The organism is Uliginosibacterium sediminicola, from assembly GCF_039631295.1.
GTDB classification, from domain to species: Bacteria; Pseudomonadota; Gammaproteobacteria; order Burkholderiales; family Rhodocyclaceae; genus Viridibacterium; species Viridibacterium sediminicola.
The window spans coordinates 113631-170465 of the sequence record NZ_JBDIVE010000005.1; the positions used below are offsets into that span (position 1 = coordinate 113631).

The 56835-nt window shown below is 62.7% G+C and carries 53 protein-coding genes and 1 riboswitch; of the genes, 27 read left to right on the forward strand and 26 right to left on the reverse strand.

Features of this window, described 5'->3' with window-relative positions:
• Positions 1–418: 418 nt before the first annotated feature.
• From ABDB84_RS11040 to ABDB84_RS11055, 4 genes are all read left to right on the forward strand, one after another.
• A complete protein-coding gene (locus tag ABDB84_RS11040) occupies positions 419–3379 on the forward strand; it encodes an Rne/Rng family ribonuclease (protein ID WP_345919783.1) in 2961 nt (986 codons plus the stop codon).
• Between the two features lie 138 nt (positions 3380–3517).
• Positions 3518–5143, forward strand: coding sequence for an NAD(P)/FAD-dependent oxidoreductase (locus tag ABDB84_RS11045; RefSeq protein WP_345919784.1), 1626 nt, complete (start codon positions 3518–3520; stop codon positions 5141–5143).
• A gap of 160 nt (positions 5144–5303) precedes the next feature.
• Complete coding sequence (locus tag ABDB84_RS11050) at positions 5304–7187, forward strand: ABC transporter substrate-binding protein (RefSeq protein ID WP_345919785.1); 1884 nt, start codon at positions 5304–5306, stop codon at positions 7185–7187.
• Between the two features lie 245 nt (positions 7188–7432).
• Positions 7433–9076: a cache domain-containing protein gene (locus tag ABDB84_RS11055; RefSeq protein ID WP_345919786.1), complete on the forward strand. Its 1644-nt coding sequence runs from the start codon at positions 7433–7435 to the stop codon at positions 9074–9076.
• On the opposite strand, the gene truB is transcribed toward ABDB84_RS11055, so the two are convergent.
• The 12 genes from truB to ABDB84_RS11115 all read right to left on the reverse strand — a co-directional run bounded on the left by truB (position 9073) and on the right by ABDB84_RS11115 (position 21743).
• Positions 9073–9966 (reverse strand): tRNA pseudouridine(55) synthase TruB, encoded by an 894-nt coding sequence (truB, locus tag ABDB84_RS11060; RefSeq protein ID WP_345919787.1) that lies wholly within the window; start codon positions 9964–9966, stop codon positions 9073–9075. The two genes, ABDB84_RS11055 and truB, sit on opposite strands and share 4 nt — an antisense overlap.
• Positions 9963–10355 (reverse strand): 30S ribosome-binding factor RbfA, encoded by a 393-nt coding sequence (gene rbfA / locus ABDB84_RS11065; RefSeq protein ID WP_345919788.1) that lies wholly within the window; start codon positions 10353–10355, stop codon positions 9963–9965. Before rbfA ends, truB begins: the two co-directional genes overlap by 4 nt.
• A gap of 78 nt (positions 10356–10433) precedes the next feature.
• A complete protein-coding gene (gene infB, locus ABDB84_RS11070) occupies positions 10434–13268 on the reverse strand; it encodes a translation initiation factor IF-2 (protein WP_345919789.1) in 2835 nt (944 codons plus the stop codon).
• Between the two features lie 7 nt (positions 13269–13275).
• Positions 13276–14760: a transcription termination factor NusA gene (nusA, locus tag ABDB84_RS11075; RefSeq protein WP_345919790.1), complete on the reverse strand. Its 1485-nt coding sequence runs from the start codon at positions 14758–14760 to the stop codon at positions 13276–13278.
• Positions 14761–14775: 15 nt separating this feature from the next.
• Positions 14776–15207 (reverse strand): ribosome maturation factor RimP, encoded by a 432-nt coding sequence (gene rimP / locus ABDB84_RS11080; protein WP_345919957.1) that lies wholly within the window; start codon positions 15205–15207, stop codon positions 14776–14778.
• A 234-nt stretch (positions 15208–15441) separates the two neighbouring features.
• Positions 15442–16803, reverse strand: a complete 1362-nt coding sequence (gene rluB, locus ABDB84_RS11085; RefSeq protein ID WP_345919791.1) for a 23S rRNA pseudouridine(2605) synthase RluB — start codon at positions 16801–16803, stop codon at positions 15442–15444.
• Entirely contained in the window at positions 16754–17347 is a 594-nt protein-coding gene (gene scpB, locus ABDB84_RS11090; protein ID WP_345919792.1) for an SMC-Scp complex subunit ScpB, read from the reverse strand. Before scpB ends, rluB begins: the two co-directional genes overlap by 50 nt.
• A gap of 43 nt (positions 17348–17390) precedes the next feature.
• On the reverse strand, positions 17391–18161 hold the full coding sequence (locus ABDB84_RS11095) for a segregation and condensation protein A (RefSeq protein WP_345919958.1): 771 nt from the start codon (positions 18159–18161) through the stop codon (positions 17391–17393).
• Positions 18162–18338: 177 nt separating this feature from the next.
• Entirely contained in the window at positions 18339–19541 is a 1203-nt protein-coding gene (locus tag ABDB84_RS11100; protein WP_345919793.1) for a tryptophan--tRNA ligase, read from the reverse strand.
• Positions 19542–19563: 22 nt separating this feature from the next.
• The gene (locus ABDB84_RS11105) at positions 19564–20232 is read right to left on the reverse strand and encodes a site-2 protease family protein (protein ID WP_345919794.1); all 669 of its coding nucleotides are present in this window, start codon (positions 20230–20232) and stop codon (positions 19564–19566) included.
• 37 nt (positions 20233–20269) lie between these two features.
• Positions 20270–20896 carry an L-threonylcarbamoyladenylate synthase gene (locus ABDB84_RS11110; RefSeq protein ID WP_345919795.1) on the reverse strand — a complete coding sequence of 209 codons (627 nt, stop codon included), beginning with the start codon at positions 20894–20896 and terminating at the stop codon, positions 20270–20272.
• Positions 20897–20900: 4 nt separating this feature from the next.
• On the reverse strand, positions 20901–21743 hold the full coding sequence (locus tag ABDB84_RS11115) for a 3',5'-nucleoside bisphosphate phosphatase (protein WP_428715088.1): 843 nt from the start codon (positions 21741–21743) through the stop codon (positions 20901–20903).
• An 83-nt stretch (positions 21744–21826) separates the two neighbouring features.
• Positions 21827–21922, forward strand: a riboswitch (glycine riboswitch).
• A gap of 276 nt (positions 21923–22198) precedes the next feature.
• On the opposite strand from ABDB84_RS11115, the gene gcvT reads away from it, so the two are divergent.
• The 7 genes from gcvT to vapC all read left to right on the forward strand — a co-directional run bounded on the left by gcvT (position 22199) and on the right by vapC (position 28115).
• Positions 22199–23284 (forward strand): glycine cleavage system aminomethyltransferase GcvT, encoded by a 1086-nt coding sequence (gene gcvT, locus ABDB84_RS11120; protein ID WP_345919796.1) that lies wholly within the window; start codon positions 22199–22201, stop codon positions 23282–23284.
• Positions 23285–23430: 146 nt separating this feature from the next.
• On the forward strand, positions 23431–23814 hold the full coding sequence (gene gcvH / locus ABDB84_RS11125) for a glycine cleavage system protein GcvH (protein ID WP_345919797.1): 384 nt from the start codon (positions 23431–23433) through the stop codon (positions 23812–23814).
• Between the two features lie 19 nt (positions 23815–23833).
• Positions 23834–24010, forward strand: a complete 177-nt coding sequence (locus ABDB84_RS11130) for a hypothetical protein (RefSeq protein ID WP_345919798.1) — start codon at positions 23834–23836, stop codon at positions 24008–24010.
• 131 nt (positions 24011–24141) lie between these two features.
• On the forward strand, positions 24142–24297 hold the full coding sequence (locus tag ABDB84_RS11135) for a chorismate mutase (RefSeq protein ID WP_345919799.1): 156 nt from the start codon (positions 24142–24144) through the stop codon (positions 24295–24297).
• A gap of 143 nt (positions 24298–24440) precedes the next feature.
• Positions 24441–27317, forward strand: a complete 2877-nt coding sequence (gene gcvP, locus ABDB84_RS11140) for an aminomethyl-transferring glycine dehydrogenase (RefSeq protein WP_345919800.1) — start codon at positions 24441–24443, stop codon at positions 27315–27317.
• A gap of 166 nt (positions 27318–27483) precedes the next feature.
• The gene (locus tag ABDB84_RS11145; RefSeq protein WP_345919801.1) at positions 27484–27714 is read left to right on the forward strand and encodes an antitoxin; all 231 of its coding nucleotides are present in this window, start codon (positions 27484–27486) and stop codon (positions 27712–27714) included.
• On the forward strand, positions 27714–28115 hold the full coding sequence (vapC, locus tag ABDB84_RS11150; RefSeq protein WP_345919802.1) for a type II toxin-antitoxin system tRNA(fMet)-specific endonuclease VapC: 402 nt from the start codon (positions 27714–27716) through the stop codon (positions 28113–28115). The genes ABDB84_RS11145 and vapC overlap by 1 nt, the downstream gene beginning before the upstream one ends.
• A 193-nt stretch (positions 28116–28308) precedes the next feature.
• Here vapC and ABDB84_RS11155 read toward each other — a convergent pair whose 3' ends face one another.
• Positions 28309–28650, reverse strand: a complete 342-nt coding sequence (locus tag ABDB84_RS11155) for a hypothetical protein (protein ID WP_345919803.1) — start codon at positions 28648–28650, stop codon at positions 28309–28311.
• Here ABDB84_RS11155 and ABDB84_RS11160 point away from each other — a divergent pair.
• From ABDB84_RS11160 to ABDB84_RS11170, 3 genes are all read left to right on the forward strand, one after another.
• Positions 28580–29758 (forward strand): pectate lyase family protein, encoded by a 1179-nt coding sequence (locus tag ABDB84_RS11160; protein ID WP_345919804.1) that lies wholly within the window; start codon positions 28580–28582, stop codon positions 29756–29758. The two genes, ABDB84_RS11155 and ABDB84_RS11160, sit on opposite strands and share 71 nt — an antisense overlap.
• A 93-nt stretch (positions 29759–29851) precedes the next feature.
• Complete coding sequence (locus ABDB84_RS11165) at positions 29852–30313, forward strand: MEKHLA domain-containing protein (protein WP_345919805.1); 462 nt, start codon at positions 29852–29854, stop codon at positions 30311–30313.
• Positions 30314–30417: 104 nt separating this feature from the next.
• On the forward strand, positions 30418–31104 hold the full coding sequence (locus ABDB84_RS11170; RefSeq protein ID WP_345919806.1) for a hypothetical protein: 687 nt from the start codon (positions 30418–30420) through the stop codon (positions 31102–31104).
• Positions 31105–31299: 195 nt separating this feature from the next.
• On the opposite strand, the gene ABDB84_RS11175 is transcribed toward ABDB84_RS11170, so the two are convergent.
• A complete protein-coding gene (locus tag ABDB84_RS11175; protein ID WP_345919807.1) occupies positions 31300–33297 on the reverse strand; it encodes an oxidoreductase in 1998 nt (665 codons plus the stop codon).
• Between the two features lie 460 nt (positions 33298–33757).
• Here ABDB84_RS11175 and ABDB84_RS11180 point away from each other — a divergent pair, with 460 nt between their 5' ends.
• Together ABDB84_RS11180 and ABDB84_RS11185 are read left to right on the forward strand one after the other, a co-directional pair.
• On the forward strand, positions 33758–34885 hold the full coding sequence (locus ABDB84_RS11180) for an ABC transporter substrate-binding protein (protein WP_345919808.1): 1128 nt from the start codon (positions 33758–33760) through the stop codon (positions 34883–34885).
• 187 nt (positions 34886–35072) lie between these two features.
• Positions 35073–35975: a hypothetical protein gene (locus tag ABDB84_RS11185; protein ID WP_345919809.1), complete on the forward strand. Its 903-nt coding sequence runs from the start codon at positions 35073–35075 to the stop codon at positions 35973–35975.
• Here ABDB84_RS11185 and ABDB84_RS11190 read toward each other — a convergent pair whose 3' ends face one another.
• Positions 35976–36506, reverse strand: coding sequence for a J domain-containing protein (locus ABDB84_RS11190; RefSeq protein ID WP_345919810.1), 531 nt, complete (start codon positions 36504–36506; stop codon positions 35976–35978).
• 234 nt (positions 36507–36740) lie between these two features.
• Between ABDB84_RS11190 and ABDB84_RS11195 the strand changes: the two genes are divergently transcribed.
• The 4 genes from ABDB84_RS11195 to ABDB84_RS11210 all read left to right on the forward strand — a co-directional run bounded on the left by ABDB84_RS11195 (position 36741) and on the right by ABDB84_RS11210 (position 40003).
• Positions 36741–37055, forward strand: coding sequence for a DUF5710 domain-containing protein (locus tag ABDB84_RS11195; RefSeq protein ID WP_345919811.1), 315 nt, complete (start codon positions 36741–36743; stop codon positions 37053–37055).
• 95 nt (positions 37056–37150) lie between these two features.
• Complete coding sequence (locus ABDB84_RS11200) at positions 37151–37912, forward strand: MipA/OmpV family protein (RefSeq protein ID WP_345919812.1); 762 nt, start codon at positions 37151–37153, stop codon at positions 37910–37912.
• A gap of 17 nt (positions 37913–37929) precedes the next feature.
• Positions 37930–38601: a response regulator transcription factor gene (locus tag ABDB84_RS11205; protein WP_345919813.1), complete on the forward strand. Its 672-nt coding sequence runs from the start codon at positions 37930–37932 to the stop codon at positions 38599–38601.
• Entirely contained in the window at positions 38585–40003 is a 1419-nt protein-coding gene (locus tag ABDB84_RS11210; protein WP_345919814.1) for a sensor histidine kinase, read from the forward strand. The genes ABDB84_RS11205 and ABDB84_RS11210 overlap by 17 nt, the downstream gene beginning before the upstream one ends.
• Here the strand turns inward: ABDB84_RS11210 and ABDB84_RS11215 are convergent.
• Positions 39973–40866 carry a LysR family transcriptional regulator gene (locus ABDB84_RS11215; protein WP_345919815.1) on the reverse strand — a complete coding sequence of 298 codons (894 nt, stop codon included), beginning with the start codon at positions 40864–40866 and terminating at the stop codon, positions 39973–39975. The genes ABDB84_RS11210 and ABDB84_RS11215 overlap by 31 nt on opposite strands.
• 98 nt (positions 40867–40964) lie before the next feature.
• Here ABDB84_RS11215 and ABDB84_RS11220 point away from each other — a divergent pair, with 98 nt between their 5' ends.
• The 3 genes from ABDB84_RS11220 to ABDB84_RS11230 are packed head-to-tail and all read left to right on the forward strand — an operon-like array spanning position 40965 to position 42604.
• Entirely contained in the window at positions 40965–41390 is a 426-nt protein-coding gene (locus ABDB84_RS11220; protein ID WP_345919816.1) for a DoxX family protein, read from the forward strand.
• Between the two features lie 27 nt (positions 41391–41417).
• Complete coding sequence (locus ABDB84_RS11225; RefSeq protein ID WP_345919817.1) at positions 41418–42323, forward strand: DODA-type extradiol aromatic ring-opening family dioxygenase; 906 nt, start codon at positions 41418–41420, stop codon at positions 42321–42323.
• Positions 42320–42604: a 4Fe-4S dicluster domain-containing protein gene (locus ABDB84_RS11230; RefSeq protein ID WP_345919818.1), complete on the forward strand. Its 285-nt coding sequence runs from the start codon at positions 42320–42322 to the stop codon at positions 42602–42604. The genes ABDB84_RS11225 and ABDB84_RS11230 overlap by 4 nt, the downstream gene beginning before the upstream one ends.
• A gap of 86 nt (positions 42605–42690) precedes the next feature.
• Here ABDB84_RS11230 and ABDB84_RS11235 read toward each other — a convergent pair whose 3' ends face one another.
• Entirely contained in the window at positions 42691–45093 is a 2403-nt protein-coding gene (locus tag ABDB84_RS11235; protein WP_345919819.1) for a methyl-accepting chemotaxis protein, read from the reverse strand.
• Positions 45094–45315: 222 nt separating this feature from the next.
• Positions 45316–46188, reverse strand: coding sequence for an EamA family transporter (locus ABDB84_RS11240; RefSeq protein ID WP_345919820.1), 873 nt, complete (start codon positions 46186–46188; stop codon positions 45316–45318).
• A gap of 108 nt (positions 46189–46296) precedes the next feature.
• Here ABDB84_RS11240 and ABDB84_RS11245 point away from each other — a divergent pair, with 108 nt between their 5' ends.
• Entirely contained in the window at positions 46297–46689 is a 393-nt protein-coding gene (locus ABDB84_RS11245; protein ID WP_345919821.1) for a DUF2946 domain-containing protein, read from the forward strand.
• 104 nt (positions 46690–46793) lie between these two features.
• Complete coding sequence (locus ABDB84_RS11250; RefSeq protein ID WP_345919822.1) at positions 46794–47408, forward strand: Crp/Fnr family transcriptional regulator; 615 nt, start codon at positions 46794–46796, stop codon at positions 47406–47408.
• 52 nt (positions 47409–47460) lie between these two features.
• Here ABDB84_RS11250 and cydX read toward each other — a convergent pair whose 3' ends face one another.
• The 6 genes from cydX to ABDB84_RS11280 all read right to left on the reverse strand — a co-directional run bounded on the left by cydX (position 47461) and on the right by ABDB84_RS11280 (position 52635).
• Positions 47461–47565, reverse strand: coding sequence for a cytochrome bd-I oxidase subunit CydX (gene cydX / locus ABDB84_RS11255; protein ID WP_345919823.1), 105 nt, complete (start codon positions 47563–47565; stop codon positions 47461–47463).
• A gap of 14 nt (positions 47566–47579) precedes the next feature.
• Entirely contained in the window at positions 47580–48716 is a 1137-nt protein-coding gene (cydB, locus tag ABDB84_RS11260) for a cytochrome d ubiquinol oxidase subunit II (RefSeq protein WP_345919824.1), read from the reverse strand.
• 2 nt (positions 48717–48718) lie between these two features.
• A complete protein-coding gene (locus tag ABDB84_RS11265; RefSeq protein ID WP_345919825.1) occupies positions 48719–50287 on the reverse strand; it encodes a cytochrome ubiquinol oxidase subunit I in 1569 nt (522 codons plus the stop codon).
• Complete coding sequence (gene cydP / locus ABDB84_RS11270; RefSeq protein ID WP_345919826.1) at positions 50284–50544, reverse strand: cytochrome oxidase putative small subunit CydP; 261 nt, start codon at positions 50542–50544, stop codon at positions 50284–50286. The genes ABDB84_RS11265 and cydP overlap by 4 nt, the downstream gene beginning before the upstream one ends.
• A gap of 105 nt (positions 50545–50649) precedes the next feature.
• Positions 50650–51030, reverse strand: coding sequence for a DUF2946 family protein (locus tag ABDB84_RS11275; protein WP_345919827.1), 381 nt, complete (start codon positions 51028–51030; stop codon positions 50650–50652).
• Positions 51031–51123: 93 nt separating this feature from the next.
• A complete protein-coding gene (locus tag ABDB84_RS11280) occupies positions 51124–52635 on the reverse strand; it encodes an AMP nucleosidase (protein ID WP_345919828.1) in 1512 nt (503 codons plus the stop codon).
• A 227-nt stretch (positions 52636–52862) separates the two neighbouring features.
• On the opposite strand from ABDB84_RS11280, the gene ABDB84_RS11285 reads away from it, so the two are divergent.
• Together ABDB84_RS11285 and ABDB84_RS11290 are read left to right on the forward strand one after the other, a co-directional pair.
• Positions 52863–54095: an alpha/beta hydrolase gene (locus tag ABDB84_RS11285; protein ID WP_345919829.1), complete on the forward strand. Its 1233-nt coding sequence runs from the start codon at positions 52863–52865 to the stop codon at positions 54093–54095.
• A gap of 11 nt (positions 54096–54106) precedes the next feature.
• Entirely contained in the window at positions 54107–54796 is a 690-nt protein-coding gene (locus tag ABDB84_RS11290) for a pyrimidine 5'-nucleotidase (RefSeq protein WP_345919830.1), read from the forward strand.
• Between the two features lie 4 nt (positions 54797–54800).
• Here the strand turns inward: ABDB84_RS11290 and hemB are convergent, their stop codons facing one another.
• Positions 54801–55814, reverse strand: a complete 1014-nt coding sequence (gene hemB / locus ABDB84_RS11295; protein WP_345919831.1) for a porphobilinogen synthase — start codon at positions 55812–55814, stop codon at positions 54801–54803.
• A gap of 347 nt (positions 55815–56161) precedes the next feature.
• The gene (gene yihA / locus ABDB84_RS11300; RefSeq protein ID WP_345919832.1) at positions 56162–56797 is read right to left on the reverse strand and encodes a ribosome biogenesis GTP-binding protein YihA/YsxC; all 636 of its coding nucleotides are present in this window, start codon (positions 56795–56797) and stop codon (positions 56162–56164) included.
• Between the last annotated feature and the right edge of the window lie 38 nt (positions 56798–56835).

Sequence of the window (56835 nt, forward strand, 5' to 3'; positions counted from 1 at the left end):
GATCAGGGTTCCTGAGGAATCTTCGCCTGACGCGGCCCCTTCTGTTCCCGATTGTGCCCCAGTTGTCGCATAAGCGGCCGGCTGGCTCGCCGTTCAGTGCCCGGCTGGCCTGACAAACCAGCTGATCAGGATGATGGCGGAAAAACGATGGCCAGCGCGGAAAGTCCGCGATGGTATCCCAAACCACGTGCAAGCACGTGATTGAACGAAACATAGAAGAGCGCACGTCGCAGAATTTGCAGGACGCCCTGAACCGCAAGCAGATTGCAGCGTCAGGGTGTGCAATACAGAACGAGACCGATTGACCGATTTGCACCAGACCATGACGAACACGCTGTTCACCACAATCTGAGAAAAGTCAGGCAGCTGCCCGCGAGCAGCGCCGGTGTCGTTCCCCGCTCGTGCGCGGGAGAACTCAATGAAGCGCATGCTTTTCAATGCGACGCAGGCCGAAGAACTGCGCGTCGCGATTGTTGATGGTCAGAAACTGATCGACCTCGACATCGAATCGGCCACCAAGGAACAACGCAAGAGCAACATCTACAAAGGCGTCATCACCCGCATCGAGCCCAGCCTCGAAGCGGCCTTTGTCGATTACGGCGAAGAACGCCACGGCTTCCTGCCGTTCAAGGAAGTCTCCCGCTCCTACTTCCGCGAAGGCGTCGAAGCCTCGCGCGCCACCATCAAGGAAGCCCTGCGCGAAGGCCAGGAGCTGATCGTCCAGGTCGAAAAAGAAGAACGTGGCAACAAGGGCGCGGCCCTCACCACCTTCGTCTCGCTGGCCGGCCGTTACCTCGTGCTGATGCCCAACAACCCGCGTGGCGGTGGCGTTTCGCGCCGCGTCGAGGGCGATGATCGCGCCGAGCTGCGCGAAGCCATGGACACCCTCGAAGTGCCCAGCGGCATGAGCCTGATCGCCCGCACCGCCGCCATCGGCCACGCTGCCGAAGAGCTGCAGTGGGACTTGAACTACCTGATGCAACTGTGGAACGCCATCGATGGCGCGGCCAAGTCGCAGAACGGCGCTTTCCTGATCTATCAGGAAGGCAGCCTGGTGATCCGCGCCGTGCGCGATTACTTCCAGCCGGACATCGGCGAGATCCTCATCGACACCGACGAGATCTACGAACAAGCCCGCGCCTTCATGGGCACCGTGATGCCGGACAACCTGCACCGCGTGAAGCGCTATCGCGACGATGTGCCGCTGTTCTCGCGCTTCCAGATCGAACACCAGATCGAATCGGCTTATTCACGCCAGGTGAATCTGCCCTCGGGCGGCGCCATCGTGATCGACCACACCGAAGCGCTGGTCTCGGTCGACGTCAACTCGGGTCGTGCCACCAAGGGCAGCGATATCGAAGAAACCGCGCTGCGCACCAACTGTGAAGCGGCCGACGAAATCGCCCGCCAGCTGCGCCTGCGCGACTTGGGCGGCCTGATCGTGATCGACTTCATCGACATGGAAAACGCGCGCAATCAGCGCGAAGTCGAGAACCGTCTGCGTGACGCCTTGCGCTTTGACCGTGCGCGGGTGCAAACCGGCAAGATCAGCCGCTTCGGCCTGCTCGAACTGTCGCGTCAGCGCCTGCGTCCGGCGCTCGCCGAAACCAGCTACATCACCTGCCCGCGCTGTACCGGCACCGGCCACATCCGTTCCACCGAATCGGCTGCGCTGCACATCCTGCGCATCCTCGAAGAGGAATCGATGAAGGAAAACACCGGCGCCCTGCACCTGCAAGTGCCGGTCGACGTGGCCACCTTCCTGCTCAATGAGAAGCGCGTCGACATCGCCAAGATCGAGCTGCGTCACCGCGTCAATCTGCTGATCATCCCCAATCGCCACCTCGAAACGCCGCAGCACGAGATCGTGCGCCTGCGTCACGACCAGCTCAATCTTGAAGATCAGAGCGTGCCGAGCTACCGCATGGCTGCCGCACCGAGCGAGCCGAGCTACACGCCGCCCTCGGCCAATCTGGAAGCCAAGGCTGGCCGCCAGGAAGCCGCCATCAAGAGCATCACGCCGGACCAGCCCGCACCTGTTGTCGAGCCGCGCAGCGCAGCGCCGCGCAAGCAGGAAGAAGCCAGCGTCAGCAAGCCTGGCCTGCTCGCCCGCATCGCCGCCTGGTTCAAGGGCCCCAGCCTTGCCGCACCCGAACCGGTTGCCGCGCCGCGCGCAGCGAAGGGCCGTGGTGACGCACGTCGTCGCGATGGCGAACGCAAGCCGCGCGATGCACAAAGCAACAAGCCGCGTGAGGAACGCAAGCCGCGCAATGAGGAACGTGCGCCGCGTGAAGAGCGCAAGGAACGCGCACCGCGTCCGGTCGAAGCTGGCGCAGCCGCCCGCCCCGGCAATGGCGAGCGCAACCGCAATCGCGAGAACGTCGAAGCCGTGGTCAGCGCCGCACCGGCAGCCGCTGAGGCACAAGCCAGCCGTCCGCCGCGCGAGCGCCGCGAACGCGCACCGCGCGAGGCTCGCGAGCCGCGCGAAGTGCGTGAAGCACGCGAAGCCGCCGCACCGGCAGCCGCCGCGCCGCTTGAGCAGAACGAACAGCTGGCCAGCGCAGCACCGCTCGCCGCCGTGAGCGACGAGCAGAACAATGCGCAAGCCAATGGCGAACGTGAAGGCGGTCGCCGCCGCAACCGCCGTGGTCGTGGTGGCCGCGGTCGTGGCGAAGCCGGCAGCGCAGCGGGCGAAGAGAATGGCAGCTTCCGCGCCGTGGCCGATGAAGCCATGGCCGAAGCCGCAGCCGAACTCAAATCGGTCAGCGATGTGCTGCAACAGCAAGAACTGGGCTTTGGCAGCGCACCCGAAGTGACGGCAGAAGCCGCCGCCCAAGCGCCGGCAGAAACGCCGCTGAGCGTGGAAGCCCCGCAAGCACCGCTCAGCCCTGTTGCTGAACTGCAAGCAGTGGCTGAAGTGGCGACGCCGGTCGCCAGTGAGACGCCGGCGGAAGCCGCGCCTGCCGTGGCAGAAGCGAGCGTCGCCGCAGCCGCTGTCGAAACCCTTGTCGAAGCGCCGGTGACGGAAGCGCCGGTCGCCGAGGCTCCTGTAGCCCCTGTGGCCGCAGCACCGGTCTTCGTTGCAGAGGTCGCAGAAGTCGCGCCTGCTGCCGAAGTGCCGGCCGCGCCGGAAGTTGTCGCCGCAGCGGAACCCGTTGCAGCGCCGGTCGTGCAGAGCTCGCCGGTGACGGCGCCGAAGCTGCCGATCGATCTGAGCGCGATCATCGCCGCCAGCGATCTGCAAATGGTCGAAACGGTGAACCAGGCGCAAACACCGCCGCGCGTGGCCGAGCCGGTGCGACTGGGCCGTACGCCGCGCCGTGCTACGCCGCCCTCGCTGCAGGACGAACCGCTGCAACAGGTCGAAACGCGTAACTAAATCGCGATGTAGTCAGATCACCAAGGGCCGCTGATGCGGCCCTTGGCCATTGCGCGCCCGCCCCATGCGGGCAGGCGCCGTATAATCCAGCGGCACGCGCACCACGCGTGCGCCGCCCGCCCTTTGCCAGCCAGCGCCATGTTGCGAATTACTGAACTCAAACTCCCGCTCGATCACCCAGCCGAAGCGCTGCGTGAGGCCATCCTCCAGCGTCTGGGCATTGCCGACCGCGAGCTGCTCGACTTCAGCGTCTACAAGCGCAGTCACGATGCGCGCAAGAAGTCCGCCATCGCGCTGATCTATACGGTCGACGCCAGCCTGCACGACGAAGCTGCGGTGCTGCGCCGCTTGCAGGGCCGTGCCGGCCCCGGCCAGATCGGTCCGACGCCGGACATGAGCTATCACTTCGTGGCCCGCGCACCTGCCGGCTTGCAGGCGCGCCCGGTGATCATCGGTATGGGGCCCTGCGGTTTCATGGCAGCGCTGACCCTGGCGCAAATGGGTTTCCGGCCTATCGTGCTGGAACGCGGCAAGGAAGTGCGCGAACGCACGCAGGACACCTGGGGCCTGTGGCGCAAGAGCACCCTCAATCCGGAATCGAATGTGCAGTTCGGCGAGGGCGGCGCCGGCACCTTCTCCGACGGCAAGCTCTACAGCCAGATCAAGGATCCGCGCTTTCTCAGCCGCAAGGTGCTGTGCGAGTTCGTCAAGGCGGGTGCGCCGGAGGAAATCCTCTACGTCGCCAAGCCGCATATCGGCACCTTCCGCCTGGTGGGCATGGTCGAGAAGATCCGCGCCGAAATCGAATCGCTGGGCGGCGAGATCCACTTCAAGACCAAGGTTGAAGATCTGCTGATCGAAGATGGCCAGGTGCGCGGCCTCACCGTCAGCAAGACTGATGGTCAGCAAGAATTCATCGCCGCCTCGCATGTCGTGCTGGCGGTCGGCCATAGCGCGCGCGACACCTTCCAGATGCTCTACGAGCGTGGTGTGTACATCGAAGCCAAACCCTTCTCGATCGGCTTCCGCATCGAGCATCCGCAGTCGCTGATCGACGTCTGCCGCTTTGGCAAATTTGCCGGCCACCCCCTGCTCGGCGCAGCCGATTACAAACACGTCTATCACGCCAGCAATGGACGCTCGGTATACAGCTTCTGCATGTGTCCGGGCGGCACAGTGGTCGCTGCGACCTCGGAAGAAGGCCGTGTCGTCACCAATGGCATGAGCCAGTATTCGCGCAACGAGCGCAATGCCAATGCGGGTTTTGTCGTCGGCATCACACCTGCGGACTATCCAGGCCATCCGCTGGCCGGCATCGCCTACCAGCGCCATTGGGAGAGCCGTGCCTTCGAACTGGGCGGCCGCAACTACAATGCGCCCGGCCAGCTGGTCGGTGATTTTCTCGCCGGCCGTCCTTCGACGCAGCTGGGCGAAGTGATTCCTTCTTACAAACCCGGCGTCACCCTCGGTGATCTGAGCACGGCTTTGCCTGACTTTGCAATTGCTGCCATGCGCGAAGCCCTGCCCGCCCTCGACAAGCAGATCCGCGGCTATGCGATGCACGACGCGGTGCTGACCGGGGTGGAAACGCGCACCTCATCGCCGATCCGCATCAAGCGCGGCGCCGACTTCCAGAGCCTCAATACGCGCGGGCTCTACCCGGCAGGCGAAGGGGCGAGCTACGCCGGTGGCATTCTGTCCGCCGCCATCGACGGCATCGAAGTGGCGGAAGCGGTCGCCCAAAGTCTGCTCAAAACCGTCTAGTTTCCGCCCGCGCATTGCGGTGCAACAAGACAAATTCAGCTCAAATGTCATACTTCTTCGGCTCGTGTAGATCGCGACACATTCACCGTTGGAGGAGCGACATATGTTTGAAAAAACAACGAAATACAACTACCGAACAAGGCTGACAAAAGCTATTTACATGGCATTTTCCGGTAGTTTGCTGATGGCCGCGTCGGTGGCCAGCGCCAGCTATCATGATGCACCCGCACTCACGCAACTGGCCAAGGAAGGCAAGTTGCCCAGCGTCGACAAGCGCTTGCCGGAAAAACCGGAAGTGATCAAAACCGACAGCATCGGGCGCTATGGTGGCTCGCTGCGCTCTGCCCTGCGCGGCAATGGTGACGGTAACGCCATCCTGCGCCTGCTCAGCCCGCAAGGCCTGGTGCGCTGGAACAAGGATTTCTCCGGCGTAGTGCCCAATATTGCCGAAAGCTGGACGCTCAGCGCTGACGCCAAGGAATACACCTTCACGCTGCGCAAGGGCATGCGCTGGTCTGATGGCGAAGCTTTCAACGCCGACGACGTGCTCTTCGCTGTCAATGATATCCTCGGCAACAAGCAGTTCTTCTCCACCCCGCCCGGACGCTACACGACGGACGGCAAGCTGGTCGAAGTCGAAAAGCTCGACGACTACAAGGTCAAATTCAAATTCACCCAGCCCTATCGCACCTTCATCGAAGAACTGGCGACACCGCTGGGCCAGCATCCGGTGTTGTATCCGAAGCACTATTGCCAGAAGTTCCACCCCAAGTACAACCCGAAGATCGATGAAGAGGTCAAGGCTGCGCGCCAGACCGACTGGGCCGCGCTGATGCGCGTCAAGTGCAGCGACATCGAACTGGCCAGCCGCTGGGGCAACCCGGAACGGCCGACTCTGGATCCCTGGGTGATCAGCGAACCCTATAGCGGCAACTCGACGCGGGTGATCCTCACGCGCAATCCCTATTTCTGGCAGGTGGATACGGCAGGCAATCAGCTGCCCTACATTGATCGCCTGCAGCTGGCCGTGATCTCGGAAATCGAGACCATCGTGCTGGCCGCGGTCAATGGCCAGCTGGATCTGCAGATCCGCCATATCTCGAACATCCAGAATCGCCCGATCCTGGCCGAGAACGCCACCAAGGGCGGTTACAAGCTGATGCTGCTGCCAGACATCAATGCCACGGCGATTGCGGTGTTCATCAACCAGAGCACCAAGAACGCCAAGCTGCGCGAGCTGTTCCGCAACAAGGACTTCCGCATCGCGCTGTCGCAAGCCATGGACCGCAAGGAGATCAACGACATCGTCTTCCTCGGCAAGGGTGAGCCCTGGCAGATCGGTCCGGCGCCGGGCAACAAGTTCTACAACGAGAAGCTGGCCAAGCAATACACGCAATACGATCTGAAGGCCGCCAATGCCCTGCTCGACAAGATCGGCCTGACTACGCGCGATGCCGATGGCTTCCGTCAGTACAAGAGCGGCGGACGCATCTCGATGGGCGTCATTGTCAGCCTGGCTACCACCTACCAGATCGACATGCTCGAACTGCTGCGCAAGCAGTACGCCAAGCTGGGCATCGAGCTGGTGATCCAGGCCTCGGAACGCACGCTCTACTACGACCGCGCCAACAACAACGACTTCGATCTGAGCGTTGACAGTCTGGCCGGTGGCTTCGACCCGACGCAGAATCCGCGCGGCTTCATCGCCGTGCATCCGCAAGAGTCACGGCAGAGCCTGCTGTGGGTGCGCTGGTATGAAAGCGGTGGCAAGTCGGGCGAAGAACCGCCGGCCAGCATGAAGAAGCGTCTGCAACTCTACGATGAGTGGAAGAACGCCAAGACCGACAAGGAAGCGGATGCGCTGTTCAAGCAGATCCTCTCCATCGCGGCCGACGAAGTCGAAGTGCTGGGCACCGTCAAGCCGCCAGAGCAGACCGGCATCCGCAACGCCAAGCTGATGAACGTGTATGACAAAATGATCTGGGGCTGGACCTTCCCCTCGCCGGGCCCGACCTTGCTGCAACAGTACTATTTCACGAAGTAAGCGGCCTACCCCGCTAGCAATCCGCACTGCGGGAAGCTTGCCGGGGCATGCAGCGCGATACAGCAAGAGCCGCTCTTTGCGGCTCTTGTCTTGCCCAGGGGAATCCCAATGTGATCGCCTGCAGATCAGCCTGCGCAGGTGACCGCGCCCACAATGTTTCGCTCAAGTCATCGGCCAGGCTGACGCAATTCCTTATATTGGCCGGTATGCAATACCCGCCATCAAACGGATAAGGGCAGCGATCCATGCTCAGACAATTCAGCTTGCGGGCCAAGCTACGTCTCATCAATCTCGTCGCGCTCACTGCGCTGCTGGTGATCGGCATCTCGGCGATCGAAGCGCGCCGCAGCAGCATGATGGAAGACGTCCGCCGTCAGCTACGCGATCAGATGTCCATCGTGTTCAGCATGCTCGATCATTACCGCCTTCAAGCGGAGTCCGGCGCGCTCAGCACGGCTGAAGCGCAGCAGCGCGCACTGGCGCAACTGCGCAGCATTCGCTACCAGGACAAGGAGTTCTTCAGCGTCGGCAGCATGGAGCCGGTAATGCTGATGCATCCGGCCGTCCCAGCACTGGAGGGCAAGAATTTCGGCGAGCTGCGCGACAAGAACGGCAAGGCTTTCATCCGCGAGATGCTCGACAAAACCCGCAGCCACGGCAGTGCCTATGTCGAATACTGGTGGCCCAAGGCGGGCGAAACCGCGCCTTCGCCCAAACTCTCCTTCGCGCGTCATTACGCGCCCTGGGACTGGCTGGTGAATACCGGTATGTACATCGACAACATCAATCGCCAGTTCTATCGCGATTCGATCTGGTTTGTCGGCGTACTGCTGCTGGTCAGCCTGCTGGTCACCGTGCTCTCCAATCTGCTCGGCCAGAGCGTGCTGTCAGCGCTGCAGGACATCCTCACGCGCATGCGCGCAGTAGAGGAGACGGGCGATCTCAGCCAGCGTTTCCCGACCGAGCGGCGCGATGAATTCGGCGAGCTGGCCCGCGGCGTCTCATCCCTGCTCGGCTCCTTGCGCGAAGCGCAGACCGAGCTGCGCCAGCACCGCGACAGCCTCGAAGAAATGGTCCAGGCGCAAACCCAGGATCTGCGCCAGGCCAAGGAAGAGGCCGAGCGCGCCAACGCAGCCAAGAGCCTGTTCCTGTCAAACATGTCACATGAATTGCGGACGCCGATGCACGGCGTGCTCAGCTTTGCCAAGATCGGTGAGGAAAAAGCGCAGCTACTCAGCACCAGCGCGACACCCGCACGGCCCGACATGGAGCGCCTTAGCACCTATTTCCAGCGCATCCACAGCAGCGGCGCGCGGCTGATGAACCTGCTCAATGATTTGCTGGATATCGCCAAGCTCGAATCGGGACGGATGGAGCTAAATCTGCAGCCACTCAGCTTGAACAGCTGCATCCAGCAAGCGCTGCAGGAATTCGAAGTGCAGCTGCAGACGCGCCAGCTCAGCATCGCCCTGCAACTGCCTGAGGCCGATTGCAGCTTGCTGGCCGACCACTTCCGGCTCGGCCAGGTGGTGCGTAACCTGATCTCGAATGCCATCAAGTTCTCGCCCGACAAGAGCGAGATCAGCATCCGCTATCACTGTTCGCCACCCGATGCAGCCGGCACGGCAAACGTGGAACTGGTCTTCGCTGATCAGGGCGTGGGAATTCCGGCGGCAGAGCTGGAATCGGTGTTCGACAAGTTCGTGCAAAGCAGCCAGACCCGCACCGGCGCTGGCGGCACTGGCTTGGGACTGGCCATCTCACGCGAGATCGTACAAGCCCATCATGGCGAGATCTTCGCCCGCCAACGCCCGCCGCAGGGCAGCGAATTCGTGATTCGCCTGCCGGTCAGCATGCCGTCCGCAACGCAGACGACGCAACGCAATTAAGCCGTCGCGATCAGGCGCACCGCGCGCAGGATGCCATCGGCTTCAACCCGGCCCAGGCCCATGAATTGCGCGCCATAGACACGCACCTCGCCGCGCACATCGGCACCGGCAACAGGATTGCCGTGCGAGAAGCGCTGTTCGAGTTCGCCCGTCAGATGCACGGCCGGCAAATGCGCCAGCAGACTGTCCGGCGCCAGCAGGCAGGCGCTGCGCCCGGCCTCATCCAGCGCGCCCAGCGCTTCCAGCGTATGCGTGGCGTCGAGCGCAATCGGCCCGGTGGCCAGACGGCGCAAGGCGGTCAGATGCGCGCCACAGCCGAGCAGCTTGCCGATGTCCTCAGCCAGGGTGCGGATGTAGGTGCCCTTGCTGCAACGCACGCGGATCTGCAACTGTGGCAGTGCGATGGATTCGACTTCCAGTTCGAAGATCGTGATGCGGCGCGATTTGCGCTCGATCTCGATGCCCTGGCGTGCGTAATCGTAGAGCGCCCTGCCCTCGAACTTGAGCGCCGAATACATCGGTGGCACTTGCTCGATCTCGCCGACAAAGCGGGCGCAGACGGCAGCAACGTCTTCTTCGCTACAGCTGACGGGGCGCTCTTCGAGCAGCTCGCCATCGGCATCACCGGTATTGGTCGTGCGACCGAGCAGCACACTTGCGCGGTAGGTTTTGTCGGCGTCGAGCAACATGTGCGAGAACTTCGTCGCCTCGCCAAAGAGCACCGGCAGCAGGCCGGTCGCCATCGGGTCCAGCGTGCCGGTATGCCCGGCCTTGGCCGCCGAAAACAGGCGCCGCGCCTTCTGCAAGGCGGTGTTGGAGGTCATGCCCTGCGGCTTGTCGAGCAGCAGGACGCCATCGACAATCTGCCATTTGCTGCGTACCTGGTTCAAGTCTCGCGCGTCCCCGGTTCGTCATCTTCCGCAGGCGGCGTCTCGGCAATCACCTTGCTGATCAGCGCCGACATGCGCGTGCCTTCCTCGATGGAATTGTCATAGACGAAATGCAGTTCCGGCGTGGTGTGGATGCGCACACGGCGCCCCAGTTCGCGACGCAGGAAGCCGCTGGCGCGGCGCAGCCCGACCAGCACCTCGTCGATGTTGTCCTGCCCCTTGAGCGAGGAAAAGAACACCTTGGCATGGGCGTAATCGGCCGTGATCTCGACGTCGGTCAGGGTGATGAAACCGACGCGCGGATCCTTCACTTCAAGACGGATGAGTTCAGCGAGTTCGCGCTTGATCTGCTCGACCACCCGCGAACTTCTGGAATAATCTTTTGGCATTCTGATGCCTCCTTGATGGCCACGCTGCAAGACACAAGGGGCCCCGCAGGGCCCCTTGTCGCATTGCGGCAGGCTTTGTTACAGCGTACGCGCGACTTCCTGGATTTCGTACACTTCCAGTTGGTCACCCTCGGCGATGTCATTGAAGTTCTTGATCGACAGACCGCACTCGAAGTTGGAACGCACTTCCTTGACGTCGTCCTTGAAGCGCTTGAGCGAATCGAGCTCGCCATCGTGGATGACCACATTGCTGCGCAGGACGCGAACTCGCGAATTGCGCTTGATGAAGCCTTCCATGACATAACAACCGGCGATCGTACCGATCTTCGAGATGACGAAGACCTGACGGATCTCGACCATACCGGTGATCTGTTCGCGCTTCTCCGGCGAGAGCATGCCCGACAGCGCTGCCTTCACCTCATCCACGGCGTCGTAGATGATGTTGTAGTAACGGATATCCACACCGTAGCTCTCGGCCAGCTTGCGGGCGTTGGCATCGGCACGGATGTTGAAGCCGATGATGACCGCCTTCGAAGCCTGCGCCAGGTTGACGTCGGACTCCGAAATGCCGCCCACGGCGCCGTGGATGACCTGCACGCGCACTTCTTCGTTCGACAGCTTGGACAGCGACTGCACCAGCGCTTCCTGCGAGCCTTGCACGTCGGCCTTGACGATGAGGGGCAGCGTCTTGACTTCGCCGTCCTTCATCTGGTCCATCAGCGATTCGAGCTTGGCGGCCTGCTGCTTGGCGAGCTTCACGTCGCGGAACTTGCCCTGACGGAACAGGGCGATTTCGCGCGCACGGCGCTCATCAGCCAGGGCCATGACTTCGTCACCGGCCGAGGGCACGTCGGAGAGGCCGAGGATTTCGACCGGAATCGACGGGCCGGCTTCATTGATCGGCTTGCCGTTCTCGTCCAGCATGGCGCGGATACGACCGAAAGTCGCACCGGCGAGGATCACGTCGCCGCGCTTGAGCGTACCGCTCTGCACCAGCATCGTGGCCACCGCACCGCGGCCCTTGTCCAGACGCGCTTCGATGATCAGGCCCTTGGCCGGCGCTTCCTTCGGCGCCGTCAGCTGCAGCACTTCGGCTTGCAGCAGGATGCCTTCGAGCAGCTCGTCGATACCGGCACCGGTCTTGGCCGACACCGGCATGAACATGGCGTCGCCGCCGTATTCTTCCGGCACCACGCCTTCGGCAACCAGTTCCTGCTTGACGCGCTCCGGATTCGAATCGGGCTTGTCGATCTTGTTGATCGCCACCACCAGCGGCACGCCTGCGGCCTTGGCGTGGTGGATGGCTTCCTTGGTCTGCGGCATCACACCGTCGTCCGCGGCCACCACCAGAATCACGATGTCGGTCGCCTTGGCCCCCCGCGCACGCATCGCCGTAAAGGCTTCGTGACCCGGGGTATCGAGGAAGGTGATCATGCCGCGGCTGGTTTCGACGTGATAAGCGCCGATGTGCTGCGTAATGCCGCCGGCTTCGCCCGCTGCCACCTTGGCGCGACGGATGTAGTCCAGCAGCGAGGTCTTGCCGTGGTCGACGTGACCCATCACGGTCACCACCGGAGCACGCGGCTCCAGCACGGCGTCCTTGTGGGCGTCGCCCTCTTCGAGGAAGGCTTCCGGATCGTCCAGCTTGGCAGCAATCGCGGTGTGGCCCAGTTCCTCGACGACGATCATCGCCGTCTCCTGGTCCAGCACCTGGTTGATGGTGACCATCTGGCCGAGCATCATCATCTTCTTGATGACTTCGGTCGCCTTCACCGACATCTTGTGAGCCAGATCGGCCACCGAGATGGTTTCGGGCACATGCACTTCACGCACCACCGGTTCGACCGGCGCAGCAAAGCTCGGCTGTTGTTCCTGGTGGCGATGACGACCGCCGCCCTTGGCACCACGCCAGCCGGTACCAGTTCCCGTGTCGCCACGGGTCTTGATGGTGCGGCGCTTGTTGGCTTCGTCGGCCTTGGCATTGCGATCCGGCTGCGGCGCAGCGGCCTTCTTCGGCTTTTCTTCGGCCTTGGCAGGCTTGTGCAGGGTGCCCGTCTTGGGCTCGGCCGGCTTGGCTGCCGCAGCAGCCTTGGCGCGTTCCGCTTCCAGACGCTGACGTTCCTCTTCCGCACGACGCGCTTCTTCAGCCGCCTTGCGTGCCGCTTCGCGACGACGCTTTTCTTCCAGCTCGGCAGCCTGACGGGCCATCAGCTCGGCATGGCGACGATCCGCCAGCTCACGTGCCGACAGCACCGGCGCAGCAGGCGCGGGAGCAGGCGTCGGTGCCGGCGCAGGCGTTGCCACGGCTTCCACTTGCGGCGCAGCCACGGCTTCGACCACCGGAGCGGCTTCAACAACAGTCGGCGCAACAGGTGCCTCGACCACTGGCGCTTCGACCACCGGCTCAGCAAGGACCGGCGCCACTTCAGCCACCGGCTCGGGCTGCACGACAACCGGTTCCGGCTCCGGTGCAGCGACAGCTTCCACAATCACTTCGGGTGCGGGCGCTTCGACCGCTTCCACCACCTCGACCACCGGTGCGGCCACCACGGCTTCCAGCGGCTCTTGCTCGGCAGCAGCTTCCGCTGCGCTCGTGTCGAGCCCCAGTTCGCTTTCGTCACGCTTGATGAACACGCGTTTCTTGCGCACTTCAACCTGGATCGTGCGGGCCTTGCCCGTTGCGTCCGAAGCCTTGATTTCGCTGGTCTGCTTGCGCGTCAGCGTGATCTTGGCCTTGGGCGCAGTTTCGCCATGCGAGCGGCGCAGGTAATCGAGCAGACGCGTCTTGTCCTGCTCACTGACCCGGTCACCGGGAGCAGATTTGCTTACGCCAGCTTTCTGAAACTGCTCAAGCAGTGCAGAAGCCGGCATTTTCAGTTCGGTGGCGAAATCCGCCACACTCATGTCAGCCATCGTTTGCTCACTCCCCCGCTTGCTCAAACCAATGCGCGCGCGCCTTGGTAATCAGATCCTTGGCGCGCGCTTCATCGAGCTCGGCCATTTCAACCAGCTCGTCGACCGCGAGGTCGGCGAGATCGTCACGTGTTTTGACCCCCTTGGCTGCCAGCTTGGCGGCCAGGGTCTTGTCCATACCTTCGAGCGCCAGCAGTTCGTCGGCAACGCCTTCGAGCTGTTCTTCATTGACGATCGCTTCGGTCAGCAGCACATTCCGTGCGCGCTGACGCAATTCATTGACAGTGTCTTCATCGAAAGCTTCGATTTCCAGCATCTCGGCGAGCGGCACATAGGCCACTTCTTCGAGCGAGGAGAAACCTTCTTCGATGAGGATGTCAGCCACTTCGGAGTCGACATCCAGCTTTTCGCAGAACAGCGCACGCAGGCGGCCTTGCTCCTGCTCGCTGCGCTCGGCGGCGGCCGACTCGGTCATCAGATTGATGTTCCAGCCGGTCAGCTCGGAGGCGAGCTTGACGTTCTGACCACCACGGCCGATGGCCATGGCGAGATTGCCTTCATCGACCACCACATCCATGGTGTGCGTTTCTTCATCGACGACGATGGAGCTCACTTCGGCCGGCGCCAGCGCACCGATCACGAACTGCGCGGCGTCCGCCGACCACAGCACGATATCGACGTTCTCGCCACCGAGTTCGTTACGCACGGCGGTGACGCGCGAACCGCGCAGGCCAACGCAGGTGCCGATCGGGTCGATCCGCGGATCATTGGCCTTGACGGCGATCTTGGCGCGCAGGCCGGGGTCGCGGGCGGCGGCCTTGATTTCGAGCAGGCCGTCTTCGATCTCCGGCACTTCCAGTTCGAAGAGCTTGGCGATGAAATCCGGTGCGCTGCGCGAGAGGATCAGTTGCGGGCCACGTGCATTGCGGTCGACGCGCAAGAGATAAGCACGCACGCGGTCGCCAACACGCAGGTTTTCCTTCGGAATCTGCTGGTCACGCGGCAGCGAGGCTTCCAGACGGCCGGCTTCGATGATGGCATTGCCACGCTCGATGCGCTTGACCGAACCGGTCACCAGATGCTCGCCACGCTCCAGGAAGTCGTTGAGGATCTGTTCGCGCTCGGCATCACGGATCTTCTGCAGAATCACCTGCTTGGCAGCTTGCGCACCGATGCGACCGAAATCGATGGGTTCGAGCGGTTCTTCAATGTAGTCGCCAATCTGGATGTCCGGATCTTCTTCACGCGCATCGATGATGCCCATCTGGGCTTCATCGTTTTCCACCTCGGCATCGAGCATCACCACCCAGCGGCGGAACGACTCGTAAGCACCGGTTTCGCGATCAATGGACACACGGACATCGGCATCGTCATGGATGCGCTTCTTGGTTGCGGAGGCCAGCGCCATTTCCAGTGCGATGAAAACAACTTCCTTCGCAACGTTCTTTTCACGCGACAACGCATCGACAAGCAGCAGTACTTCGCGGCTCATTGCTTAATCCTCTCTTTAATCAAACTTGGGGACCAGGCGGGCCTTCTCGACATCTGCGAGATCAAACGCCAGCTCACCCTTCTCGGTTTTGACCAGAACCTTGCCATCCTGCAAGCCCAGCAGCTGGCCTGCGAAATTGCGCTGATTGGCAATCGGCAAACGGATCCGGATCTGCACATCGTGACCTGCGAAACGCTCGAAATCGGCCGCGCGCTTCAAGGGGCGATCGAGCCCCGGCGAGGAGATTTCAAGCCGGTCGTAATCGACCCCTTCAACTTCGAACACACGCTGCAAGTGGTGGCTCACCGTCGCGCAATCATCGACCGTGATGCCGCGCTCAATATCGATGAGCACGCGCAAAAGCCTCGCCTTGGGCGACATTTCAAGGTCGACCAGTTCGAAACCGAGGCCATTCACAGCCTCTTCAACGACGCGTACAAGATCCATCAAAACCCAGACCAAAAAGGCGGCACAGTCAGCCACAAGCAAACCGGCGCCACAAATAAAAAATGGGCGAAACGCCCATCCCCAGGCTGCAGCCCCGCAAGGCCCAGCCCAAAACTTCGGAACGATTTGCCACGGGCACGTAGCAGCCAACACGCCACGCACAACACCCGCACAAATCAGCAGCGGCATTCTAGCATGTCATGCCGCCGCAGTAAATGCGGCGGTACGAGTAGATCAGGCTTCGACGGCAGCTTTCGGCTTGCGATTGCGCCCGCCGCGGCCGCGGCGATTACCACTGCGGCGCGGCGCGCCCTCAGGCCCAGCCTCAGCGGCCACCTGCGGCGCAGCTTCGCGCACGCGCGGCGGCTTGGCGACGACGCCCTCGGCTCCTTGTGCGGCCGGACGCGGCGCGCCTGCCTTGGGTGCGCCAGCGCTACGCCGGTTACGACTGCGGCGCGCCAGACCTTCGGTCTTGACCAAAGCTTCCTTGCCCGCCAGCGCCTTGATCAGATCCGGCGCCAAGTCTTCGAACATGCCGCGCTTGAGGCGCGGCGGCAGCTGCACCGGGCCGTAGCGCACACGCATCAGGCGGCTGACGGTGAGCCCCATCGCTTCGAACATGCGCCGCACTTCGCGATTACGACCTTCGGAGATGGTCACGCGATACCACTTGTTGGAGCCTTCGCCACCGTCTTCGCGCAGCATGCCGAACTTGGCCGGGCCGTCTTCGAGTTCGATGCCGGTCGTGAGCTGCTTCTTCTGCTCATCCGTGAGCTCGCCCATGATGCGCACCGCGTACTCGCGATCCAGGTTGTAGCGCGGATGCATCAGCTTGTTGGCCAGATCACCGTTGTCGGTAAACAGCAACAAGCCGCTGGTATTGAAGTCGAGGCGGCCAATGGCGATCCAGCGCCCACGGCGCAGATTGGGCAGGCGCTCGAACACCGTCGGGCGGCCTTCCGGATCGTCCTTGGAGACGATCTCGCCATCCGGCTTGTGGTAGATCAGCACGCGCGGCGCGCGCTCGGCGGCAAAGCGCACATTGATCAGCTTGCCATTGACCTTGACGCGGTCGCCCTGCGAAATCTTCTGACCGAGGAAGCTCGGCAGACCATTGACGCTGACGCGGCCGGAGGTAATCCACTCCTCGACCTCGCGACGCGACGCGTAGCCGGCAGCGGCGAGCACCTTCTGCACACGCTCGCCGTCGTTGAGCACTTCACCCGTGCCCTTGGTCGGGCGCTCGCCACGACCACCGATGCGCGGCGCACGTACGGCGCGCTTCTCGCCCAGCATGGGCTTGGCATTGGCATGGAGGTTGTCGCCCTTGCGACCGAGGAAGGCGATCTGGCTGTCGTCGTCTTCGTCGTCGACATCCACGTCGTCGCCGAAATCATTGAATACCGGAATCGGCTGGTTAGCGGCGGTCAGCACATTGCCATTGACGCCTTCGCCTTCGGCGACATTGCCGTCGCGCGGCGTCTTGCTGCGCGGCGCGCTACGGCGGCGGCGTGGCGGCGCGCCGTCGGCAGCCCCGGCATTTGTTTTAGCGGGGCTCTGACGCGCCGGACGGCGCGTGTTCTGCGGGTTCGACAAGATCGAGTACTCCTTCGATGTCGGAAAGGGATGACAGGGGCGGCAGCTCAGTGAGGCTGCGCAGGCCGAGGTCATCCAGAAACTGGCGGGTAGTTGCGTAGAGGGCCGGGCGTCCCGGCGTGTCGCGGTGACCAATGCTGTCGATCCAACCGCGTGTTTCCAGCAATTTGATGATGTTGGCGGAAACAGCCACACCACGGATTTCTTCTATATCGCCGCGGGTGACGGGCTGACGATACACGATGATGGCCAAGGTTTCCAGTACCGCACGCGAATATCTGGGCGGCCGCGTCTGTTTGAGCCGCTCCAGATAGGGCTGCAGCACGTCGCGGGTATGAAAACGCCAACCCGATGCCAGGCGCTTGAGCTCCACCGGACGCCCCTGCCAGTCGCGCTGGATGTCGTCGAGCAGACGGCCAACCAGCTCCGCCCCCAGGTCCGGCTCGAACAGGCGACGCAGCTCGCTGGTCGATAGTGGCTCGCTGGCCGAGAGCAGCGCGGCTTCGAGCGCCTGGCGGGCGAGCGCGAGATCGGGCTCGCCCATTGCCGACACAGGTGCCTCGGTTGCGGGCTCGGCGGAAGGCTCGTCAGGCTGTGCTGGGTTCGGGCTCTGATTCATGTTGGGGTAATCGCACGTAAAGCATTTCCATCGGCGCGTTCTGCGTGATCTGCACCAGGCGCTCCTTGACCAGCTCCAGCACCGCCAGGAAGCCGACGATCAAGCTCGCCACGCCATGACTCAGATCGAAGAGCTGGGTGAATTCGACATAGTCCGTGCCCTGCAGGCGGCGCAGGATCTCCGTCATGTACTCGCGCACCGACAGGGTTTCACGGCCAATGTGGTGATGTTGCGTCAGGCGTGCCCGTTGCAGCAAGCCCAACCAGGCCGACTGCAGATCCGCCAGATTCACTTCCGGCAGGCGCTCCACCGTGGCCACCGCGATATGCACCGCCGTCCATTCGTAATCGCGCTCGACGCGCGGCACACGATCGAGCAGCAAGGCAGCGCGCTTCATGCGTTCGTATTCGACCAGGCGGCGCACCAGCTCGGCACGCGGATCTTCAGTGCTGTCCTCGGCTTCCTCACGCGGCGGCTTGGGCAGCAGCATGCGTGACTTGATGTCGAGCAGCATCGCCGCCATCAACAAGTATTCGGAAGCGAGCTCCAGATTGGTCGAGCGCATCGCCTCGATGTAGGCGAGGTATTGCGCGGTGAGTGGCGCCATCTGGATATCGAGGATATCGAGATTGGCGCGCCGCACGAGGTAGAGCAGCAGATCCAGCGGGCCTTCGAAAGTTTCGAGGAAGACTTCCAGCGCGTCGGGCGGGATGTAGAGATCGACCGGCATGCTGTGCATGGGTTCGCCATGCACGCGCGCCAGAACGAGTTCGCCCTGTTCCACAATCACCCCATTCACCGCACAGGCGCAAAGAACAGCAAAGGCAAGGACCGCAAAGGCGAGGCCGCCGTGTCTTTGCGGCCCTTTGCGTTTCCTTTGCGCCTTTGCGGTGAGGTCATTTTAAAAAACCTGGGCTCAGCTATAGCTCAAACCCATCGCATCGCGCACATCGCGCATGGTCTCTTGCGCCAGCTTGCGGGCGCGCTCGCAGCCGTCGGCGAGTACGCTGCGCACCAGGGCGGGATCGTCAAGGTATTGCTGGGCGCGCTCGTGGAAGGGCTCCTGCTCCTTGATGACGGCGTCGATGATCGGCTGCTTGCACTCAAGGCAGCCGATGCCGGCCGTGCGGCAGCCCTTGTCGACCCATTCGCGCGTGGCGTCGTCGGAATAGACGACGTGGAACTGCCACACCGGGCAACGCGCGGGATCGCCCGCGTCGGTGCGACGCACACGGGCCGGATCAGTGGGCATGGTGCGGATCTTCTTGGTGAGGACCTCGGGGTCTTCACGCATGAAGATCGTGTTGTTGTAGGACTTGGACATCTTCTGCCCGTCCAGCCCGACCACGCGCGAGGCTTCGGTGAGCTTGGCTTCCGGCTCGGCGAGGATCACCTTGCCGCTGCCTTCGAGGTAGCCGAAGAGGCGCTCGCGGTCGCCCATCGACAGGCTTTGCGATTCGTCGAGCAGCGCCTTGCCCTGCTCCAGCGCTTCCTTGTCGCCTTCCTGCTGGAAGCGCGTGCGCAGCTGCTCGTAGAGCTTGCCGCGCTTGCCGCCGAGCTTCTTGACCGCCTCTTTGGCCTTGTCTTCAAAGCCCGGCTCACGGCCATAGAGGTGGTTGAAGCGGCGCGCGATCTCGCGTGTCAGCTCGATGTGCGGCACCTGATCTTCACCGACCGGCACATGGCTGGCGCGGTAGAGCAGGATGTCAGCGCTTTGCAGCAGCGGGTAGCCGAGAAAGCCGTAGGTCGCAAGATCCTTCTCGCTGAGCTTTTCCTGCTGATCCTTGTAGGTCGGCACACGTTCGAGCCAGCCCAGCGGACACATCATCGACAGCAGCAGGTGCAGCTCGGCATGCTCGGGCACGCGCGACTGGATGAAGATGGTCGACTGGTTCGGATCAACGCCAGCCGCGAGCCAGTCGATGACCATCTCCCAGACGCTCTGCTCGATGATCTCCACACCGTCATAGGCGGTAGTCAGCGCATGCCAGTCGGCAACGAAGAACAGACAGGGCATCTCGTTCTGCAGCCGCACCCAGTTCTTGAGCGCGCCGTGGTAATGGCCGATGTGCAAGCGCCCGGTGGGGCGCATGCCAGAGAGGACTCGTTCTGCGTACATGGTGCGTGATTCCCGTTCAGTATCAGATGAAAGTATTAATGATGCGGCCAAGCACATTGACAAAAAATTGGAGCCCGTACCTGAGCGGGTCATCCAGCACCTTCAGCCACAGCAAGGCAAACAGCAAGACAAAACCATACGGCTCGATGCGCGAGAAAGGCACGGCCAGCGAATAGGGCAACAGGCTCACCGCGATGCGGCCACCATCGAGTGGCGGAATCGGCACCAGGTTGAGCAGCATCAGCGCCAGATTGGTCATCACGCCAGCGCTACAGGCTATTCTGAGCCAATCGAGGGCGGCGGCGCCCAGTTCAAGTCGGATCGCAATTGCGAAGATCAGCGTCCAAACGAAGGCCTGCACCAGATTGGCCGCCGGCCCGGCAGCGGCGACCCAGAACATGTCGGCCTTGGGATGACGCAAGCGGCCGAAATTGACCGGCACCGGCTTGGCCCAGCCAAAGATCGGCAAGCTGCTGCCCAGCATGGCATTCGAAGCGAGCAGCAGGCCAGGCAGCAAGATGGTGCCCATCGGATCGACATGCTTGATCGGGTTGAGCGTGATGCGCCCCATCTGGTGCGCCGTCGGGTCCCCCAGCAGGCGCGCCGTGTAGCCGTGCGCGACCTCGTGCAAGGTAATGGCGAGCACGACCGGAACGGCCGAGAAGAGGAAGTAGATCAGGAGATCAGTCATGTAGTTTGCATTTTACGCGAAAGCGGTGATCGGGCGCTCAGTCCAGCCCCAGGGGCGCCAGCGGGCCGCAACCGGCACGCAGCAATTCAGGCGCGCCACCCGTCAAATCGACGACGGTAGTGGGCTCCAGGCCGCAGGCGCCGGCATCGATGATCAGATCAAGCTGGCGCGCCAGGCGCTCGCGGATGTCATCGGAGTGCACCAGGGGCAAGTCCTCCTCGGGCAACAGCAAGGTCGACGAGAGCACCGGCTCGCCCAGCTCTTCGAGCAAGGCGCGGATGACGGCATGATCCGGCACGCGCAGGCCGATGGTCTTGCGCTTGGGATGCAGCACGCGGCGCGGCAGCTCCTTGGTGCCTTCGAGAATGAAGGTGTAGGCGCCCGGCGTGGTCGCTTTGAGCAGGCGGAACTGCGCATTGTCGACGCGCGCAAAAGTAGCGATCTCGGAGAGATCACGACACATCAGGGTGAAGTGATGACGCTCGTCCACCCCGCGAATACGGCGGATGCGTTCGAGCAGCTTGGCGTCCCCAACATGGCCGACCAGGGAATAGGCTGCATCGGTCGGCACGGCAATCAGGCCGCCCTCGCGCAAAATCGCGGCGGCTTGGCGGATCAAGCGGGCTTGCGGGTATTCGGGATGTATTTCAAAAAACTGGGACACGGTATCAGACCAATTGGCTCCACACAGGCGTCAGATCCGGCGGCAGCTGCGGAATGCGGCCCAGATCCATGACGCTCTCGCCCGGACCGTGGAAGTCCGAAGCACGCGAGGCAAGCAGATCGTAGCGCCGCGCCACACTAGCGTACTCGCTGATCATGGCAGGCGTATGTGCGCTGGTGACCACTTCGACGCCTTCCCCACCGAGTTCAACAAACTGGTCGAACAGCTCGGTCATCTGCGCACGGCTGAGGCGGTAGCGCCCGGGGTGCGCAATGACGGCCAAGCCGCCGGCGGCGTGAATCCAGTTCACGGCGTCGCTGAGCGTCGCCCATTCGTGTTCGACGAAGCCCGGCTTGCCGCGCACCAGGTAATGATCGAAGACCGAACTGGTGTCACGCGCCAGCCCCAGATCGACCAGATAACGCGCGAAGTGCGCCCGGCTGATCAACGCCGGATTGCCGGCCAGCGCGGCAGCGCCGGCATAGGCATCACGAATGCCGATTTTCTCCAGCGCTTCGCCCATGCGCTGCGCACGGCCATCGCGCCCGCCACGCACCTGGGCCAGACCGGCGACCAGCTGCGGCGAGCTGGCATCGATGCCCAGGCCAACAATGTGCACCGACTGATCGCAGTACGAGACCGAGACTTCCACGCCGGGCACAAAACGCAGGCCCAGCGCTGTGGCGGCCTCGCGCGCAGCGGGCAAGCCGCCGAGTTCATCATGATCAGTCAGCGCCAGCAGATCGACGCCGTTACTCACGGCGCGCTGCACAAGCTCGGCCGGACTGAGGAGTCCGTCGGAAAAGTTCGAATGCGCGTGCAGATCAGCGTTGAGGGGTGTGGACACAGGCAGGACCGGCAGGTGGAAAGACGGGAACGAAGCCCCATGATAGCAAAGGCTTGATTCAAGCCCCATGCTTCCGGTACAGTCGCCTCCGTTCGGGAGAGAGTCTGCCAGCCATTGTGACAGATCGCCGAAGGCGCAACCCCCCGGGAACGCTCAGGCAAAAGGACCGAACAAGGAACAGCAAATCTGGAGAGCGATGCCCACGATTTTGTCGTGGGGGCATCCACCGAAGGGGCACTCGCGATGTGATGAGTGTTTTAGCAGGTGAGCGAACGATTTGCTGGCAAGGCGGTTTGCGCAGACAGTACGCAAGTACGGCGAGCAAGCCAACACAGCCAGCGAAGCGTGCAGCCACCTGATGAAGCACTCAGCGAAATCTCTCAGGTAGAACGGACAGATGGGGGTCAAGCGTCAATACGCTTGGCCCTTTTCCATTTGTACGCCCGGAGAGCCTCTTGTCCAAACAGACCCCGCTGCACGCCATCCACCTCGCCTCCGGCGCCAAACTCGTCGATTTCGCGGGTTGGGACATGCCCATCCACTACGGCTCGCAACTCGAAGAACACAAGACCGTGCGCGCCGACGCCGGCATGTTCGACGTCTCGCACATGCTGCCGATCGACATCAGCGGCGCGGGCGCCAAAGCCTTCCTGCAGAAGCTGCTGGCCAATGATGTGGCGCGGCTCAGCGAAACCGGCAAAGCCCTCTACTCCTGCATGCTCAACGAGCAAGGCGGTGTGGTCGACGATCTCATCACCTATTACTTTGCCGAGGATTTCTACCGCATCGTCGTCAATGCTGGCACCGCCGACAAGGATGTGGCCTGGATGCGCAAGCAAGCGGCCTCGATGCCCGGTGGCGGCAATGTGACGATCACCCCGCGCCGTGACTTCGCCATCATCGCCGTGCAAGGCCCGAATGCCAAAGCCAAGGTGTGGGCCGCCCTGCCCGGCTCGCAAGCCGTCTCCGAATCTCTCAAATACTTCCAGGCTGCGCTGTGGGGCGACTTTACGCTCTGTGCCACCGGCTACACCGGCGAACAGGGCTTCGAGATCATCCTGCCCGCGCACAAGGCGGTTGAAGTCTGGAACACGCTGGCCGCGCAAGGCGTGGCCCCCATCGGTCTGGGCGCACGCGACACCCTGCGCCTGGAAGCCGGCATGAACCTCTACGGCGCGGACATGGACGACAGCGCCCATCCGCTCGAATCCGGCCTGGGCTGGACCATCGCCATGAAAGACGAGCGCAATTTCGTTGGCCGCGCCGCACTCGAAGCGAATCCCCCGCAAAAGACCCTGGTCGGCATCGTGCTCGAAGAGCGCGGCGTCTTGCGCAGCCACATGCAGGTATTCACCGCACAAGGCGAAGGTGAAACCACCAGCGGCAGCTTCGCACCGAGCATGAACGCATCGATTGCCTTTGCGCGCGTTCCGCTGGGCGTCAATGTCGGCGACACTGTCGAGGTCGATATCCGTGGCAAGCGCCTCAAGGCGCGCGTCGTGAAAATGCCCTTCGTGCGCAACGGTAAGGTACTGGTTTGAAAATTCAAAGCATCACCGCAAAGGCGCAAAGGAAACGCAAAGGGCCGCAAAGCATTCAGAATCGGTTTTTCTTTGCGGCCCTTTCTTTTGACTCTTTGCGGTGAACAAATTTTGACTGATTATTTTTGATTCCCAAGGAGCCCGTCATGACTATCCCCGCCAACCTGCGCTACACCGCCTCCCACGAATGGATCCGCAAGGAGCCGGACAACACGCTGACCGTCGGCATCACCGACCACGCACAGAATGCGCTGGGCGACATCGTCTTCCTCGAGCTGCCGGAAGCCGGCCGTGTCGTGAAGGCCGGTGAAGAAGTCGCCGTGGTCGAATCGGTCAAGGCTGCTTCCGATATTTACGCACCGGTCGCGGGCGAAATCATCGCCGCCAACAGCGATGCCATCGATACGCCGGAGAGCGTGAACACCGACGCCTACAGCGCCTGGCTGTTCAAGATCAAGCCGGCCAATCTGGACGACATCGACGCACTGCTCGACGCGGCCGGCTACAAGGCTGCGGTCGACGCCGAGTAATCACATTTCATACACATACATGGCCCGCAAAGAACACGACCCGCTCAAGGAGCTGCTGCGCTTTGTGCTCATTGCGGGCGGCATGGCGGTATTTGTCCTCGTGCTCTCACGCGGCAAGTGGTTGATGGCTGCGTTGCTGGGGCTATGGCTCCTCGGCGTATTCTTCCGCTTCAAGCGTGGGGCGCGGCAGGATTGATTGTGCAGGGTGGCTGAGCCAAATGGCGTAAGCCGCCGATCCGTTTTTGGCGGGTGCAATGCGCCCGGATACATTCACGACCGGTGGTTTGCCTCGCGCCCCCACCCAAGGTGAAACACGCAGGCGCACCGATGGACACACTCGCAAAACTCCGCACCAGCATCGACGCAATCGATGCCCAACTGGTCGCCCTGCTCGCGCAGCGCTTTGCGCTGACCGATGAAGTCGGCCACTACAAGAAGCAGCACCAGCTGCCGGCCACCGACGCCGCACGCGAGGCGGCATAAATGGCACGCATCGCCGAACTGGCACAACAGCATGGGCTGGACACGGCACTTGCACAGAAATTCCTGCGTGTGGTGATCGACGCAGTCGTCACCCGCCACAAACAGCTTTAACCCCCAGACTTGACGCATCCAGGCCCACAACCATGACCCAGCCCACCCTCAGCCAGCTTGAAAACCGCGACGCCTTCATCGCACGCCACATCGGCTCCGCAGCGCCCGACATCGCCGCGATGCTCGCCGCCATCGGCGCGCCCAGCGTCGATGCGCTGATTAACGAGACCGTGCCCGCAGCCATCCGCCTCGAAAAACCCTTGCCGATTGCTGCCGCCACGCCCGAACACGTCGCGCTCGCCGAACTGAAGACGATTGCCGCGAAGAACCAGATCAAGCGCTCGCTGATCGGCATGGGCTACTACGACACGCTGACGCCTGCCGTCATCCTGCGCAATGTGATGGAGAACCCCGGCTGGTACACCGCCTACACGCCCTACCAGGCCGAGATCGCGCAAGGCCGCCTCGAAGCCCTGCTCAACTGGCAGCAGATGATCTGTGACCTCACCGGCCTCTCGCTCGCCAATGCCTCGCTGCTCGACGAAGCCACCGCCGCCGCAGAAGCGATGACCATGGCGCGCCGCGTGTCGAAGTCCAAGAGCAATGTGTTTTTCGTCGATGCAGCCTGTTTCCCGCAGACCATCGACGTCGTGAAAACCCGTGCTGAATACTTCGGCTTCGAGCTGCTGATCGCGCCCGCCGCGCAGGCAGCGGATCAGGATGCCTTTGGCGTGCTGCTGCAATACCCGAACGTGAGCGGCGAGATTGCCGACTACAGTACGCTGATCGCTGCCGCCAAGGCACGCGGCGCCTGCGTCGCCGTCGCCACCGACCTGATGGCCCTGGTGCTCCTGAAGAGCCCCGGCGAGCTGGGCGCCGACATCGCCTTCGGTTCCGGCCAGCGCTTCGGCGTGCCGATGGGTTTCGGCGGCCCGCACGCGGCCTTCTTCGCCACCCACGAAGCGAATGCTCGCAGCATGGCTGGCCGCATCATCGGCGTGTCGAAAGACGTGGCCGGCGGCACCGCACTGCGCATGGCCCTGCAGACGCGCGAGCAACACATCCGCCGCGAGAAGGCCAATTCCAATATCTGTACCTCGCAAGTGCTGCTCGCCAATATGGCCGGCATGTACGCCGTGTATCACGGCCCCGAGGGCCTGAAGACTATCGCCTCGCGCATCCACCGCATCGCCGCGCTGTTCGCCGTCAGCCTCAAGCAAGCGGGCTTCACGATCAAGACCGGCGCTTTCTTCGACAGCTTCGACATCGCCACTGGCGACAAGACTGCTGCGCTGTTCGCCGCTGCCGATGCCGCCGGCTACAACCTGCGCCAGGTCTCGGCCGACAGCCTGGGCGTGAGCTTCGATGAAACCAGTTCGCCTGATGACCTCGCCGCGCTGTTCAAGGTCTTCGGCATCAGCGCCGACATCGCCGCGCTCGACGCAGCACAGCCCTCCGCTATCCCCGCCGGGCTCCAGCGCAGCAGCGCCTTCCTGACTCACCCCGTGTTCAACACGCACCACACCGAACACGAGATGCTGCGCTACTTGAAGAAGCTGCAAAACAAGGATCTGGCGCTCGACCACTCGATGATCAGCCTGGGCTCCTGCACCATGAAGCTCAACGCCACCAGCGAGATGATTCCCGTCACCTGGCCCGAGTTCGGCCGCATCCACCCCTTCGCACCGCGCGAACAGGTGAGCGGCTATCTCGACATGATCGAGGGCCTCGCCGACTACCTGCGCGCCGTCACCGGCTTTCCCGCCATCTGCATGCAGCCCAACTCAGGCGCACAGGGCGAGTACGCCGGCCTCGTCGCCATCCGCCGCTACCACGCCGCGCGTGGCGATGCGCATCGCGACATCTGCCTGATCCCCAAATCCGCACACGGCACCAATCCCGCCACCGCGCAGATGTGCGGGCTGGAAGTCGTGGTCGTCGCCTGTGATGACAACGGCAATGTCGACGTCGCCGATCTCAAGCTGAAGATCGCGCAGCACAAAGACAAGCTCGCCGCACTGATGATCACCTACCCCTCCACGCACGGCGTGTTCGAAGAAGCGGTCAAGGAAATCTGCGCGCTGGTGCACGCCGCTGGCGGCCAGGTCTACATGGACGGCGCCAACCTCAACGCCCAGGTCGGCCTCACCTCGCCCGCCACCATCGGCGCCGATGTGAGCCACATGAATCTACACAAGACCTTCTGTATCCCGCACGGCGGCGGTGGCCCCGGCATGGGTCCGATTGGTCTGGCCGCCCACCTCGCGCCTTTCATGGCTGACCACGCAGTGGCTGCTACCGGCGCCGAAGGCCGCGCACACGCGGGGCAAGGCGCTGTCTCTGCAGCGCCTTTCGGCTCGGCCAGCATCCTGCCGATCAGCTGGATGTACATCCGCATGATGGGCGGCGCCGGCCTCAAGCAAGCGACCGAAATCGCCATCCTCAATGCCAACTATGTCGCCAGCCAGCTCAAGGACCACTACCCTGTGCTCTACGTCGGCTCACAAGGCCGCGTCGCGCACGAATGCATCCTGGATATCCGCCCGATCAAGGCGGCGACCGGCATCAGCGAGGTCGACATCGCCAAGCGCCTGATGGACTACGGCTTCCACGCCCCGACGATGAGCTTCCCGGTGGCCGGCACCATCATGGTCGAGCCGACGGAATCCGAACCCAAGGCCGAGCTGGACCGCTTCATCGCCGCGATGATCGCCATCCGCAACGAAATCCGCCGCATCGAAGCAGGCGAACTCCCCGCCGACAACAACCCGCTGAAGAACGCGCCGCACACCCAGGCGGACGTGATCAGCCGTGAATGGACCCGCCCCTACGACCGCGACGAAGCCGTCTTCCCGCTGCCGTATGTGCGCGACAACAAGTTCTGGCCGACGGTGAACCGCATCGATGATGTGTATGGGGACAGGAATCTGTTCTGTGCGTGTGTGCCGATGGAGGAGTACGCGGGCTGATTTCGGATTTGGCAGTGATGGACAGAAAAGGCCACGCGATGCGTGGCCTTTTTTTGCCGCTCGGGGAAAAAACGCAAATTCCCCGCCGATCCAGCCACACGCTACACCGCAGACTTGCTTTCCCGATCTTCGCGTATATACTTTTCGTATACACAAGGAGATCCCCATGCAAACGACCAAAGTCTTTCAGAGCGGTAACTCCCAGGCTGTGCGCATTCCGCGTGAGCTTCAGTTTGATGTGACCGAGGTGGAGATCGAGCGTCGGGGAGATGAGTTGATCTTGCGCCGCCCGGCAAACAATCTCAGCGCCGCTTTCGCCGCGCTGGCCGCCCTGCCGGACGACTTCTTTGCCGAGGCCCGCGACGACACACCGCCGCAAGAACGTGAGGGCCTGTGATGCTGCAAGCCCTGCTCGACACCAACATCTGCATCTACATCGCCCGCCACCGCCCGGCCAGCGTCGCCGAGCGCTTTGCCACCGCCGCCCCCGGCTCGCTGGGGATCTCGCTGATCACCTGGGGCGAACTCTGTTTCGGCGCCGCTAAAAGCCAGCAACCTGAACAAGCACAGGCGCAGCTCGACCGCTTTACCACCAGCGTCGCCGTACAAGCGCTGAGCCGCGAAGTTGGGGAACACTACGGCGACATCCGCCACAGCCTGCAACGCGCCGGCACGCCCATCGGCAACAACGACCTGTGGATCGCCGCCCACGCCCGCGCGCTCGGCGTCACGCTGATCTCCAACAACACGCGCGAATTCGAGCGCGTACCGGGGCTCAGGCTGGAGAACTGGGTTTAACGCCGCGTTCCTCTGATAATCGCGCCGCTCAATATCCAGGGCGAAACGCAAAGCTGTTCCGCAATCCAGAAGATTGAGCCCGCCCAGACCAACGATATCCACCGTCCATCGAATTTTGCGTTTTTGGCAGTCATCATGATTGTTCTGCCATGCCTGCTCCGTTAGCATCGCCCCGGCGCACTAGGACAAACCCTTATGTGCTGATCGGTAGTTGAGCTTTGCAAGGAGTAGTCATGGCACGCGCGTTTCCGGATATCAAGTCCGCCTTCGTCCTGTCCCTCTTGGGCTTTGCGCTGTCCGCTTGCGGGGGTGGAGGAGGTGGAGGCGGAGAAAGCAGTAGCTCGGGAACGGCCGCCGCGTCTTCCTCGCTGGCAAACTCTTCGGTGGCCACTTCGTCTGCTGCAAGCAGCAGCGCAGCCAGTTCATCGAGCACCAGCAGCGTGGCCGGGTCGTCGTCGAGCAGCGTGAGTTCCAGCGCGTCGAGCAGCGCGGCCTCCTCCTCCAGCTCGATTGCATCGAGCAGCGCCAGCAGCACGAGTGCCGGCGCCGTAGCCACCACCTCGGGCGGTTTTTCCACGGCCACGGGCAATATCGCCACGGCGCGCAGCTTCACGGCGGCGAGCTACACCGACATCAATACCATCATTGCCAATGCCCGCTTCAACGACGCAGGCACCAAGGTGTCGACGGGCGCCTATCCGCTGCATATCACCTACACTGGCAATGAAGATGCCCTGATCGCGCAGATCGTCAAGGATCACACCAAGGACAGTTCCGGCAACTGCCCGGTACCACACTGGAACGACGCTTATCGCTATATCGAGATCAAAGGCTATACGGCGGGCGTCACCATCGAGGGCGCAAATGGCTCCTCGGCCAACTGGGGCATCGTGATCAACGGCAGCTCCAGCAATGTGGTGGTCAAGAACATGAAGATTGGCGCGCTGGGCGGTGCCGCGAATGACGCCGACATGATCCGCATCGACAGCGGCTCCAATGTGTGGATCGATCACAATGAATTGTTCGCGGTAAATAACGAGTGCAAGGGCTCGCCGGACGGCGACCTGACCTTCGAATCGGCCATCGACATCAAGAAGGCCTCGCACAACATCACCGTCTCGTACAACTACATCCACGACAGCAAGAAGGTCGGCCTGGATGGCTCATCGTCGAGCGATATCGATGGTGGCCGCGAGATCACCTATCACCACAACTACTACAAGAACGTGAATGCCCGCCTGCCGCTGCAGCGTGGTGGCTGGATCCACGTCTACAACAATCTGTACGACGGCATCACCGACTCGGGCATCAATACCCGACAAGGCGGCTATGCCCTGATCGAGAGCAACTGGTTCCAGAACGCGCAGGACCCGGTGGTGTGCTATTACGACAGCGGCAGCAACTGCGGCTTCTGGGATCTGCGCAACAACAACATCAGCAGCCCGGCGGACTTTGCGACCTACAACATCAGCTGGTCCACACCGAGCAGTGGCGACAAGAATGCCTCGGCCTGGACCACCAGCGGCAGCTTCCCGATCAGCCTGAACTACAGCTACACGCCGCACACGGCCACCTGCGTGAAGAACGGCCTGCCCGCCGTCGTTGGGGTCGGCAAGAACTATGCGACACTGAGCTGCAACTAAGGCCGGCAAGCGCCTTAGCATGCAGGGAGAGCGGGACCTGGCGCGGTTCCGCTCAAGCCGCACACGGCGCCCGCCCCACGCCAAGGCACATCGATGAGCCACACGCCCCTTACCCAAACCAGCTGGCTGCGCATCATCCTCAGTTCGCATGAACAGCTGCTGGGCACGCCACTCGTACCGGCAGGGCTGGATGAGAACGCGGCATTGCACTGGCTCGATCAGGAAGCCGATTTCTGCGTACTGGCGCATGAGGCCAGTGCAGACCCGCGCTTTGTCTATGCCAATGCCGCCACGCTGCGCTGCTTTGGCTATAGCGCCGATGAGTTCATCGGCCTGCCCTCGCGCCTGTCGGCCGAGGCGCCGAACCGTGAGGAGCGCGATGCCCTGTTGCAACGCGTGCAGGGCGATGGCTTTGCCAGCGGCTATCGCGGCCTGCGCATCGCCAAGGATGGCCGGCGGTTCTGGATCGAGGATGTGACGGTGTGGAACCTGCTCGATGCAGCGGGCGCACGCATCGGCCAGGCCGCTACTTACCGGCGCATCACGCCGGCGTAAGCCCGGCCGGGCACTGGCGAGGCCAGGCAGATCAGCTTATGCTCCCGAGCTGAACGCCAAGCCAGCGCTTGGCCCGATCACACCCAATACAGGGGGCGCAGCGCATGAAGTTCAAAGATGTCTTTCTGCTCAGCTTACTGGCCGCCGCGTGTGCGGGCTGCGTGGCCACCAAGTCGCTGATCACGGCAGCCAACTCGCCCGCGCGTGAGCAACTGTCCGGTTCGGTGCGCCTGCTTTCGGCGGCACGTGAGGGTGACCGGGCTTATCTGTGTTTCGAACGCAAGCAGGGCGATGCGCAGACCGAGCAATATGCGCTGCGCGTACCGACGGCAGCGACCGAGAACTTCATCATCCAGGATTCGCTTGAGCGGCCGGCGGTCTTGAAGCCCGCCAGCGACGCTGTAGTGCGTGGCCAATGCCAACGCCTGGATACGCCAATACCGATTGTCGAAGTGACGCCGCAAACCCCCTTGCGCCTGAAAGCAGACATACAGGACGCCATTTACGTGCAATACGAAGGGGCTCGCCTGCAGAGCCTGGGCTATCTTTCAACGCAGCCCCTGGCCGAACATCGCCACCCTGACAAAGCCCGCTACGGCTATGCCATCGATCTGAGTCAGACCAATGTGCTCTACAGCGCCGACAAGAAGCGCCCGCACCTGCTGCTTCTGCTGCCGGCCAGCCTGGCAGCCGATGCGCTCATCGACACCGCGGCTGTCGTCGTCTGGTTCAGTGTAGGTGTGCTTGAGAGCTGCGCAAAAACAGCGGGCGGCTGCAAAGGCGGTTCGTGATCAAGCGATGGAATTTGATCGCAAAAGACCGCAGAGAAAAACAAAAAGTCCGCAAAGGGAAGCATCCATCGCTTCTTCTTTGCGGAGCTTTTCTTTTCTTCGCGCCTAGATATCGACGCACATAAATGCGATACGCCTAAACAAAATGCATTACACGCATTGCGTGGCCTTTTTCCTCAGCACTTCAAAGAAGCATCAAATGCTGCGTGCCACCTCATAGGCATCCCAGATGGCATACATGATGTTCGACACTTCGCGCGAATCACCGAAGGTATAGACCTCGGGCACTTTGTTGCGCACCTTCTCGTACAAGCTGCGCTCGGACACATAGCCGATGGCAAGAATTGCGCTATCAGCCGCCACAAACACCTGCTCGCCACCGCGCTTGACCATGAAGCCGCCTTCAGCCGGCGCTGTCACGCAGCTGGATGTCATGACCTCGATCTTCTTGAATTCGAGAAGGTCCGCAAGCATGTCGTGATTGGCGTGGCACAGCGGGCCGGCCAGCGCCAGGATTCGATCAGCCAGTTCGACGATCGTCACCTTCTTGCCTTGGTCGTAGAGCCACAGCGCCGTCTCGCAACCGACCAGACCGGCACCAATGATGATGGTGCTCTCGCCCGCCGGCTTGACGCCATTGAGCACGTCTTCAGCGGTATAGACGTTCGCGGCGTCACCGATCTTCAGACGCTTGGGCTTGGAACCTGTCGCCACGATCAGTACGTCCGGGCTCGCCTTGAGCACCATCTCTTCGGTGACCTCGGTGTTAAACACCAGCGGCACCTTGAGCTCACGCAATTCACGCTCATACCACTTGAGCAGCGCATGATCGTCTTCCTTGAAGTCCGGCACGCCGCCCGGAATCACCACACCGCCGAGGCGATCTGACTTTTCGTAGAGCGTGACGATGTGGCCACGCAAGCTGGCAACGCGTGCCGCTTCCATCCCCGCAATGCCGCCGCCGACGATCATCACCGACTTTTTCTCCAGCGCCGGCAGCAGTGCGTAATCGGCCTCCCGGCCGCACGCGGGATTCACCGCACAGCTGACCTGGGCGTATTTCGCCAAGCGCCCCATGCAGCCTTCCTGGCACGAAAGACAGGGCCGAATGCGGTCGGCCTTGCCGGCACGCACCTTGTTGGGCAGCGCCGCATCGGCCAACAGCGGGCGCGCCAGGGCGACGAAATCGGTCTTGCCGGAAACGATGGAATCTGCAGCCAGATCCGGATTGTCGAGCCGCCCGGCGGTAATCACCGGTACCTTCAGAATGCCCTTCAGAATCTTGTTGAACGGCAGGTAGAGGCCCTTTTCCTGGTACATCGGCGGATGGCTCCAGTACCAGCTGTCATACGAGCCCACGTCGCCGTTGAAGGCATCGTAGCCTGCGGCTTCGAGCAGCCTGGCCGCTTCGATCCCCTCGGGAATGTCGCGCCCCTTTTCAACGAAATCCTCGCCGGGCAGGCCGCCTGACTTCCAGTCCTTGATGAAGCTCTTGATCGAATACCTCAGCGACACCGGATAGTTGGCGCCGCAGCGCGCCTTGATCGCCTTGACGATGTCAGTTGCAAAACGCAAACGGTTCTCCAGGCTGCCGCCGTATTCGTCGGTGCGTTGGTTGAACATCGAAATCGCGAACTGATCGAGCAAGTAGCCTTCATGCACGGCGTGAATCTCGATGCCGTCAAAGCCGGCCTTTTTGGCGATCTCTGCGCTGTCAGCGAATTTGCGGATGTAGGTCTTGACCTCATCAATGCTCAGCTCGCGACAGGTCACGTCCGGCAGCCAGCGATGCGGAATCGGCGACGGTGCGACAGCCGTTGAACCGACGATGGACGGAATGCTGACGCGGCCAAAGCCTGCCGACAGCTGCAGGAAAATCCTGGCGTCGTAGGCGTGGATGCGCTCGGTCAGAATCTTGCCGGTCTTGATGAAGTTGAGCGGATTCAGGGTCGGGCACGGCATTGAGGGCAAGGCGCATTGCTCGATGTCATTCTCGACCATGGTCACGCCGGTCATGATCAAGCCTGCGCCGCCCTTGGCGCGCTCCACATAGTATTCAACGCCGCGATAGTTGAACGAGCCGTCTGCATCACACAGCCCGCCGGGACCAATCGGCGCCATGACGTAGCGGTTCTTGATTTCAAGTGAGCCGATCTTCATCGGCGAGAACAGAACTTCGTGCTTGCTATCCATGATTCCTCGCTTTGCTTGAACGGCGATCAGATCAAGGCCGCTCATGGCTTTACATTGACAACCCGATTGAGCTGTCCGACCTTGCCAAAAACTGCTGCCAGCGCTGCGCTTCAAGGCAACTCAAGCAAGTAGCTAGTCGAAGTCTGCCAGGCGACATCTGATCAGGATGAAAGCTGGTGTGCTCGCTAAACGGCAACATCGAAAGCCCAGTCTAGAGCTGCGCGAGGGCGATACTTTTGACCTAGGGCGTGTTCACAGGAGGCAGGCCGATCGCCGCTCAAGCCGCTTGATCCGGATGCTGTTCCGCCGCTGTGCGCGCCAACATGACGGTGCCTGCGCATCGAGGCAATTGAACCAGATATTGCAACAATGTTTTGATTATCGGCCACATAATCAACAGGAACTTCACAATCGGCATCCGAGTCCATGCCAGTCCTGACATCAACATGGACCATCTGGCATGAGCGAGCACAACAATCCCATCTCGAATGATCGCCGTCATCTGCTCAAAGCAGCACTGGCCGCGCCGCTGATCCTCAACAGCGCCGGGGCATTCTCGGCCACTGCGGATACGGCTGAAATCGAAGCTGAAGCGCTGCGCAAGCTGCATGCCGCTGCACTGGCCGAAGGCGGCAAGCTGGTGATCTATGCCGGTGGCGATACGCCGGTGCAGCAAGATGCGGTCAAGGCCGCGTTCCAGAAGCAGTTCCCCGGCATCGACATCAATATCGTGGTCGATTACAGCAAGTTCCATGATGTACGTCTGGACAACCAGTTCGCCACCAACAGCGTGGTGCCAGATGTGATCCAGATCCAGACCGTGCAGAACTTCCCGCGCTGGAAGCGCCTGGGCCGCCTGCAAGCCTTCAAACCCGCCGGCTTCGAGAACATCCACCCCAGTTTCAAGGATGCCGACGGCGCCTGGATGGCGATTGGCGTGATCGCCTTCAGCTACATGTATGACAGCAGCGTGGTCACTGCGCCGCCGGCCAGCCCGCAAGCACTCGTCAATCCGGAATGGCGCGGCAAGATCGCCTCCGCCTACCCGCACGACGACGACGCGGTGCTGTTCCTCTTCAAGCGCTACGCTGAAGCCTACGGCTGGGACTGGATCCGCCGCTTCGCTGCACAGGAACCCGCCTTCGCGCGTGGCTCGCACACGCCGCGTCTGGCGCTTACCCAGCAGCAGAAGATCGTCAGCGTTGGCGGCTCAGGCTCGCTGCTTGATCAGAGCGGCAAAGTCCGCTGGGCGATTGCCGACGGCCACCCCTTCCTGGCCTGGGGCCAGCGCGCCGCCATCGTCAAGGGCAGCCGCAACCTCAGCGCAGCCAAGCTGTACATGAGCTGGCAAACCTCGCGAGCGCGCCAGCAAGCCGCCAGCAATGGCTGGTCGATCCGCACAGATACGACTACGCCCGCAGGGCTGCGCCCGGTCTGGGAATATGCCAATGCCCATCTCGCCGAGTTCGTCAGCTTCATGGAAGACCGTGCCGAAGCCGAACGCTGGCGTCAGACCTTCGCCATGTACTTCGGCGAAGTGAAGGGCGATGCCTCGCCCGGCTGGCTTGGTCTGCATCCCGGCGCCTGAGGCAGGCCCCGCCCAAGATCTGGCAGAGCTGCCCGTGCCGGTTCTGCCAGATCGCGCAAGACACACGCAGCAGGAATTCCTGCTGCGCGGACTAAATGCATACGGCATTTAATCACGACAGTACATTACGCGACAAAATGGGCAGTGGCTGCTTATACTGCAAGCACGCCACTCCCGTCTGTCCGCCATGTCGTCTTTCCGCCTGCTGCGTCTGAGCTTTGTCGCCTGGCTGCTTTGCCATGCCCTGGCTGTGCGTGCCGACGATGACAATACGCTCACCTGGTGCCAGTTCAACCTGCCGCCGGTATATATCGTCAGTGGTCCCAAAGCAGGGCAAGGCATCATGGATGGCTATGTGAGCTTCTTCATCAAGAAGCTTCCAAACAGCTACCGGCACAGATTCCAGCTCTCCAATCTGGCCCGCATCCAGACCGAACTCCGCGAGGGCAAGCCGCTGCTTTGCGCGGGCTTGCAGCGTAACGAAGAGCGCGATACCTACGCACTGTATTCAGAGCCCTTCGATATCATCCAGTCGCCGCACCTCTTGTTGCCGGCCAGCAAGCTGGCCCTGCTCAAGCCCTGGCTGGGCAGCAACGGCCTCTTGCCGCTGGACAAGCTGCCGGCGGTGCTCGATGGCAGCGGCCTGGTGCTGGGCATCACCAGCGGGCGCTCCTACGGCCCGGCGCTGGACAAGCAGATCGCCACCATCAAGGATCATCCGCGTGTGATGACGCGCCTGACCGCCGATGGCGTGGGTGAAGGGCTGATCCGCATGATGCAGCTGGGGCGCATTGATGCCGCGATCACCTTCGTCACCGAGGACATGCAGTACCGCGAGCTCTACCAGAGCGGCAATGATCCGCTAATCGGTGTCGGCATCGACGGCCTGCCGCGCTTTTCGACGATCCACGTGCTGGCGCCGAAGACCGACTGGGGGCGCAAGCTGATCGGGCAGCTCAATGCCATCATCCGCAGCAACTGGAACGATGCGGAATTCCGTTTCAATACCTTCATCAGCGGACATCAGGGCGAAGACCGCGCCCAGGTGCAATCGATGTTGCGCGAGATCGACCCCAATCGCAAACGCTGATCAGGCAAAGCGCGCCAGCAAGGCGTCGCGCGCTGCGGTGAGGCGCACGAAGGCGTCGTGACTGCCACCGGCATCAGGATGCGCTTTCTGCGCCCGTTTGCGGAACGCACCCTTGATCGTTGCAGCCTCCAGCGCGCCCTCGCCCGGCAGGCCGAGGATTTCACGCTGCTCGCGCTCGCGCATGCGCGCAGAATCACGCCCCGCGCCATATGCGCCAAAGTCAGCGTATTCAGCGTCGATGCGCGCCTGCGCCGCACGACGCTGCTCAAAGGCTTCGCGCCGCAGCGCGGCCTGATCGCTCTGCCAGCGCTGGCGCGACATCACGATGCAGGCGGCAAAGTGGATGCGGCCACTGTGTTCCAGCGCATCGAGGTCGAAGGGCCCGACCATCTCGAACGGGCGCGCCAGCCAAGCGGTTCTGCCCGCCGCACCGAACTCGACACGCCCCAGCGCGGCGGTCAGCAAGATGCCGGCTGAGCCGTTCCAGACCACCCATTCCTCGTTCGCGGCGGTGTGCGGGTGCTGCGACATGCGACTCTCCTCGCGCAAGATGTCCCGTAGTCGCCCCAGCGCGCGCGGGCCGTGTGCGCTACCTGACATGAACCCGGCTTTTTTGCAGCAAACATGACCAAACCGGGCCGACCCGGCTTGAGGAGCAATTTGCGCACCATCGCAAATGCGCACGCGCACAGGATTGCCGCCAGATTTCCACCGCAGGCACTTGCACCGTATGATGCCGCGCTCAGCTTCCCACCCCTGCCGACCATGAGATTCGACCTGAAAGTCCCCTTCGCCGAAAAAGACGCCGCCAAGCAGCTGGGAGCCCGCTGGGATGCGGCCAACAAGCTGTGGTACGTGGAGGGCAAGGCGGACATGACGCCCTTCGCCAAGTGGAACCCGACACCGCGCGATGGCTCTGCCGCGCCTGCGCCCAGCCGCCCGGCCAGCAAGAGCAGCGCGGCAAGCCCCAGCGCGGGCATCGTGCAAGTCGGCAGCCGCTACCGCGAGCTGCCACGCGTTTGCGCCTGCCTGCCCTGGGAAGTGTGCGAGGCTTGTCACGCCACGGCCTTGTCGGCTTGATTCTTCGCTGCCCGCAGCGAGCGCGGCACGGAAAGAGTCTGGTAAGAAAGCCGCCCGCATGATGCGTGCTCCACCTAAGCTTTCCAGGAGCACTCATGAAATTCCGACTGACCACCTCCGTGCTGGCTGCTGCAACCACGCTGGCTCCGTTGTGCAGCCAGGCACTCGAAGCTGAAGCCAATCCCCGCGAGGGCTTCGGCCTGGGCCTGGCGCTGATGTCCGAGCAGAAGCCGTATCGCAATGTCGATAACAAGCTCGAAGTGTGGCCAATGCTCACCTACGAGAATCGCTGGCTGCGTGTCGCCGGCCCCGGCGTGGACTTCAAGCTGGGCAAGAGCGGTTCCTTGTCGTATGCCTTGACCGCCAGTTTTTCCAGAGAGGGCTACAAGGCCAGCGACTCGTCGTATCTGGATGGCATGGACGAGCGCAAAGACGGCGTCTGGCTGGGCGGCCGCGTGACTTGGATCCATGAAATCGCCAATCTCTCGGCCGCCTGGCGCGGCGACGCTTCCAGCCACAGCAAGGGACAGAAACTCACCCTTGGCGCCGAGCATCGTTTCAGCGTCGACAAGCTGGGCATTACGCCGCGCGTAGCCGCGATCTGGCAAGATCGCAAATATGTGGATTACTACTACGGCGTCAAGGCCAGCGAGGTACGCGCCGACCGCGCCGCCTATGCCGGCAGCTCGACCGTCAATGGCGAAGTCGCAGTTCGTGTGGACTACCGTCTGAGCAGTGCGCAAAGCGTGTTTGTGGATGCCGGCGTGACTCTGCTCGGCGCGGGCATCACCGACAGCCCGCTGGTCTCACGCAGCACGGTAGGCGCCCTGCGCCTGGGTTATCTGTATCGATTCTGAGCACAGCGGAGTAAGGCATGCAGCGTGTTCTCCTGCTCGAAGACCACCCCCGCCTGGCCGCGCTGATCAAACGTGCGGTCAGCCAGGCCGGCATCGAGTGTGATTGCGTCGAAAATCTGGATCAGGCTTGGGCGGCCTTGCAGGGCCAGACCTATTCAGCCGTGCTGCTTGACCGTGGTCTGCCCGACGGCGATGGGCTCAGCCTGGTCAAGCGTCTGCGCCGTGGTGGCGAGCACGTGCCCTGCCTGCTGCTGACTGCACGCGATGCCCTGCATGACCGCATCGATGGCCTCGAATCCGGCGCCGACGACTACCTCTGCAAACCCTTTTCGATGGAAGAGCTGGTAGCGCGCACACGTGCCCTGCTCCGCCGCCCACCTGCGCAGACCACGCTTGCGCCGGCGTTCGGCGATCTGCAGTTGGCGCCTGAGCAGCTGCTGCTGAGCTGCCAGGGGGGCTCGCTGAATCTGACCCGCGCCGAGCTGCAGATCATGCTGAGCCTCTGCAAGGCGCAGGGCGCCCCCGTACGCCGCAGCGCGCTGGAAGCCGCCGCCTGGGGCCAGCAAGAGGCGGTGACGCCAAACGCGCTGGACGTGGCCGTGCATCGCCTGCGCCGCAAGCTCGAAGCGCTGGGCTCGGCCGTGCGCATCATCAATCAGCGCGGGGTGGGCTATGCGGTCGTTCATTGAGCGCTGGGCGCACAGCCTGAGCGGCCGCCTGCTGGCAACCTACATCGGTGCCTGGCTGGTCGCTGCCGTGCTGTTCGGCAGCCTCGGCAGCTGGCTGTTGCGCAGCGATGGACGCATGCTGGACCACAGCGCCGAACGCGCCGCGCATGCGCTGACCGACTATGTGCGCTTTGATACGACAGGCCGGCCCTCCATGGCCGAATTGCCGATCAAGGTGCAGTGGTTGTTCATCGCCTCGCCGCTGGATGCCGGCTACCGCATTTTCGACGCCAGCGGGCAGACCCTGCTGTGGTCTTCAGAAGCCACCCGGCAGGCCTGGCAGAACACCGCCTTGTTGCAACAAGCGCCCTCCGAGCACAGCGCAATCAATGTCAACGGCGTGGCCATCCACACCGCCAGCCAGCGCCTGACCAGCCCCAATGGCCAGACCCTGTGGCTGCAAGTAGCCCTCAGTGAGCGGCTGGCCGCACTGCGCCACGACGAAATGGGCAATACCTTCGAATTCACCATCGTGCTGGCCGCGCTGGTCTCGATCCTGCTGCTCGGTCTGGTGATGTGGCGTGTGCTGCTGCGCGTGCTGGCGCCGATCCAGCGCGTCTCGCGCGAAGCGCAGGCCATCGAGCCGCAAGGTCCCTGGCAGCGCCTGGGCACCCAGGGCCTGCCCGGGGAAATCGCGCCGCTGGTGCGCTCCTTCAACCAGGCGCTGGACCGGCTTGAAGAAGGCTTCGAGCGACAGCAGCGCTTCCTCGCTGATGCCGCCCACGAGCTGAAAACGCCGCTGGCCCTGCTGCGCGCGCATGTCGAACTGGGCAGCGAGGACCGCGCCGCCCTGCTGCAGGACATCGACCAGATGTCACGCCAGGTGCAACAGTTGCTGATGCTGGCCGAAGTGAGCGAGCCGCGCAGCTACCAGCATGAGGACATCGCACTGATCGCGGTGATTCAGGATGTGCTGAGCTTCCTCGCGCCGCTGGCGGCGCAGCATGCCGTGCTGCTGCAGTATCACAGTCATCCTGATGCCGCCCACAGTCTGCAGGGCGACCGCAGCGCGCTGTTCGTACTGCTGAAGAATCTGGTGGAAAACGCGATCCACGTTGCGCCGCCGGGTTCGGCGGTGAGCGTGGCGCTGGAACAGCGCGCCATCAGCGTGCGCGATCACGGCCCGGGCATTGCTCCGGCCCACCTGCCGCGCCTCTTCGAGCGCTTCTGGCGGGTACCCGGCAGTCGCGAGGGCGGCGCCGGCCTCGGCTTGTCGATCTGCCATGAGGTGGCCGCCGCGCATGGCTGGCAGCTCACTGTGCGCAATGCCTCACCCGGGGCCGAGTTCAAGCTGGCGTTCGCGGCAGCAGTCCCTGAAGCGCCCACTGCGCCTCAAGCCGACAGCAATGCGTCGATGAGATGACGCGCGGCAGGACCGAGTGCGACCTTTTTCAGGCGGATCACGAAGCTTGGAAATTGCGGCATCTGATCACGCCCTTCCCAGCTCTCCATCTGCAGCACTTTCAAACGACCGGCTTCGATCTCGGCCTGCACCAGATGACGCGGCATGCTGCCCCAGCCAATGCCGGCGCACAGCAGCTGGCGCTTGAGGCCCAGATCGGTGACATGCCAGGCGTCCAGCGCGTGCACGCCAAAATCTGAACTGTCCGCAGTGGCCGATGCGCGCGTCCATACGATCTGCATCTGGCCACGTAGCTGGGCCAGCGCAATCGGCCCGTTGAGCGCGGCCAGCGGATGTCCGGGTGCGGCCACGGCGACCAGGCTGTGCTCGCTGAGCAGGCGGGCCTCGAATTCATTGCCAATCTGTGCAATCGCCGCGACCACGCCGATCAGCGCCTGGCCGCTGCGCACCATCTCCAGATCGTCAGCAAAAGGTTTGATGCTCACCCGCACACGCACCGAGGGGTAGGCCTGATGCAGGCTGTCGAGCGCCTGGATCACCGGCGCCATGTCGGAGAACTCATTGACGACCAGGGACAGCCCCGCTTCGACGCCGTGGGCAAAGCCCTCGGCATGCAGCTGGAAGTCCTCAAGGTCTTCAACCAGCAGGCGTGCGCGTGGCAACAAGGCGCGCCCCGCATCGGTGAGCTGCGGTCGGTAGTGAGCGCGATCAAAGAGCAACAGCCCGGTCTGCTCTTCCAGCGCACGGATCGCATAGGTGATCGCCGACTGGGCACGACCGAGCTTGCGCGCAGCCGCAGCGAAGCCGCCGCAATCGACCACAGCCAGAAAAACCTGGAACTGATCCAGCGTGTACGCCGCCACTCTATCTACCAATCTGATCAACTAAATCGAGATTATAGAGTTCTCATGCAATTTTATAGATGAAAAGATGAGCCCACCTCAATCCAAACAGGAGAAACATGATGAGCTCACCCTCCAAACGCATTCGCATCGGTCTGTGGCTGGCGCAAATCCTCGCTGCCCTGGTGTATGTGCCGGCCGGCGCCATGAAGCTGTTCTCGCCCGTCGCCCAGGTCGCCACACAGATTCCCTGGGCCGCCGATGTGCCCGAACTGTTCCTGCGCTTCATCGGTGTGGTCGATCTGTCGGCTGGTCTGGGCTTGCTGCTGCCGGCACTGACGCGCATCGCGCCGCGCCTGACGATCTGGGCCGGCATCGGTTCGACCGCGCTGCAACTGTGCGCCATCTGCTTCCACATCAGCCGTGGCGAATACTTCGTCGTGCCGATGAATCTGGTGATCATCGCCCTCTCGCTGTTCGTCTCCTGGGGTCGCGCCAAGAAGGCACCGATCAGCCCGCGCGGCCAGTCGCTCAGCGCCGCCTGATCGCGGACGACGCAGACGGAGTCCGCCATGCACAGCCACGATCCGCAGCAGCACCCGGCAGCCCTCGGTTCCAGTGCACGTCAGCCGGTGTATTACCTGTCTCATGGCGGCGGCCCGTGGCCATTCATGGGCGGGCCTTTCCGCGAGATGTTCCGCGTTCTGGAGCGCTCCTTGCAGGATCTGCCCCGGCAGCTGCCGGAGCCTCCGCGCGCCATCCTGATCGTCACCGGGCACTGGGAAGAGACGCACTTCAGCGTCTCCAGCGCTGCACAGCCGGGGATGATCTATGACTATCACGGCTTTCCCGAACAGCTCTACCAGATCAGCTATCCGGCACCCGGCTCGCCCGCCCTTGCCGAGCAGACCGCCGCCTTGCTCGAAGCCGGCGGCTGGCGCGTGCGGCGTGACCCGGAACGTGGCTATGACCATGGCACGTACAGCTTGCTCAAGCCGATCTATCCGCAGGCGGAGATCCCTGTCGTACAACTGTCCCTGCTCAGCAATCTGGATCCGGTGGAGCACTTTGCCGCCGGTCAGGCGCTGATGCCACTGCGCGAACAGGGCGTGCTGATCCTCGGCAGCGGGCAGAGCTTTCACAATCTGCGCGCACGCGGGCCGCAGATGCGTGCGGCCTCCGAAATATTCGACACCTGGCTGCGCCACACCCTGCTGGATCTGTCGATCGAAGCGCGCAACATCGAACTGCTGGCCTGGGAACAAGCGCCAATGGCGCGAGTCGCCCATCCACGCGCCGAGCACCTGCTTCCGCTGATGGTGGTTGCCGGCGCGGCAGGCGCCGAATCGGCCAGCTGCGTCTTTGGCGACTACCTGGCGGACTTCGCCACCTCGGCGTATCGCTTCAGCGCCGACGCCATGACAACAGAATTCGATGTATTGCAGCTGCACCACCGCAGCCCCAGGAGCACGCCATGACGCGCTGCAAACAGGAACCGGGGGCCTTCATCCCGGTCATTGATCGCAACAAATGCGAAGGCAAGGGCCCCTGCATCGAAGTCTGCCCGTACCAGGTGCTGTCGATGTACACGGTGCCCAAGGAAACACGACAGACGCTGAGCCTGGTCGGCAAGATCAAGGGCATGGTGCATCGCTGGCAGCAGGCAGAAGTATTGCACCCCGAGCTCTGCAAGGCCTGCGGGCTATGTGTCAGTGCCTGCCCTGAACAGGCGATCAGCCTCGCCCGCGCGCCGGGCTGAACGCACCCGCCGCCACAAAAAAAGATGCCGCCGACGTGATCAACACGCCGGCGGCACCACACTCACTTGCACTGCTCTTTACGCGCTCAGACCCGTGATGCGCTCTTGCCGATGGCATCCAGCTGAGCCAATGCCTGGGCAATCAGATTGGTACCCAGCGCAGCTTCCGAGAGCACATTGCTGACCTCGTCGGTAGAGCGTGTCTGCTCGGCAATGGCGCTCGAAATATCATGCGAGAGGCCGGAAACCTTCTGCATGATCTCGCTGACATCGTTGATCGAGGCATAGACCTGCGAGGTGTTGTGCTGCACCTTGTTGATCATCGAGCGGATATTGTCGGACGAGGTCGCCGTGGTCAGCGCCAGGGACTTGACCTCCTCGGCCACCACACCGAAACCGCGTCCATGTTCGCCGGCACGTGCCGCCTCGATCGAGGCATTGAGCGCCAGCAGATTGGTGCGCTTGGCGATGTCGGAGATGATGCCGAGAATGGTATTGATCTCCAGGGCTTGATTGTTGAGCACCGAAATCTCGCCACTGGCCGAGGTGGTCAGCTGCACCGCATTGCCGATCACTGTCATCACTTCAGAAATGCTCTCCGAAATGCCATGAATGCTGTTGGCCACCTCTTCCATCGCGGCCGACCCCCCTTGCACGCTCTGGCTGATCTGCTCGGAACTCGATGACACCTCGGTGACCTTGGCTTCCATGGTCTCCATGGTTTCCTTGAGCGTCTGGCGCAGCAAGGTGCCATAGATGGCGCTGGAGAGCTGGATCTTGATCGCCTCGTAGATGCTGCCATCTTCATTGCCCAGACCGAACACCGCGACACCCAGCTGGGTATCGTTGAAATTCAGCGGCGTCACCACCAGGGTCTGGCGCTCGCTGGCCGCCGACAACAACGAGGCCAGGAAGCCACGGCATTCACGCCGCGCATTGCGCTCATCGATAGCGATCTTGCCCTTGGCATTGAAGGCCGTCATCAGGCGCAGATGTCTGGGCATGCTTTTGCGATCCCAGCCGGCCTCACCCTCGTAGAGCGCAAGGTAGAACGAGGCGATATTCAGCTGCGGCAGATCCTGTTGCACGATCTTGAGGATCGCTGCCATGTCCTGCGCCACCGAGAGCTTGGCGCTGAGCTGACCAATCACCCGCTCCTGCGAAATCAGGCGCAGGCTGTTGGCGTCACGCAGGCGGCCGGCGGCTTCGCTGATCAGCACCCGCCCCTCGGCCCACAGGTCCTCCGCACGCTTGCGCAGGAAGGGCACCAGCAGCGACGGCAGCATACGCTTGCGCAGCACAGAAATCGCGCTGTGCATGCGCTCCGGCGCGATACCGATCGCATAGAACGCATTGACCGTATCGGTGATCGCCGAAAAATACTGACTGCGCTTGCCACGGTTGCGGAATGCTGCCGCAAAGCCCTGCAGGAACTGCTCGGCCGAGGAACGGATCAACTGCTCGGTCTCGCCCGTCGCCTGATGACCATTGCCGAGTGCGAAGCAGATGTCTTCGAGGGTCTTCGCCTGACCGGCAAAATGCAGCGGGCCCAGCAAGGCGCTGAAATAGGCCGCAATGCTGCCATGCCCGCCAAAGGCACGCGTGCCGGCAGTCACCGCTTCGATCTGGTGTGAAGGACAGCCACAGGACTGCGCAATCATCAAACGCGCCGGCAAGCAGGTTTCCTGTTGCACGGGGCGCCCATCAACAATGGCATTGATGGTATCGAAGGCTGCCGCAGCCTGTTCGATAAAGGGCATCGACACGGTGGTGATCGGCGGCGTCATGTAGCGTGCTTGCGCCGAATCATTGCACCCGGTCACTGCCACCACCTCGGGCACGTCAATGCCACGTCGCTTGAATTCCTCCAGCGCGCCGATGGCGATGTTGTCGTTGACGCAGACAAAGGTATCGAAGTCCTTGCCCGGCACCAGCCCTTTCTCGTCGAGGAAGTACTGCACCATGCGCGGACCTTCAGTCTTGTCCCAAGTGCAATGCGGTGACACCAGACGCTCGTCTTCGGCAATGCCATGATCGCGCAAGGCTTCCTGATAGGCCTGGAAGCGCTTGATCGCGCCATCGTGCGTCGCCGGGCCGCGCACGAAAATGATCCTTTTCTTCTGATGGTGCACGATCATGTGCTCCATCACGAAACGCAGGGCAGAGAGTGAGTCGGTGGTGATGGCCGGGCAGCCGGGCAGCTGGACGGTCAGGCCGACCACCGGTACCGGCGCAAAGCGCTTGTAGAACTGTTTGGCGTGCTCATTGGCGTCGGGCGAAGCCCAGGTGATGATGCCGGCGAAACTGTCGTCGACCAGATCATAGATCACCGTGCCGGGATCCTTGCCGGTCTGGCCCCCACGCAGAACCACCAGATCATGGCCGCGCTTGCGGGCCGCGATCAAGGCGCCACTGAACAACTGCTCCGGCGCAGTGCCTCCTGCCAGTTCGCGTGTGAGGTATGCAACTGGCTTGCGTGCTGAGACCATCCTTCCCCCTGTAGCCTTCTATTGATCGCCGTCTTCCGCAGACCCGCCAGAGACACATCCGGACTGTGACGGATGCGGAACATGGTTCGGGCCCGACCGCGCTTCTCGCGCCTGGAGTCAAATGGCGATCTTGCCGCTCGATCGTCCAAGCATCTCCTGCAGGGGTATACGGCTAAAAAGGCGACACCTTTATAGGCAGGCAGTGCGCTTTGAGGGGAATCTTCAGGCGCGCGGGCTCAGCGCAATCATGGCAATCGAAACGAGGGCCAGCACGATGGCCAGACGATTGATCCAGCTCAAACGTTCACCGAAGAGAGTCATGCCCACCAGCGTTCCCAACAGCACCACGCCGATGTTCATGCTCGCGAACACCACCGCCGGTTGCCCCGGCAAGGCGCGATGCGCGCTGACGTAGAAAATGATGTTGCCGAAGTTGATCAGCCCCAACAGCAGGCCGGCCCCCAGGCTGCGCGCAGACAGCTTGACCTGGCCGCGCCGCACGCGCCAGAACTGCCATAGCGCCATGCCGATGAAGGCCAGCACGAAGCACAACTGCAAAGAGGCACCGAAGGGCGTGCCTGCGGCGGCGATGTGTTTGAGCAGCACGTCAACGAGGGCAAAGCCACCCCACACGGTCAGCAATGCAGGCCAGGCAGCCGCTGAACTGGGCTCCACAGACTGATCCGCGCGCGTGCGCAACAGCAGGCCGAGCACAGCGAGCAAACCCAGGGCCAGCCCGGCGAGCTTGAGGGGATTTGCCTGCTCGCCGAACCACAGGAAGGCCGCCAGCAAGGACAACAACAAGGACAGGCGCTGCGCCACATCGGTCCGCACAATGCCGGCAGTGCGCACGCTATGCGCCAGCACCAGAAACAGCGAGGGCAAGACGAAGGCCAGCATCAGCAAGGACGGCCAGGGCGCGCCCGGCTGTTGCAGACTGGCCAGCGGCGGCTGCAAGAGCAAGGCACAGAGCAGCGAGGCGGCCAGATAGTTACTGCACAGCGCCTGCGGGACATCGACCTGGTATGGCCGCGCCAGCTTGAGGAGAACGGAGACGAGCACACTGCACAGTGCGCTAAGCAGAACGAAATGCATGGTAATGAACGAGGTCGCGTTGCAAAGCGGGTCATTGTGCGGCAAAAACAGCGCCGGGCATGAGCCCCCGCAAAAGGCAGGCGACGGGCTTTTCGCTACAATCCTTCCATGAGGACGCAAAAACTCCGCTCGGGATGGATCACATGGCTTGCGCTTGCCGCAATCATGCTGAGCACACTTTCGCCCTCGATCTCGCACTGGCTGCGCGCTTACGGACCACAGCGCGCGGTGCTGGTCGAAATCTGCACGCTGGAAGGCTCGCGCTGGATACAGCAATCCCTGCCCCCCGCCGATGAGCTTCCCGTCTCGCGGCACGCCAGCATCTTCGAGCACTGCCCCTACTGCGCGCTGCAAAATCTGGCCGTGCTCCCCAGTAGCACACAGCGTCTGCAGCTCGCCAGCTGGCGCCCGATTGCACCCACGCACCCTGCCCGGCGTCCCGCGCCGAGCGTGTCGCTGTGGCCTGATGCGCAGCCACGCGCACCCCCGCTTTCCGCCTGATCCCCTTCTCGCGGTGCGCAGCAGCGCACCAGTGTCGAATCCGGCCGGCGCATGCACACACGCAGCTCCGGCCCTTGCAGCGTCGTGCTGCATGGAGATCTTGTATGGGAAAAGCAGAAACCTCGCTGCTGGCGTGCCAGCACGAGGCCAGCCTGGCCGAGCGGCGTCATCTGCGGCGCGGCGACATCATTCATCACGCCGGTAGCGTGGGCCGCACCTGGCGCGTGCTCAGCGGCAGCTTGCGCTTGGACGTCCCCGGCGATTCAGGCCCCGTCTTCGCTGGCCTGGCTTTACGCGACGACATCATCGGCGTCGAAACCCTCACCCGCGAGCGCTGCGCATTTACGGTCAGCGCCTTGTCCGATTGCGTGCTGGAGCCCTGGAGCGCTTACACCAGCCACCACGAGCTGCAACACATCCTCGCCCGCAACGCACTGCGAGCTGCCGCCATGATGGAAGTGCGCAGCGGTCTTTCCGCTTCGCGCGTGCGCAACCTGATCCGCCTGCTGAACAGCGCTGCGCAGCCCGACGAGGCCGACACGCCACAAGCCTTGCCGGATCAGTGCGCCATGGCCGAGATCACCGGCCTGACCCACGAGACGGTGTGCCGCGTCATCGCACAGATGCGCAAGGATGGCGAACTCAAACGTGCCAGCTCGGGCAAGAAGCAATTCATCGTGCAACTGAGAACCGACGGCGCGCCCGCAGTGACTTGCTGAAACAGCCGTCTGGCGAAAAAAACGGCGGGTCGATGCCCGCCGTTTTTTATGTCTACTCCGCTTTGTTGCGTTCGTCCTGTGACTCCAGCCACAGCGCGTTCACCACAGCGAGCAACACGGCAAAACCGGTGCCCAGAATCCAGCTGAAATACCACATGATGTTTCTCCCTTTCAGTAGGCCGAATGCTTGTTGGCCTGGATGTGCGCAACGGTGAGCTTGCCGCGCATCGCGCGGTAGGCCCAGCTGGTGTAGAGGATGATGATCGGCGTCATCACCAGGGCGACCCAGAACATGATGCCCAGAGTGCGCTGACTGGAGACGCAATCCCACACCGTGAGGCTGCTGCCCGGCTGGCTGCTCGATGGCAACACGAAGGGGAAGATCGACACGCCGGCCGTGAAGATGATGCCCAGCTCGGCAATCCCAGTCGCGATGAAGGCCAGACTGCCGCGCTTGCTGGCAACGAGCAGTATGCTCAGCACACCACCGATGAAGCCCAAGGCAGGAATCAGCATCGTCAGCGGGTAGCGCTGGTAGTTCTCCAGCCAGGCGCCGGCCTGCACCACCACGGTCTTGGTGAGCGGGCTTTGTGCTGCGCCGGGCTCGACCACCGAGCTGATCACGTAGCCCGGCATGTCAGCCACCATCACACCGCCCAATGCGAAAGCCAGCAGCATGATCAGCGTGAAGATCATCGATGCGCGTCGGGCGCGCTGCTGCACTTGGCCTTCGGTGCGGATCACCAGATAGTTGGCACCATGAGCGACCAGCATGCTCAGGCTCACCACACCGCAGAGCAGCGCAAAGGGATTGAACAGCGCCCAGAAGCTGCCGGTGTAGTACGGCATCATGATGTCGCTGAAGTGGAAGGGCACGCCCTGGATCACATTGCCAAACGCCACGCCGAAGACCAGCGCCGGCACGGCGCTGCCGACGAAGATGCCCCAGTCCCAGAAGCTGCGCCAGCGCGCATCCGGCACCTTGCTGCGGTAGTCGAAGCCGACCGGGCGGAAGAACAAGGCCCACAGCACCGCCAGCATCGCAAAGTAGAAGCCGGAGAACGCCGCCGCGTAGACCAGCGGCCAGGCTGCGAAGATCGCCCCGCCGGCAGTGATGAACCACACCTGATTCCCCTCCCAGTGCGGACCGACGCTATTGAGGATCACGCGGCGCTCATCATCGCTCTTGCCCACAAAAGGCAGCAGCGTGCCTACACCCATGTCATGGCCGTCCATGACGGCAAAGCCCAGCAGCAGTACGCCGACGAGCAGCCACCAGATGAGCTTCAGAATTTCGTAGTCGATCATGCTCAGACTCCCTTCGCAGCGCTGGCGGTTTCAAGGTGATAGCGACCCGAGCCCAGACTGGCCGGCCCCAGACGCGCGTACTTGAACATCAGGTAGAGCTCGGCAATCAGCAAGCCGGTGTAGAACAGCAGGAAGCCGCCGAGCGAGAACCACAGGCTGCCGGCTGACAGCGCCGAGGTCGACAGATGGGTGGGCAGCACGCCGTGGATGGTCCAGGGCTGACGACCATACTCGGCGACGAACCAGCCCAGCTCGCAGGCCACCCAGGGCAGCGGAATGCCCCACACGGCCCACTTGAGCAGCCACTTTTTCTGCATGAAGCTGTTGCGTGCGGCAAACCAGAACGACAGCACGAACAGGCTCAGGAAGCACAGCGACAAAGCGACCATGATGCGGAAACTCCAGAACATCGGCGCCACCGCAGGAATCGCATCATCCACCGCGCGCGCCTTCATCTCCGGCGTCGCCTGGCTGACATCGGCCACGTATTTCTTGAGCAGCAGGCCATAGCCCAGATCGGCTTTCACGGCGCTGAAGTTGGCCAGCAAGGTGGCGTTCTTCGGCTCACGACGCAGCGCTTCGAGCGCCTTGACGGCAAGGATGCCGCGATCGATGCGCGCAGCAATGCGCTGTTCGAGCTCGTCGATGCCGGGAATCTGCTTGTCGGTACTGCGTGTGCCGATCAGCCCCATCACGTAGGGGATCTTGATCTCCATGTGAGTGGTGCGCGTCTTCTCATCGGGGAAGCCGAACAGGGTCAGCCCGGCCGGCGCCGGCTCGGTGTGCCACATCGCCTCCATCGCGGCGAGCTTGGTTTCCTGCGTTTCCGCCGCGGTGTAACCGGATTCGTCACCGAGCACGATCACCGACAGCGCTGCAGCCAGACCGAAGGAGGCCGCAATGCGGAAGGAACGGCGTGCGAATTCCACATCACGCCCCTTGAGCAGATACCAGGCACTGACCCCCAGCACGAAGGCCGAACCGGTGACGTAGCCAGCGCTGATGGTGTGCACGAACTTGGCCTGCGCGACCGGGTTGAAGATCACATCAGTGAAGTTCGTCAGCTCCATGCGCATGGTGACCGGGTTGAAATCCGCGCCGACCGGGTTCTGCATCCAGCCATTGGCAATCAGGATCAGCACGGCGGAGAGATTGGAGCCGATGGCAACGAGGTAAGTCACCGTCAGGTGGCCGACTTTGCTCAGGCGATCCCAGCCAAAGAAGAACAGGCCGACAAAGGTGGACTCCAGGAAGAAGGCCAGCAAACCTTCGATGGCCAGCGGCGCACCGAAGATGTCACCTACGTAGTGCGAGTAGTAGGCCCAGTTGGTGCCAAACTGGAATTCCATGGTCAGTCCGGTGGTCACGCCCAGCGCAAAGTTGATGCCGAAGAGCTTGCCCCAAAACTTGGTCATGTCGCGATAGACCTCCTTGCCGGTCATCACATAGACAGTCTCCATGATGGCCAGCAGGAAGGACATCCCGAGCGTCAGCGGGACGAACAGGAAGTGATAAAGCGCTGTCGCCGCGAACTGCAGACGCGACAGATTTACAACGGATTCCTCAATCATTTTTGCTCCGTTTTGTGTGTTTCGATTGAAGGCGACGGAGTGGCCGGCGCGGCGCCTCCGTCGATCAGGGCGCCCAGACGCGCGGCCGACTCCTGCTTGCTGGCCGGGTGACTGAAAAACATCATCTTGATGAGGATCAGCACCGCCAGCTTGAGCACCAGGGTCAGCACGATTTCGCGCCGCAAAGGCGAGCGCCAGGCTTTGCGTGGCGGCTTGCCAGCCGCCAGCGCAGGAATTTCATCTTGAGTAGGGGTCATGCCCGCTCCTGCAAACACGCGCCCGCGCCTCAGCGCGCACACCGGCACGCTGCGCAGGGCGACACACACCACCAGCACAGGCTGGTGGCGTATCACGCATGTAAATCAGGCAAGACGAAGGGGTGGCGCGCGGGGAATGCTGGGTGGCCAGGGTTTGCTCTGGCCGGGTGATGTCAGTTGTACACGCAAGGGCAAACGCTGGCGCGCGGGGGACAGCTCCTGCACGGGCGCCGCGATGAGCGTCGCCGCGTCCTGGCTGGCCAGGCAGAACTGGCAGCGCATTTGATGGCCGCTAGTCTCGGCCGGAACCGAGTCCTCACGCCCAACATCGACCACGATTTTCTTGAGGCCGAACGAGGTGCACAGCTCAATGACCTGCTTGCCGGCCGACACCGCGAACAGGTAGGAGAGCGTCGGCACCAGGGCATTGATGAAGGCCGCGCACAGGGCGATGCGCAGCCACAACAAAAGCTGTCGTCGATACATCGGTCTGCCGAAAACCATTCTACTCATAGGGGCAATTTTAGCCTGCTTTGCCCTGCCTCACAGCCAGCACTTGTACCTAGACCACGAGCTCCGCTACTGGAAGGCGACTTCGGCGAAGCTGCGCAGCTTGCGGCTGTGCAAGGCGTTGAGGCCACGCTCACGCAGAATCTCCAGCGCGCGGATGCCGATGCGCAAATGCTGATCAACACGCTCGCGGTAGAAGTGGTTAGCCATGCCCGGCAGTTTGATCTCGCCATGCAAGGGTTTGTCGCTCACACAGAGCAAGGTGCCGTAGGGCACGCGGAAGCGAAAACCGTTGGCGGCAATCGTCGCGCTTTCCATATCGAGCGCTACCGCGCGGCTCTGGCTGAAACGGCGCTGCGGCGTGTTGTCGGGCAGCAGCTCCCAGTTGCGATTGTCTGTCGTCGCCACCGTTCCGGTACGCAACAGACTTTTGAGCGCCGCGCCTTGCAGGCCGGTGACATCGGCCACCGCCGATTCAAGCGCGACCTGGATCTCGGCCAGCGCCGGAATCGGCACCCACACCGGCAGCTCCTCATCGAGCACATGGTCTTCGCGCACATAGGCATGCGCCAGCACATAGTCGCCCAACTCCTGCGTGGTGCGCAGACCTGCGCAGTGCCCAAGCATCAGCCAGGCGTAGGGACGCAGTACCGCAACATGATCGGTGATGGTCTTGGCGTTTGACGGGCCGACACCGATGTTGATCATCGTGATACCGCCCTTGTCGCCACGCGTCAGGTGATAAGCCGGCATCTGCGGCAGGCGCGGCGGCGCCTTGCCCAGGGCGTCCTCAACCTGTGCCGGCAGGCCGCTACGACGCGTGACCACATTGCCCGGCTCGATGAAAGCTTCATACACGCTTGAAGCATCGGCCATCGCCTCATGACCCATGCGCACGAATTCGTCGATATAGAACTGGTAGTTGGTGAACAACACGAAGTTCTGGAAGTGGTCCGGCGAAGTCCCGGTGTAATGGCGCAAGCGCTGCAGCGAATAATCCATGCGCGGCGCGGTGAACAGCGCAAGCGGCTGCGCCTCGCCCGGGCGCGGCTCGAAAGTGCCATTGGCGATGCCATCGTCCATCACCGAGAGATCGGGCAGATCGAACACATCGCGCATCAGCATGCGCCGCTCGGCGCTCATATTGCCTTCGATGTGATCGTGATCACCGAAGGAGAAATGCACCGGAATCGGCTGCGAACTGGAACCGACCTCGATCTCCACCGCGTGATTCTGCAGCAGCAGGCGGAACTGTTCGCGGTAATAATTGGCGAACAGATCAGGACGCGTCAGTGTGGTTTCGTAATGACCGGGACCGGCCACGAAACCATAGCTGAGGTGCTTATCCGCCCCGCGCGCCTGCGCCACCGTATCGGTGTGCACGCGCACGAAGGGATAACAGGCGCGCACCCGTGCGTGACTGGCCCCGACATCCGCCTCCAGCGCTTCACCGGCGACGAAACGCTGCAGCGCCTCGCGCAGGTGCGCAATGCTGTTGTTATAAATCAGCTGAACCTGGGCCAGAGCGGCATCGGCATCAGAGAAACGCATCGGTGCAATGAAAGGCGGACGGTAAGGCATGGCAACAGACTCGGCAACAGAGGTTCAGACACGCAGCGCCCGCAACACCGACGCCGCTCGCAAGCTGCCTAGGATACGCGAAGCACGGCAAAGCGCGCACAGCGCATGCGGCCGTCCCCGACGAAGCGCCCACGCGGCAGAGCAACAAGTCGACACAATTGACCAACGGCATCTTGCGTGCAGACAGCCGACATTACAGGCTTACCTGATCCGCGCTCCAACACACCATGTCCATCGACAATCTGCCACGCCGACGCCTGCTCGGCCTGGCCTTGCTGCCAAGCCTCTCCTCGATGCTGCTGGCCGCCTGCGCGGCGCGCCCAGAAGCACGCCCGAATGCACGCGACGCTGCACAGCAAAGCTTTCTCGACAAGGCCTATCGCACTGATCTGCCGCTCCATCTGGAGAGCCACCGCAGCAGCCTGAACGGCCCGCACGGCACGATCTACACCGAGATGACGGCGCCGCGAGATGGCGGCAACTACCCGATCGTCATCTACCTGCCCGGCCTCGCGGAGAGCACCTCGGATGGCATCAGCTGGCGCAGCGCACTGGCCGAAGCAGGCTATGCGGTGCTCAGCATCCAGGCGCAGGGCGATGGCAGCGCCCTGCTCGCCAGCGATCTGGCGCGCGCCGGTGACTTCAACCAGATCGGCCGCCAGGCCTTCCGCGCCGAAGCCCTGCAACAGCGCATGGACAACCTTGCCTTCGTACTTGCACAGTTGCCGAAGCTGGCCAAGGAGGATTTGCTCTATGCTCGCGGCGACGCTTCACGCCTGCTGATCGCCGGTTTTGATCTGGGCGCGCAAACCGCGCAAGCCATGGCCAGCACCGCGACCATGCTGCCCGCTGGTTTGCGCGGACTGATCCTGATCAGCCCCTATCATGATCGCCAGCAGAGCGACAGCGAGCTTTACGCCAAGCTGCAGCTACCGGTGCTGAACATCACCTCGGCCATCGATGTCGATGACTACGGCGTCGTCACCGATGCGGCAGCACGCATCGTGCCCTATCAATCCATGCCACGCGGTGAAAAGTACCTGCTGGTAATGCGCGCGATGAGCCACCGCAATCTGGGCGGCAAGGACAATCTCGATGAAATGATGTCGAAGAAAGACGCCGGCGCTGGCGCCAAGGGCCGCCGTGGTAGTGGCTCGCCCCCTGAGGGTGGTGGCATGGGCGGCGGGCCTGGTGGAGGAATGGGTGGAGGTATGGGTGGCGGCCCCGGCGGAGGCATGGGCGGAGAAGGCTCAGGCGGCAAGGGAGGCTTCGGCGCACCCGGCGGCGATAAAGCGGGCCCTGACGACACCGCCAACAGCCAGCAAGGCTTTACGGTACTGCGCAGCGTCATGCTGGCCTTTGCCGACAGCACCGCCAAGAACGATAGCGCCGCACAAGACTGGCTGACACTGGACGCGCCGCGCTGGCTGCGCCCGCTCGGCACGCTGAGCATCAAGTAGCGGCTGCAGGTATGATGGGCGTCCCTGCTGGCGGACAGCTGCCGGCACACGTCCATCCTGCCATGTCCGATGCACCGCTGTGGTTATTCGATCTGGATAACACGCTACACAACACCAGCGCGCATATTTTTCCGCGCATCAATGTCGCCATGACCGAGTACATGGTGCGGCATCTGCAGATCTCGCAGCACGAAGCAGACCAGTTGCGTCGCCAGTACTGGCTGCGCTATGGCGCGACCATGCTGGGGCTGATGCACCATCACAACACCGATCCGCAGCACTTCCTGCACCACACCCACCAGTTTCCCGACCTGCCCGAGCTGGTGGTGCCGGAGCCCGCCTTGCGCGGCATCCTGCGCCGCCTGCCGGGCCGCAAGACGGTGGTCTCCAACGGACCGCACGACTACGTCTGCGCGGTGTTGCGCGAGATGGGCTTGCTGCGCAGCTTCGAGCAAGTGTTCGGCGTCGAGCAGCTGGCACTGCAACCCAAGCCCGATCCGCGCGCTTTTCATGCCGTGCTGCGTCGTCTGCGTGTGCCCGCCACACGCTGCACCCTGGTCGAGGATTCGCTGGAGAACCTGCGCAGCGCCAAAGCGCTGGGGATGCGTACGGTATGGATCAGCCGCAGCGCGCGCAAACCCGCTTACGTCGATGTGCAACTGCGCAGCGTGCTGCACATCGCGCGTTTACAGAGGCCCTGATTCCTTAAGCCGAGTCTTTCAACCAGCGCGCCGCATCCAGTGCAAAATAGGTCAGCACGCCGTCGGCGCCGGCGCGCTTGAACGCCAGCAGGGATTCGAGCACCACCGCCTTCTCGTCGAGCCAGCCATTGAGCGCGGCTGCCTTGAGCATGGCGTATTCGCCACTGACCTGATAGACGAAGGTCGGCACCTGCAGCTCGTGTTTGACGCGGCGGACGATGTCCAGATACGGCATGCCGGGCTTGACCATGAACATGTCTGCACCCTCGCTGATGTCCAGCGCCACTTCACGGATGGCTTCGTCGGAATTGGCCGGATCCATCTGGTAGCTGTACTTGTTGCCCTTGCCCAGATTGCCCGCCGAGCCGACCGCATCGCGGAACGGACCGTAAAAGCTCGACGCGTACTTGGCCGAGTAAGCGAGGATGCGCGTGTGAATCTGGCCTGCCGCCTCGAAGGCGCTACGGATGCGTGCGACGCGGCCATCCATCATGTCCGAGGGCGCAACCACGTCGGCCCCGGCCTGGGCGTGACACAGCGCCTGCTGTTCCAGCGCAGCGAGGGTTTCGTCGTTGAGCACATAGCCGCTCTCGTCGATCAAACCGTCCTGCCCATGACTGGTGTAGGGATCGAGCGCCACATCGGTGATCACGCCCAGCTCGGGGAAGTTCGCCTTCAGCGCCTGGATCGTGCGCGGCACCAGCCCCTCGGGGTTCCAGGCTTCGGCGGCGTCGAGGCTCTTGCCAGCGGCATCGATCACCGGAAACAGCGCCAGCGCCGGAATCTTCAGCGCAACAGCCTGCTCCGCCAGTTTGAGCAAGCCATCGATCGAACGACGCGAGACACCCGGCATCGACGCAACCTGCTCCTCGCGCCCCGCCCCATCAAGCACAAACACCGGCAGGATGAGGTCATCGGCCGACAGGCGGGATTCACGCATCAGGCGGCGCGAGAAGTCGTCGCGGCGCATGCGACGCGGACGGTTGGCGGGAAAGGCGGCGAAGTTGCGGGCAGTCATGAAATACCTTCGAGACGTGAGATGTAAAAAAATGTTGCAGTCGCGGAGAGGCGGGAACTATGTGCCCGCCACCCTACTCTGAGCTTACGGATGGTGCTTCACCATCCCCCGCGCACCTCCCTGAGCGGGCGTCCTGCAGTGCTCCCCCGGGCCTGCTGGATTGTTTGCCCCCGGCGTGTCCCCTCGCGTCCGGGGGTTTTTCTTTTTGCGCAGGCCATCGCGCGGGCTGCGCAGGCGCCTGACTGCGTTGGCTTGCTCGACGTACTGATGTACGTCTGTGCGAGCCGCCTTGTCATCCACCTGCTCGCTCCACGCGCTTGCCTACGCAAAACAAGGCTTGAACTCATTTATTCCTCGGTGTCGGCCACGGCGCTCTCAGCCGCCGGCGCCATCCAGCCCTCGACGGCCGATTCAGCTTCTTCGATGCCTGCCTTTTTGAGGCTGGAGAAGAGCTGGACGCTGATTTGACCCGGTCGGACTTGCCATTTGGGCAGGCGATTTTTGACTAAAGTCAAAGTTTGTGCAGATGCCGAACGGGTAAGTTTGTCGGATTTGGTGAGCATCACATGGATCGGTCGGCCACTCGGTGCGAACCAGTCGAGCATCTGCTGATCGAGCGGCGTGAGCGGATGACGTGAATCCATGATCAGGATCAAACCGATCAGGTTAGTGCGCCGCGTAAGGTAATTCTCCAGCAAACGCACCCATTGCTTGCGCACTGCCTCGGGCACCTGGGCGTAGCCGTAGCCCGGCAAATCAACGAGTGCCGCGCCATTGTTCATGCGGAATATGTTGATCAATTGCGTGCGGCCTGGCGTCTTGCTGACGAAAGCCAGGCGCGTATGCCCGACCAGGGTGTTGATGGCGCTCGATTTGCCGGCGTTGGAACGCCCCGCAAAGGCGATTTCAGCACCATCGGGCGGAGGCAAATCCTGCGGGCGGGCAATTGAAATTTCGAAGCGTGCGTGACGGAACAATGACATAAGGGAAGTAACCGGAGCCTGCCGCGACAAGCAGCAGT

Coding starts and splice junctions, on each gene's coding strand:
- ABDB84_RS11225 (WP_345919817.1), top strand. CDS start 41,418: ATGCACAGCCACGATCCGCAGCAGCACCCGGCAGCCCTCGGTTCCAGT.
- ABDB84_RS11045 (WP_345919784.1), top strand. CDS start 3,518: ATGTTGCGAATTACTGAACTCAAACTCCCGCTCGATCACCCAGCCGAA.
- cydP (WP_345919826.1), bottom strand. CDS start 50,544: ATGACCCCTACTCAAGATGAAATTCCTGCGCTGGCGGCTGGCAAGCCG.
- ABDB84_RS11275 (WP_345919827.1), bottom strand. CDS start 51,030: ATGTATCGACGACAGCTTTTGTTGTGGCTGCGCATCGCCCTGTGCGCG.
- ABDB84_RS11240 (WP_345919820.1), bottom strand. CDS start 46,188: ATGCATTTCGTTCTGCTTAGCGCACTGTGCAGTGTGCTCGTCTCCGTT.
- cydX (WP_345919823.1), bottom strand. CDS start 47,565: ATGTGGTATTTCAGCTGGATTCTGGGCACCGGTTTTGCCGTGTTGCTC.
- ABDB84_RS11205 (WP_345919813.1), top strand. CDS start 37,930: ATGCAGCGTGTTCTCCTGCTCGAAGACCACCCCCGCCTGGCCGCGCTG.
- scpB (WP_345919792.1), bottom strand. CDS start 17,347: ATGGGCGAGCCCGATCTCGCGCTCGCCCGCCAGGCGCTCGAAGCCGCG.
- ABDB84_RS11185 (WP_345919809.1), top strand. CDS start 35,073: ATGTCGTCTTTCCGCCTGCTGCGTCTGAGCTTTGTCGCCTGGCTGCTT.
- ABDB84_RS11170 (WP_345919806.1), top strand. CDS start 30,418: ATGAAGTTCAAAGATGTCTTTCTGCTCAGCTTACTGGCCGCCGCGTGT.
- ABDB84_RS11130 (WP_345919798.1), top strand. CDS start 23,834: ATGGCCCGCAAAGAACACGACCCGCTCAAGGAGCTGCTGCGCTTTGTG.
- ABDB84_RS11175 (WP_345919807.1), bottom strand. CDS start 33,297: ATGGATAGCAAGCACGAAGTTCTGTTCTCGCCGATGAAGATCGGCTCA.
- ABDB84_RS11190 (WP_345919810.1), bottom strand. CDS start 36,506: ATGTCGCAGCACCCGCACACCGCCGCGAACGAGGAATGGGTGGTCTGG.
- infB (WP_345919789.1), bottom strand. CDS start 13,268: ATGGCTGACATGAGTGTGGCGGATTTCGCCACCGAACTGAAAATGCCG.
- ABDB84_RS11250 (WP_345919822.1), top strand. CDS start 46,794: ATGGGAAAAGCAGAAACCTCGCTGCTGGCGTGCCAGCACGAGGCCAGC.
- nusA (WP_345919790.1), bottom strand. CDS start 14,760: ATGAGCCGCGAAGTACTGCTGCTTGTCGATGCGTTGTCGCGTGAAAAG.
- ABDB84_RS11210 (WP_345919814.1), top strand. CDS start 38,585: ATGCGGTCGTTCATTGAGCGCTGGGCGCACAGCCTGAGCGGCCGCCTG.
- ABDB84_RS11105 (WP_345919794.1), bottom strand. CDS start 20,232: ATGACTGATCTCCTGATCTACTTCCTCTTCTCGGCCGTTCCGGTCGTG.
- gcvP (WP_345919800.1), top strand. CDS start 24,441: ATGACCCAGCCCACCCTCAGCCAGCTTGAAAACCGCGACGCCTTCATC.
- ABDB84_RS11230 (WP_345919818.1), top strand. CDS start 42,320: ATGACGCGCTGCAAACAGGAACCGGGGGCCTTCATCCCGGTCATTGAT.
- ABDB84_RS11290 (WP_345919830.1), top strand. CDS start 54,107: ATGATGGGCGTCCCTGCTGGCGGACAGCTGCCGGCACACGTCCATCCT.
- hemB (WP_345919831.1), bottom strand. CDS start 55,814: ATGACTGCCCGCAACTTCGCCGCCTTTCCCGCCAACCGTCCGCGTCGC.
- ABDB84_RS11050 (WP_345919785.1), top strand. CDS start 5,304: ATGGCATTTTCCGGTAGTTTGCTGATGGCCGCGTCGGTGGCCAGCGCC.
- cydB (WP_345919824.1), bottom strand. CDS start 48,716: ATGATCGACTACGAAATTCTGAAGCTCATCTGGTGGCTGCTCGTCGGC.
- ABDB84_RS11055 (WP_345919786.1), top strand. CDS start 7,433: ATGCTCAGACAATTCAGCTTGCGGGCCAAGCTACGTCTCATCAATCTC.
- vapC (WP_345919802.1), top strand. CDS start 27,714: ATGCTGCAAGCCCTGCTCGACACCAACATCTGCATCTACATCGCCCGC.
- ABDB84_RS11145 (WP_345919801.1), top strand. CDS start 27,484: ATGCAAACGACCAAAGTCTTTCAGAGCGGTAACTCCCAGGCTGTGCGC.
- ABDB84_RS11135 (WP_345919799.1), top strand. CDS start 24,142: ATGGACACACTCGCAAAACTCCGCACCAGCATCGACGCAATCGATGCC.
- yihA (WP_345919832.1), bottom strand. CDS start 56,797: ATGTCATTGTTCCGTCACGCACGCTTCGAAATTTCAATTGCCCGCCCG.
- ABDB84_RS11220 (WP_345919816.1), top strand. CDS start 40,965: ATGATGAGCTCACCCTCCAAACGCATTCGCATCGGTCTGTGGCTGGCG.
- gcvH (WP_345919797.1), top strand. CDS start 23,431: ATGACTATCCCCGCCAACCTGCGCTACACCGCCTCCCACGAATGGATC.
- ABDB84_RS11040 (WP_345919783.1), top strand. CDS start 419: ATGAAGCGCATGCTTTTCAATGCGACGCAGGCCGAAGAACTGCGCGTC.
- ABDB84_RS11195 (WP_345919811.1), top strand. CDS start 36,741: ATGAGATTCGACCTGAAAGTCCCCTTCGCCGAAAAAGACGCCGCCAAG.
- rimP (WP_345919957.1), bottom strand. CDS start 15,207: ATGGATCTTGTACGCGTCGTTGAAGAGGCTGTGAATGGCCTCGGTTTC.
- ABDB84_RS11245 (WP_345919821.1), top strand. CDS start 46,297: ATGAGGACGCAAAAACTCCGCTCGGGATGGATCACATGGCTTGCGCTT.
- ABDB84_RS11280 (WP_345919828.1), bottom strand. CDS start 52,635: ATGCCTTACCGTCCGCCTTTCATTGCACCGATGCGTTTCTCTGATGCC.
- ABDB84_RS11100 (WP_345919793.1), bottom strand. CDS start 19,541: ATGTACGCAGAACGAGTCCTCTCTGGCATGCGCCCCACCGGGCGCTTG.
- ABDB84_RS11285 (WP_345919829.1), top strand. CDS start 52,863: ATGTCCATCGACAATCTGCCACGCCGACGCCTGCTCGGCCTGGCCTTG.
- ABDB84_RS11200 (WP_345919812.1), top strand. CDS start 37,151: ATGAAATTCCGACTGACCACCTCCGTGCTGGCTGCTGCAACCACGCTG.
- ABDB84_RS11165 (WP_345919805.1), top strand. CDS start 29,852: ATGAGCCACACGCCCCTTACCCAAACCAGCTGGCTGCGCATCATCCTC.
- ABDB84_RS11095 (WP_345919958.1), bottom strand. CDS start 18,161: ATGCACAGCATGCCGGTCGATCTCTACATCCCGCCCGACGCGCTGGAA.
- ABDB84_RS11235 (WP_345919819.1), bottom strand. CDS start 45,093: ATGGTCTCAGCACGCAAGCCAGTTGCATACCTCACACGCGAACTGGCA.
- ABDB84_RS11180 (WP_345919808.1), top strand. CDS start 33,758: ATGAGCGAGCACAACAATCCCATCTCGAATGATCGCCGTCATCTGCTC.
- rbfA (WP_345919788.1), bottom strand. CDS start 10,355: ATGCCAAAAGATTATTCCAGAAGTTCGCGGGTGGTCGAGCAGATCAAG.
- ABDB84_RS11265 (WP_345919825.1), bottom strand. CDS start 50,287: ATGATTGAGGAATCCGTTGTAAATCTGTCGCGTCTGCAGTTCGCGGCG.